This window comes from Psychromonas aquimarina ATCC BAA-1526 (genome assembly GCF_000428725.1).
Lineage (GTDB): Bacteria > Pseudomonadota > Gammaproteobacteria > Enterobacterales > Psychromonadaceae > Psychromonas > Psychromonas aquimarina.
In genome coordinates this window covers 1-57,671 of record NZ_AUAM01000024.1, presented here as the reverse complement: position 1 = coordinate 57,671, position 57,671 = coordinate 1, and the positions used below count along the sequence as shown (strand labels likewise).

At 42.9% G+C, this 57,671-nt stretch carries 44 protein-coding genes and 1 pseudogene (1 of these 45 running past the window's edge); 22 read left to right on the top strand and 23 right to left on the bottom strand.

The genetic code is table 11. The features are described from left to right. Together pgm and G337_RS0110510 are read right to left on the bottom strand one after the other, a co-directional pair. Positions 1-1,588 carry the 5' portion of a phosphoglucomutase (alpha-D-glucose-1,6-bisphosphate-dependent) gene (pgm, locus tag G337_RS0110515; RefSeq protein ID WP_028863854.1) on the bottom strand. It extends 65 nt beyond the left edge of the window, so only the first 1,588 of its 1,653 coding nucleotides appear in the window; it begins with the start codon at positions 1,586-1,588; its stop codon lies beyond the left edge, outside the window. Between the two features lie 88 nt (positions 1,589-1,676). Next, positions 1,677-2,288, bottom strand: coding sequence for a Negative modulator of initiation of replication (locus G337_RS0110510; RefSeq protein WP_028863853.1), 612 nt, complete (start codon positions 2,286-2,288; stop codon positions 1,677-1,679). 500 nt (positions 2,289-2,788) lie between these two features. Between G337_RS0110510 and G337_RS0110505 the strand changes: the two genes are divergently transcribed. From G337_RS0110505 to fur, 5 genes are all read left to right on the top strand, one after another. Next, entirely contained in the window at positions 2,789-3,571 is a 783-nt protein-coding gene (locus G337_RS0110505) for an alpha/beta fold hydrolase (RefSeq protein ID WP_028863852.1), read from the top strand. A gap of 143 nt (positions 3,572-3,714) precedes the next feature. Continuing rightward, positions 3,715-3,936: a DUF2788 domain-containing protein gene (locus G337_RS0110500; RefSeq protein ID WP_028863851.1), complete on the top strand. Its 222-nt coding sequence runs from the start codon at positions 3,715-3,717 to the stop codon at positions 3,934-3,936. 42 nt (positions 3,937-3,978) lie between these two features. Further along, the gene (ybfE, locus tag G337_RS0110495) at positions 3,979-4,248 is read left to right on the top strand and encodes a LexA regulated protein (RefSeq protein ID WP_028863850.1); all 270 of its coding nucleotides are present in this window, start codon (positions 3,979-3,981) and stop codon (positions 4,246-4,248) included. 20 nt (positions 4,249-4,268) lie between these two features. Beyond that, positions 4,269-4,796 carry a flavodoxin FldA gene (fldA, locus tag G337_RS0110490; protein ID WP_019614672.1) on the top strand — a complete coding sequence of 176 codons (528 nt, stop codon included), beginning with the start codon at positions 4,269-4,271 and terminating at the stop codon, positions 4,794-4,796. 31 nt (positions 4,797-4,827) lie between these two features. Then, positions 4,828-5,253, top strand: coding sequence for a ferric iron uptake transcriptional regulator (gene fur / locus G337_RS0110485; protein ID WP_028863849.1), 426 nt, complete (start codon positions 4,828-4,830; stop codon positions 5,251-5,253). A gap of 125 nt (positions 5,254-5,378) precedes the next feature. Here fur and G337_RS0110480 read toward each other — a convergent pair whose 3' ends face one another. The 5 genes from G337_RS0110480 to glgX form a co-directional block, all read right to left on the bottom strand. Beyond that, positions 5,379-8,000 (bottom strand): TRAP transporter permease, encoded by a 2,622-nt coding sequence (locus G337_RS0110480; protein ID WP_028863848.1) that lies wholly within the window; start codon positions 7,998-8,000, stop codon positions 5,379-5,381. A gap of 103 nt (positions 8,001-8,103) precedes the next feature. Further along, positions 8,104-9,066: a TAXI family TRAP transporter solute-binding subunit gene (locus tag G337_RS0110475; RefSeq protein ID WP_028863847.1), complete on the bottom strand. Its 963-nt coding sequence runs from the start codon at positions 9,064-9,066 to the stop codon at positions 8,104-8,106. A 214-nt stretch (positions 9,067-9,280) separates the two neighbouring features. Further along, positions 9,281-10,279: a TAXI family TRAP transporter solute-binding subunit gene (locus G337_RS0110470; protein ID WP_169719623.1), complete on the bottom strand. Its 999-nt coding sequence runs from the start codon at positions 10,277-10,279 to the stop codon at positions 9,281-9,283. 28 nt (positions 10,280-10,307) lie between these two features. Further along, the gene (gene argA / locus G337_RS0110465) at positions 10,308-11,642 is read right to left on the bottom strand and encodes an amino-acid N-acetyltransferase (protein ID WP_028863845.1); all 1,335 of its coding nucleotides are present in this window, start codon (positions 11,640-11,642) and stop codon (positions 10,308-10,310) included. A 55-nt stretch (positions 11,643-11,697) separates the two neighbouring features. Further along, positions 11,698-13,749 carry a glycogen debranching protein GlgX gene (glgX, locus tag G337_RS0110460; RefSeq protein ID WP_028863844.1) on the bottom strand — a complete coding sequence of 684 codons (2,052 nt, stop codon included), beginning with the start codon at positions 13,747-13,749 and terminating at the stop codon, positions 11,698-11,700. Between the two features lie 248 nt (positions 13,750-13,997). Here glgX and G337_RS0110455 point away from each other — a divergent pair, with 248 nt between their 5' ends. Continuing rightward, complete coding sequence (locus G337_RS0110455; RefSeq protein WP_028863843.1) at positions 13,998-14,390, top strand: rhodanese-like domain-containing protein; 393 nt, start codon at positions 13,998-14,000, stop codon at positions 14,388-14,390. A gap of 38 nt (positions 14,391-14,428) precedes the next feature. Here the strand turns inward: G337_RS0110455 and G337_RS0110450 are convergent, their stop codons facing one another. The 7 genes and pseudogenes from G337_RS0110450 to clcA form a co-directional block, all read right to left on the bottom strand. Beyond that, on the bottom strand, positions 14,429-15,052 hold the full coding sequence (locus G337_RS0110450; RefSeq protein ID WP_028863842.1) for a trimeric intracellular cation channel family protein: 624 nt from the start codon (positions 15,050-15,052) through the stop codon (positions 14,429-14,431). A 658-nt stretch (positions 15,053-15,710) separates the two neighbouring features. Next, entirely contained in the window at positions 15,711-18,857 is a 3,147-nt protein-coding gene (locus G337_RS0110440) for an efflux RND transporter permease subunit (RefSeq protein WP_028863840.1), read from the bottom strand. Between the two features lie 64 nt (positions 18,858-18,921). Beyond that, positions 18,922-20,001 (bottom strand): efflux RND transporter periplasmic adaptor subunit, encoded by a 1,080-nt coding sequence (locus G337_RS0110435; protein WP_028863839.1) that lies wholly within the window; start codon positions 19,999-20,001, stop codon positions 18,922-18,924. Positions 20,002-20,168: 167 nt separating this feature from the next. Further along, a complete protein-coding gene (erpA, locus tag G337_RS0110430) occupies positions 20,169-20,519 on the bottom strand; it encodes an iron-sulfur cluster insertion protein ErpA (protein ID WP_028863838.1) in 351 nt (116 codons plus the stop codon). A 100-nt stretch (positions 20,520-20,619) separates the two neighbouring features. After that, positions 20,620-21,084, bottom strand: a pseudogene (locus G337_RS27690) (DUF6776 family protein); the annotation flags it as partial. A 123-nt stretch (positions 21,085-21,207) separates the two neighbouring features. Continuing rightward, on the bottom strand, positions 21,208-21,474 hold the full coding sequence (locus tag G337_RS27685) for a hypothetical protein (protein ID WP_051303141.1): 267 nt from the start codon (positions 21,472-21,474) through the stop codon (positions 21,208-21,210). 115 nt (positions 21,475-21,589) lie between these two features. Further along, the gene (clcA, locus tag G337_RS0110420; protein WP_028863837.1) at positions 21,590-23,002 is read right to left on the bottom strand and encodes a H(+)/Cl(-) exchange transporter ClcA; all 1,413 of its coding nucleotides are present in this window, start codon (positions 23,000-23,002) and stop codon (positions 21,590-21,592) included. Between the two features lie 220 nt (positions 23,003-23,222). Between clcA and hemL the strand changes: the two genes are divergently transcribed. The 5 genes from hemL (at position 23,223) to rraB (ending at position 29,940) form a co-directional block, all read left to right on the top strand. Then, positions 23,223-24,500 carry a glutamate-1-semialdehyde 2,1-aminomutase gene (gene hemL / locus G337_RS0110415; RefSeq protein ID WP_028863836.1) on the top strand — a complete coding sequence of 426 codons (1,278 nt, stop codon included), beginning with the start codon at positions 23,223-23,225 and terminating at the stop codon, positions 24,498-24,500. 432 nt (positions 24,501-24,932) lie between these two features. After that, complete coding sequence (locus G337_RS0110410; protein WP_028863835.1) at positions 24,933-26,321, top strand: SLC13 family permease; 1,389 nt, start codon at positions 24,933-24,935, stop codon at positions 26,319-26,321. A 199-nt stretch (positions 26,322-26,520) separates the two neighbouring features. Beyond that, the gene (gene parC, locus G337_RS0110405; protein WP_028863834.1) at positions 26,521-28,788 is read left to right on the top strand and encodes a DNA topoisomerase IV subunit A; all 2,268 of its coding nucleotides are present in this window, start codon (positions 26,521-26,523) and stop codon (positions 28,786-28,788) included. Positions 28,789-28,803: 15 nt separating this feature from the next. Further along, entirely contained in the window at positions 28,804-29,547 is a 744-nt protein-coding gene (locus G337_RS0110400; protein ID WP_028863833.1) for a 1-acylglycerol-3-phosphate O-acyltransferase, read from the top strand. A gap of 57 nt (positions 29,548-29,604) precedes the next feature. Next, on the top strand, positions 29,605-29,940 hold the full coding sequence (gene rraB / locus G337_RS0110395) for a ribonuclease E inhibitor RraB (RefSeq protein ID WP_211235800.1): 336 nt from the start codon (positions 29,605-29,607) through the stop codon (positions 29,938-29,940). Positions 29,941-30,026: 86 nt separating this feature from the next. Here the strand turns inward: rraB and G337_RS0110390 are convergent, their stop codons facing one another. The 3 genes from G337_RS0110390 to syd all read right to left on the bottom strand — a co-directional run bounded on the left by G337_RS0110390 (position 30,027) and on the right by syd (position 31,323). Then, positions 30,027-30,410 (bottom strand): DUF2750 domain-containing protein, encoded by a 384-nt coding sequence (locus G337_RS0110390; RefSeq protein WP_028863831.1) that lies wholly within the window; start codon positions 30,408-30,410, stop codon positions 30,027-30,029. 1 nt (position 30,411) lies between these two features. Beyond that, complete coding sequence (ubiK, locus tag G337_RS0110385; protein ID WP_028863830.1) at positions 30,412-30,675, bottom strand: ubiquinone biosynthesis accessory factor UbiK; 264 nt, start codon at positions 30,673-30,675, stop codon at positions 30,412-30,414. 93 nt (positions 30,676-30,768) lie between these two features. Continuing rightward, on the bottom strand, positions 30,769-31,323 hold the full coding sequence (gene syd / locus G337_RS0110380; RefSeq protein WP_028863829.1) for a SecY-interacting protein: 555 nt from the start codon (positions 31,321-31,323) through the stop codon (positions 30,769-30,771). A gap of 92 nt (positions 31,324-31,415) precedes the next feature. On the opposite strand from syd, the gene queF reads away from it, so the two are divergent. The 6 genes from queF to G337_RS0110350 all read left to right on the top strand — a co-directional run bounded on the left by queF (position 31,416) and on the right by G337_RS0110350 (position 40,415). After that, on the top strand, positions 31,416-32,273 hold the full coding sequence (queF, locus tag G337_RS0110375) for an NADPH-dependent 7-cyano-7-deazaguanine reductase QueF (protein WP_028863828.1): 858 nt from the start codon (positions 31,416-31,418) through the stop codon (positions 32,271-32,273). A 12-nt stretch (positions 32,274-32,285) separates the two neighbouring features. Then, positions 32,286-34,526, top strand: coding sequence for a tetratricopeptide repeat protein (locus G337_RS0110370; protein ID WP_028863827.1), 2,241 nt, complete (start codon positions 32,286-32,288; stop codon positions 34,524-34,526). 92 nt (positions 34,527-34,618) lie between these two features. Then, positions 34,619-36,076: a GGDEF domain-containing protein gene (locus G337_RS0110365; protein WP_028863826.1), complete on the top strand. Its 1,458-nt coding sequence runs from the start codon at positions 34,619-34,621 to the stop codon at positions 36,074-36,076. Positions 36,077-36,259: 183 nt separating this feature from the next. Then, positions 36,260-37,612 carry a nucleotide 5'-monophosphate nucleosidase PpnN gene (ppnN, locus tag G337_RS0110360; protein ID WP_028863825.1) on the top strand — a complete coding sequence of 451 codons (1,353 nt, stop codon included), beginning with the start codon at positions 36,260-36,262 and terminating at the stop codon, positions 37,610-37,612. 112 nt (positions 37,613-37,724) lie between these two features. Beyond that, positions 37,725-38,513 carry a flap endonuclease Xni gene (gene xni / locus G337_RS0110355; RefSeq protein ID WP_028863824.1) on the top strand — a complete coding sequence of 263 codons (789 nt, stop codon included), beginning with the start codon at positions 37,725-37,727 and terminating at the stop codon, positions 38,511-38,513. A gap of 174 nt (positions 38,514-38,687) precedes the next feature. Next, positions 38,688-40,415, top strand: coding sequence for a hypothetical protein (locus tag G337_RS0110350; protein ID WP_028863823.1), 1,728 nt, complete (start codon positions 38,688-38,690; stop codon positions 40,413-40,415). A gap of 110 nt (positions 40,416-40,525) precedes the next feature. On the opposite strand, the gene G337_RS0110345 is transcribed toward G337_RS0110350, so the two are convergent. After that, positions 40,526-41,455 (bottom strand): D-2-hydroxyacid dehydrogenase, encoded by a 930-nt coding sequence (locus G337_RS0110345; RefSeq protein WP_028863822.1) that lies wholly within the window; start codon positions 41,453-41,455, stop codon positions 40,526-40,528. Positions 41,456-41,586: 131 nt separating this feature from the next. Here G337_RS0110345 and G337_RS26015 point away from each other — a divergent pair, with 131 nt between their 5' ends. Further along, positions 41,587-43,872 carry a sensor domain-containing diguanylate cyclase gene (locus G337_RS26015; RefSeq protein ID WP_037027320.1) on the top strand — a complete coding sequence of 762 codons (2,286 nt, stop codon included), beginning with the start codon at positions 41,587-41,589 and terminating at the stop codon, positions 43,870-43,872. A 33-nt stretch (positions 43,873-43,905) separates the two neighbouring features. Here the strand turns inward: G337_RS26015 and G337_RS0110335 are convergent, their stop codons facing one another. The 5 genes from G337_RS0110335 to G337_RS0110315 form a co-directional block, all read right to left on the bottom strand. Next, the gene (locus G337_RS0110335; protein WP_028863821.1) at positions 43,906-45,516 is read right to left on the bottom strand and encodes an NAD(P)/FAD-dependent oxidoreductase; all 1,611 of its coding nucleotides are present in this window, start codon (positions 45,514-45,516) and stop codon (positions 43,906-43,908) included. Positions 45,517-45,648: 132 nt separating this feature from the next. Then, a complete protein-coding gene (locus G337_RS0110330) occupies positions 45,649-47,217 on the bottom strand; it encodes a Na+/H+ antiporter NhaC family protein (RefSeq protein ID WP_028863820.1) in 1,569 nt (522 codons plus the stop codon). Positions 47,218-47,379: 162 nt separating this feature from the next. Next, positions 47,380-48,849: a glutamate synthase subunit beta gene (locus G337_RS0110325; protein ID WP_028863819.1), complete on the bottom strand. Its 1,470-nt coding sequence runs from the start codon at positions 48,847-48,849 to the stop codon at positions 47,380-47,382. Then, positions 48,849-53,366, bottom strand: coding sequence for a glutamate synthase large subunit (gene gltB, locus G337_RS0110320; protein WP_028863818.1), 4,518 nt, complete (start codon positions 53,364-53,366; stop codon positions 48,849-48,851). The genes G337_RS0110325 and gltB overlap by 1 nt, the downstream gene beginning before the upstream one ends. A 494-nt stretch (positions 53,367-53,860) precedes the next feature. Next, positions 53,861-54,061 (bottom strand): hypothetical protein, encoded by a 201-nt coding sequence (locus tag G337_RS0110315; protein ID WP_028863817.1) that lies wholly within the window; start codon positions 54,059-54,061, stop codon positions 53,861-53,863. Positions 54,062-54,494: 433 nt separating this feature from the next. Here G337_RS0110315 and gltS point away from each other — a divergent pair, with 433 nt between their 5' ends. The 4 genes from gltS to G337_RS0110295 all read left to right on the top strand — a co-directional run bounded on the left by gltS (position 54,495) and on the right by G337_RS0110295 (position 57,490). Further along, a complete protein-coding gene (gltS, locus tag G337_RS0110310; RefSeq protein ID WP_028863816.1) occupies positions 54,495-55,718 on the top strand; it encodes a sodium/glutamate symporter in 1,224 nt (407 codons plus the stop codon). A gap of 151 nt (positions 55,719-55,869) precedes the next feature. After that, a complete protein-coding gene (locus G337_RS0110305) occupies positions 55,870-56,616 on the top strand; it encodes a substrate-binding periplasmic protein (RefSeq protein WP_028863815.1) in 747 nt (248 codons plus the stop codon). A gap of 24 nt (positions 56,617-56,640) precedes the next feature. After that, positions 56,641-56,943 (top strand): MGMT family protein, encoded by a 303-nt coding sequence (locus G337_RS0110300; RefSeq protein ID WP_028863814.1) that lies wholly within the window; start codon positions 56,641-56,643, stop codon positions 56,941-56,943. A 115-nt stretch (positions 56,944-57,058) separates the two neighbouring features. Then, the gene (locus G337_RS0110295; protein ID WP_028863813.1) at positions 57,059-57,490 is read left to right on the top strand and encodes a hypothetical protein; all 432 of its coding nucleotides are present in this window, start codon (positions 57,059-57,061) and stop codon (positions 57,488-57,490) included. Positions 57,491-57,671 lie beyond the last annotated feature (181 nt).

Here is a 57,671-nt window from a genome sequence, read left to right as displayed (position 1 = left end):
TATGCTCTGCACCGATAAATGATTCAGAGTAAATTTTGTAGATATTCTCTGTACCAGACGGACGAGCAGCAAACCAGCCGTTTTCAGTTGTCACTTTCAAACCGCCGATAGCAGCACCGTTGCCCGATGCATGAGTCAGTTTTGCTGTGATTCTTTCTCCGGCTAATGTTTCAGCTTCAACCATTTCCGGGCTTAAGTTTGCCAGTACCGCTTTCTGTTCCGGTGTTGCCGGTGCATCAAAACGCTGATAAATAGGAGAACCGAATTTTTCAGTAAATTCAGCGTAATGTTCACCTGGATCTTTACCTGTTACAGCAATAATTTCAGCTGCCAGCAGCGCTAAAATAATACCGTCTTTATCTGTGCTCCATACTGTTCCGTCTTTACGCAGGAATGATGCTCCGGCACTTTCTTCTCCGCCGAAACCAAATTTACCTTCATAAAGGCCGTCAACAAACCATTTAAAACCAACCGGTACTTCTGACATTTCACGCTCAAGCTCAACCACAACACGGTCGATCATTGAACTTGAAACCAGAGTTTTGCCGACAATTGCATTTTCAGGCCAGTCTGTTCTGTGCTTAAACAGGTAGTTAATTGCCACAGCCAGGTAATGGTTAGGGTTTAACAGACCAGAGCTTTTAGTCACAATACCATGACGGTCGTAATCAGGATCGTTGGCAATGGCAACATCAAACTTGTCTTTAAGTTCGATTAAACTCGCCATTGCATAAGGAGAAGAACAATCCATACGGATTTTCCCGTCTTTATCCAGGGTCATAAAAGAGAAAGTAGGATCAACACGGTCATTAACCACTTCAATATCTAAACCATAGGTCTTAGCAATCACTGGCCAGTACGCCACACCTGAACCGCCTAATGTATCAACACCAATTTTGATACCCGCTTCTGCAATTGCTTCTACATTAAGTACGTTTTTAAGATCATTAACATAAGGCTGGACGTAGTCATACTCTTCAACAAACTCAGACTCCATTGCTTCAGAGAAGTCCCACTGCTTAATATCATCAAACTGGTCATCTAAAATCTGATTCGCACGATCCTGGATAATTTTAGTTACATCGCTGTCTGCCGGACCGCCGTTTGGCGGGTTGTATTTAAAGCCGCCGTCTTCCGGTGGATTATGTGAAGGAGTGATCACAATACCGTCAGCTAAATTATCAGGGTTTTCATTGTTGTACTGCAGAATAGCATGAGAAATAACCGGAGTAGGTGTATAACCGCCGCCTGCCTGCACAATCACTTTAATGCCGTTAGCAACAAGCACCTGCACTGCAGAAGCAAAAGCCGGCTCAGACAAAGCATGTGTATCTTTACCGATAAACATCGGTCCTGTATATCCCTGCTCAATACGATATTCAGCTAATGCCTGGCTGATTGCTAAGATATGCAGCTCAGTAAAAGCGTTCTTAAATGAACAGCCTCGATGCCCTGAAGTACCGAATGCTACCTGTTCACTTGCAATGCTCACATCGGGAATATTGATATAATAAGCTGATACCAGCTTTGGAATATCTACTAAATCACTTGCTTGTGCAGTTTTACCCGCGCGTGGATGAATTGCCATAATTGTTACTACCTCAAAAATATAAATAAAAATGTTTCTATAAATATGCTTACTAGATAATCATGTAACTTGTTAAAAATGTTATATATTAAATTTCTTCTTTTATACGTTCAATGAGATGATGCGGGTATCCCATACAAGCCATCATCTGGGTTAAAATAATGCGTTTTCTGCCGGTGTTGGCATTTGTAATCACCCAAAACGGGGTATTAGGAATTGCACGAGGTTTGCTGGCTTTAAATAAAGCAAGCTCTTCCTGGTTGTCTGATGCTAATAATGCAGATAAATTTTGTCCTAAATAATCACGGGTACGCCCTTTGGTTTTTTCAGCGGCCTCTACAAAACGGTCTTTATTTTCGTAATACATCGCTGTCAGCATCATCATAAACTTATTAGTCACGACGGATTCTAATTTAAAAACCTCACTATCAAATAAAACTTCCACACCATGTGCAAGCGGTTCACTTAACGAAGATGCAGAAGTGTGAGCTGCCGCAGGGGGATTAGCTTTAATCTCATTTTCAGGAACAGAAACAACAGGCTCAGACTTTTCTGCGCAGCCCTGCTGCAGTGTATTATTTTCATCAGCGGCCGGCAGAGAAAGTAATCGACGCAGTATTTGTGAAGGTGTTTCACCAAAAGCCTCTATATTAGTCAGAATATATTTATAAAGGTCGTCTTCTATTTCAATTTGTTTCATTCTTTCACCATTCGCTTTTTACATAACCATTGACGTTTAATAGGCACGCTAATAAGACAACCTGTCTGTGACATTACAATCACACTCTTTCGATAAGTCTCATTAACACTGTTCATATTGGGAAAATACTGTCAATGTAACAACTATGTTAAACTCAGCACAGATTATGCTTGAGTTCTGACATATGTAATTCGATAAATAGAGTACCTTAACACAGAGATTTTGATTGATTCAGAGTTCACCTGGTGAGTCAGCACAAGGCACTTTATTTTAGGAAGGCCTGATGCCTTTCAAATTAAAGTAACGCAGTGCTCACTTGCCAGGTGAGCTCCCTCTGGGCGGGTTTTAAATAGCCAACTACTGCGTTATTTGTTTTCGACATAGAACAACTATGTCTTCAAGCAAATGCCTTGTATTTGACAATTTAAAATCCCGCTGAATCGTTCAAAACTTTTATGTTAAGGTACTAAGTATTATATTTTCACTTAAAATCGAATCTTATGCTACTTAATTACCAACAAAAACAAACAGCTTTAAATGAAAGTGATCAAAAATGTGAGGTTGTTTTTATCATTCACGGATTATTCGGCAGTTTATCAAATCTAGCTCTATTAGCCAAAACCCTGAACAAGACCCACCACACGGTCAATGTCGACCTGCGTAACCACGGAAAGAGCCCCCATTGTGCCGGTATGTCCTATCAGGAAATGGCTGAAGATATTTTTGAGCTGGCAGATTTTCTTAATATTGAATCATTTTCAATTGTCGGGCATTCGATGGGCGGCAAGGTAGCCATGACTTGTGCTCTGCTGCATCCGCAGAGGATCAACAAGATTGTTATCGCAGATATCGCACCAGTTAATTATCCCGATAAGCACAGTGATGTTTTTGCGGGTCTGCAGCTTGTTGCCGAGCAGCATATAGAAAGCAGACAAGCAGCCGAAAAGCTCCTTAGTGAATATGTACAAACTCCGGAGATTCGCCAGTTTCTACTTAAATCATTACAAAAGAAGCAGGATGGTTACCAGCTGCAGTTTAATTTAACGGCCATGCGGGAAAATTATCCGTCAATAAGAGGCTGGCAGCCTTCGGAAAATATATTTAATAAAGAAATACTGTTTATTAAAGGTGCAAAATCTGATTATATTCTTCCAGAAAATCAGGCTGATATTTTACGCTATTTTCCTAAAGCAAAAGCAAAAGTAATTGATAATACAGGACATTGGCTGCACGCTGAAAAAGCAAAAACATTTAACCGCCTGGTCAGTCAGTTTTTTAATTAGCAGAGTTTTATAGCCAGGCGGCTTAAAAAGTCGAGTTTCAGCGCATTTTAACGACAAATACTTGTTAAACATTACTCTGAATCTGCATTTCAAGTTGTTTGGGGATATGCTATATTCCTCTTTTTTGAATGAAGCTGGTTTTTATGTTGCAAGAATATACTGAACAAATTGAAACAATCGGCCTGTATGGTTTTTATCTGCTGCTTTTTCTGCTGATAGGCCTCTCCATTCAAGATGTATTAAAACGCGGTAATGTGCCTAAATTCGGGCGTAATGTCGTATGGGCAGTCCTGTTTTTCGGCTGCATCGGTTTTATATCCAAAGCAGTTATCGAAATAGTCTGGATCAGCACAGAAACAATCTAGTGCATCTAACTACAAATTAAACAAATACTTTTAGGTAGAAGAATGGCAAAAGAATCATTTGATCGTATTACCCACGATCTTTTTGCTGATGAGGTACGTCCCGGCAGGCCTAAAAGCAATCCGCATTCTCGTCAAGTACAGCTTAAAATCAATAAGCAGAAACAGATACAGCGAGATAAGCAGAAAGGTTTAAAACGTATTGAATTAAAAGTCGACAGTCAGTTGTTTGAAATACTCAACAAGCTGTCAAAAGAACAAGATATCAGTCGCGGTGAGCTGATTAATCAGCTGCTTAACGCACAGTTAAATTAATTAATACAAGGTATACAAGTATGACAAGTGTAGGTATTTTTTTTGGTAGTGACACTGGCAACACTGAAGCTGTTGCTAAAATGCTGCAGAAAGAACTTGGTAAAAATCTAGTTGAAGTAAAAGACATTGCTAAAAGCAGCAAAGAAGAGATTGCTGAATACAGCTTACTTTTATTCGGCATTCCTACCTGGTATTACGGTGAAGCACAGTGTGACTGGGATGATTTCTTCCCTGATTTAGAAGATATTGATTTTACCGATAAATTAGTTGCTATTTTCGGCTGCGGCGATCAGGAAGATTATGCAGAATACTTCCTTGATGCGATGGGCCAGCTTGGTGATATAGTAGAGAGTAAAGGTGCTGTCATTGTTGGTAACTGGTCAACTGAAGGTTACGAATTTGAAGCATCAAAAGCACTGGTAGACGACAACAACTTTATCGGCCTTGGTATCGATGAAGATCGTCAGCCGGAATTAACAGCATCACGCGTAAAAGCCTGGGCTGAACAGATTTACAATGAAATGTGCCTGGCAGAACTTGCCGACTGAACCACAGACAGTTAAACCGTAGGGAACCATCATGTCTTTAGAAAACGATGCATTAAAAGAAGCCGGATTAAAAATAACTTCACCGCGTGTTAAAATTTTACGTCTGCTTCAACTGTCAGAGAACCAGCATATCAGTGCTGAAGATCTTTATAAGAAATTGCTCGAGCAGGGAGATGAAGTTGGTGTTGCAACGGTTTATCGCGTATTAAACCAGTTTGATGATGCAGGTATTGTTACCCGTCATCACTTTGAAGGCGGCAAATCAGTATTTGAACTTGCTAATCAGGATCATCACGACCACCTGGTCTGCCTGAAATGCGGTGAAGTAATCGAATTTAATGATGAATTAATTGAAAAACAACAAAAACTGATTGCTGAAAAATATGGTATCAAACTTACTAACCACAGCCTTTACCTGTACGGTGAACCTGTTGACGGTATCTGTAAGCATAAATAGCTTTTATAGCCGCAGCGCAGTCTAAATAAAAAGCCCCGTTTACACTCAGTTGTAAACGGGGCTTTTTTTATGCTTAGAATTTAGAGCCAGCAGGAAAACACTCAACAATGCTCACCTGCTTGACATTAATCCATCGCTAATTTAAGTATCATCGCTTTACGGCGGCGGATCTGAATCAGGGCAATTCCCCATAACATCAGCAGAGCCGGAATATATAACCACTCTTTGGCCAGAGCGCCTTCTACGGGCATCTCCACCGCTAATATTTTCTGATCCCAGTCAAGGCCCATAGCAGCAGCCGGACTGTCAAAAGCAACATCATCAATAATCATGCTTCCGTCATTATCTATCAGGGTTAGTCCCATATTACTTAAACGTTCTTCACCTGATTCACCCTGTATCGGCAGGTGAACATAAAAGGTCACAGGCTCGCCGATATCACTTAAACCGCTAACCTGCATTTTCATATCACGTGTACTGTGCGTATGCTGAAGCTCGGAAACAAGGTTATAAGGTTCAATTTTCACGTAAGTCGGAGATATCTTTTCCATAAAATAAGCCGGACGGAACAGCGCAAATGCAATCAGCAGCATAACCATCACCTCCAGCCAGCTGCAGTCATCGAAAAAGTATTTCTGCGTCGCCGCGGTAAAAATAAGAATAGCCACGGTGGCGATAATAAATACCCCGATCCCCTGCATCCAGCTCACATCAATTAACAGCAGATCCGTATTGAAAATAAACAGGAAAGGTAAAATAGCGGTACGCAGACTGTAAAAGAATGCAATAACACTGGTTTTAATCGGCTTGCCGCCGGAAATAGCAGCAGCGGCAAAAGAGGCCAGCCCGACTGGAGGCGTTACATCAGCCATAATTCCGAAATAAAATACAAACAGGTGCACCGCAATTAACGGTACAATCAGACCGTTCTGCTGCCCTACTTCCACAATAACCGAGGCTAGCAGCGATGAAACAACAATATAGTTTGCGGTAGTCGGCAGTCCCATACCTAAAATCAGGCTTAACATACCAACAAAAATCAGCATTAATAAAATATTACCGCCTGAAATTATCTCAACAATATCGGCCAGAGGCGCACCAACATTAGTTAATGCAACCACACCAACTATAATACCAGCTGTAGCAGTGGCAATACCGATGCTGACCATATTCTTAGCACCGATCTCCAAACCTTCAAAGAGATCATTAACCCCTGCTTTCAGCTGTGCGGCTAAATTACGATCACCTCGAAAATAAGCAAACAGGGCTTTCTGAGTCAGTAGAATAATAACCAATACCGTTGTTCCCCAGAAGGCAGATGTCCCTGGAGAAAGGCGCTCAATCATTAAACACCAGATTAAAACAACCACAGGTAATAAAAAATGCAGACCTGAATTCACCGTTTCTTTTACCGGCGGCAGATGAACGATCGGCTCGTTAGCATCTTCCAGTTCAAGCTCTGGAAACTTGGCACACCAGTAAGCAATAGCGATATATGCCAGTGTAATTAAGAATGCAATCACATAAAGCGACGCTTCTCCGGCAAAGGATTTAATCCAGCCTAGGCCGTAATAAACAAGCAGTGACAGCAGGCAGAAGGAGAAAACAATCAATGCGCTGTTGCGTAAACGAATCAGCAGAGCCGGCGGCTGTTTAGCTCTTTCTAAACCGTGCATACCGGCTTTCATAGCTTCTAAATGAACAATATAAACCAGTGCGATATAGGAAATAAGTGCCGGTATTATTGCGTGTTTAACCACTTCAAAATAAGTAATACCGACATATTCAACCATTAAGAAAGCGGCCGCGCCCATTACCGGCGGCATGATCTGCCCGTTAACTGAAGAGGCAACTTCAACTGCACCGGCTTTTTCAGAGGTAAAACCGACTTTTTTCATCATCGGAATAGTAAAGGTGCCGGTTGTAACAACATTTGCAATTGATGAACCGGAAATTAAACCTGTCAGCCCCGATGCAATAACAGCGGCTTTAGCCGGACCGCCTCGTAAATGTCCAAGTAAAGAAAAGGCGGTTTTAATAAAGTAATTACCAGCACCGGCTTTATCTAAAAGCGCCCCGAACAGTACAAATAAAAATACAAACTTGGTGGATACGCCAAGTGCAATACCAAAGACCCCTTCAGTGGTGATCCACTGCTGGTTAACTATGGTGGTTATCTTATTGGCATTATGGGCAAGCAGCTGCGGTAAATTCGGGCCCATAAAGTTAAACGACAAGAAAATCAGTGCAATGACAGCTAATGGAGCGCCGAGACTTCTTCGTGTGGCTTCCAGCAGTATTAAGATACCAGCTACACCGGCAAAAATATCCATCTTACTAGGAATACCAACCCGCTGTACAATGCCGTCATAAAAAATAAAATAATATGCGCCTAAAAATCCCCCTAACAAAGCTAAAATCCAGTCTCCGATCGGGACAATAGCTTTGTTAGAGTTTTTAAACGCAGGATAAGATAAAAATGCCAGAAACAGTGCAAAAGCTAAATGAATAGATCGTGCTTTGGTATCATCAAATACAACTGTCAGGTTTAATCCGAGGTCATTAATAAACTGCTGGAAAATAAAAGGCACAGGAGAAGAGAAATAAAGCTGGAATAAAGACCAGGCAATCGCAGTCACTGTGATTAACTTTTTAACTCCGCCGACTACATGACGCCCGCCGGTTTCTGTTTGTTCAACGAGCTCCTGAAGCTCATTTTCATCCATTATATGTATTGTTTCGCGCATAAAAACTTCTATATTTACTGAAAAGACAAAAGGCAGTGAATCATCAGCTGCCTTTGCTATTACTATGCCCGAACCAGGTCAGGCAGATAAATTTGAGGAAGAATTACATCCAGCCGCGTTCTTTGTAATATTTAACGGCACCGTCATGCAGAGGCGCAGATAATGCGTTGCTGATCATATCTTTCTCACTTAAGTGAGCAAATGCAGGGTGTAATTTTTTGAAACGTTTGAAATTATCAAATACCGCTTTAACAACCTGATAAACAGTTTCATCATCTGTGTTAGTTGAGCTGACAAATGTCGCGGCTACACCAAAAGTCTTAACATCCTGATCTGTACCTTTGTACATGCCACCCGGAATAACTGCCGGAGCATAGAAAGGGAAATCAGCAATCAGTTTATCAACTTCAGGGCCGGTAACCGGAGCAATTTTAGAGGCACAGGATACACTTGCTTCTTTAATCGCACCAGACGGATGACCAGCTGTATAAGTAATCGCATCTAAGTTGTTATCACATAAGGCAGCTGACATTTCAGCGGCTTTTAGTTCTGATTTAAGGCTGAAGTCTTTCATTGCTAACTTCTTGGCGGCCATTACAACTTCCATTGTACCGCGTGTACCTGAACCGGGATTACCAACATTGACACGTTTATTTTTTAAATCATCAAAACTGTTAATGCCGGCATCAGCACGTACAACTAAAGTGAACGGTTCAGGGTGAACTGAGAATAACGCACGCAGTTCTTTATTACCTTTACCTTCAAATTTGCTGGTACCGTTATAGGCGTGGAACTGCCAGTCAGACTGGGCAACGCCCATATCCTGCTCGCCTGCACCGATTGCATTGATATTAGCAACAGAGCCGCCTGTAGAAGGTGCATTACATTTGATATTGTGATCTTTAATGCCGCGGTTAACCAGTTTACAAATAGACTGACCGACAACGTAATACACGCCTGTTTGTCCGCCTGTACCGATTGTCACAAATTTTTGCTCTGCAGCAGCTGCTATCGTAGTCGATAAAACTAATGCGCCCAGGAGTGAGCTTTTAAAGATCTTATTCATCATTATTCCCTTTTATAAACAAACCACTTGTACAACGTGGATCCCTACATTTTTAGTTGACGATATGTGTATATGGTCAAAAGTAATCGCGCAGTATGGCGATTTTATCGGCTCTAGGCAAGTTTCTTTGCTTGAAACTGGGATCGAGGCAGTTCAATTATGGCGAAATAATCACCTGCATAATGCAGGTGATTAATAATTTTCAGAGGAGAATTTACTTCATTAATCCGGCTTCTTTATAATAACGAACCGCGCCGGGATGCAGGGGAGCGGTTAAGGAGTCACTAACCATACCGTTTTTATTTAAGTCCTGGAAAGCCGGGTGAAGCTGTACAAACAGGCCATGATTTTCAAATACAGCTTTGACTAGATTATAAGCGGCCTCTTCAGGCAGCAGTGTCGTAGTTACAATAGTCGCCCCTACACCAAAAGTAGTAGTATCCTGGTCACTGCCCCGGTACATTCCTCCAGGAATGACCGCATTACGATAATAGCTCCTGGTATTTATCAAAGAGGAAATTTTATCCCCGGAGACATTAACCAGTTTAGTTTGACAGGCACCCGAAGCTTCTTTAATAGAACTGTTAGGATGGCCGACAACATAAATTATCGCATCGACTTTATCATCACACAAAGCTTTAGCCTGCTCGCTGGGGTTGAGCTCGGAAACAGCTGCAAAATCCTGCAGTTTCCAGCCGTAAAGATCCAGCAGCATATCCATTGTCGCCCGCTGCCCGGAACGCGGTGAGCCGATATTGATACGTTTCCCTAATAAATCTTCAAAATGATTAACATTTGCATCAGCCCGGGCTAATACAGTAAAAGGCTCTGCATGTACTGAAAACAGTGAACGTAATGTAAAAAACTTGCCCTGCTCTGCGTATCTGCTGGTGCCGCTGTAAGCATGATACTGCCAGTCAGACTGAACAACCCCGAGATCCAGTTCTCCCGAGCGGATCCCTGCTAAGTTATAAATAGAGCCCGGAGTACTTTTAATTTCACAGTGAATTTTTTCACTGTCTTTTATTTCATTAATTAGATGACAGACTGCCCCGCCGGTCGGATAATAAACACCGGTTATGCTGCCGGTACCGATAGTCACATATTGTGTCTCAGCCAGCGCATAAGGTAAGGAGAAAAAAAACAGAAAACAGCTTAAACTTACTGTTTTAAATAACTTTCTCGGCAGCTGCATGTTCACATGTTCCTTCATATGTAAGGCCTCCGGTGATAATCACAATTTAGCGGATTTTGCGCAGCAGTACTTTTGAATTGCGCTTAAGGTTGTACATCTCTTTTTTAGCTGTCGGTAAATCATTAATATCAACAAAGTCAAAGCCGCGCTCTCTAAACCAGTGAATACTCTGCGTGGTTAATACAAACACCGCATCTAAACCAAGCTCTCTGGCTTTACGCTCGACATGCTCGACTAAATTGTCAGCTCTTGCACTGCGCCGATACTTAGGATGACTGACTAAACATGCCAGTTCGCCCATTTTTTCATCTTTAAAAGGATATAATGCGGCACAGCCTATGACCATACCGTCACGCTCAACAATCTGAAAATGCTCAATCTCATTTTCTAAAAGTTCGCGCGAACGTTTAACTAAGATGCCCTGTTTTTCAAGCGGTTCAATAAGCTCTAACAAACCGCCGATATCATCAATAGTTGCAGTTCGAATGCGTTCATAACTCTCTTTCACAATCTGCGAACCAACGCCGTCACGGGTAAACAGCTCTTTAAGCAGCGCACCTTCCTGGTAATAACTAATCAAATGACTGCGGGTAACATCAGCTTTACAGGCGGCAACGGCAGCACGTAAAAAGCGTAGTGTTCCGGATGCTTCTCCGTCCTCTGCTTCCAGCTGATCGATATGATACTGTGCCTGCTCCGGTAAAAGCTCAGAAATCACCCGCCCCTGAGCATCTAATACCCCGGTATTAGAGCAGAAACCAATCAATTTATCGGCATTTAAACCAATAGCGACCTGCGTCGCCACCTCTTCGGCTAACAGGTTAAATACTTCTCCAGTCACTGAAAAACCAAGTGGAGAAATAACCGGAATTGCCCCTGACTCTAACTGAGCTTTAATACCGTCAACATCGATCTTTCTGACCTTGCCCGCATGACAGTAATCAACGCCGTCTTTAACACCGATCGGCTGCGCTGTAACCACGTTGCTGATAACAGTGCGTATACTGGCTCCCTGCATCGGAGAATTTGCTAAGCCCATCGACAGACGAGCTTGTAATTCAATCTGCACCGCACCGACCGCCTGTTTAATCAGCATTAGGCTCTGATCATCTGTGATACGCAGATCATGGTGAAACTGACTGCTGTGACCATGCCTATCCAGTTGTTTCTGGATCTGCGGACGTACGCCGTGCACCAGAACAAGCTTAACGCCCAAACTGTTCAGAAGCGCAATATCGTTAATAATATGCTGGAAATTATCGGTTTCTAATGCCTCACCGCCGACCATTAATACAAAGGTCTTATGGCGGTGAGCATTGATATAAGGTGCCGAACTGCGGAACCAGTTAACTAACTGCGTAGAATCTTTAACAACTTGCATTTATTTTCCTGTATCAGACATACCCCTTTGTTTTACTTTATCAATAAGTTGTCACTTATCCAACCAAAATTACCACAGAGCGAGGCTGCACAATATATTCACTATAGAACCACTGCTCCTTGTCTCCCTCTATATGAATATCCAGTCCGCCGGTTAAAGAAGTATCAACAATACGCAGCCATTTACCGCTTGGTGATTTAGGCAGGTTAAAAGTCAAAGGTTTCCAGAAAGCATTAAAAACTACATAGGTCACACCCGGTGAATGCGGGTGACGGCTTTCCATGGCAATCGCATGAGAAGCATCACTCCAGTCAGGCTGGTTAACGTTAAGACCATGCCAGCGCAGTTCAGATTTCTGAACAATATCATGCAGAGAATAACGATAAACTGTATTACTATCTTTCGCCTTAAGGGTCCGCTGCTCAATTAACGCCTTAGTAAAACGGAACAGATCCTGGTTTTTTTTAACTTTCTGCCAGTCAAACCAGAACTCCGGATTATCCTGACAGTAACCATTATTATTACCTTTCTGCGAATGCCCGACTTCATCTCCCATTAAAATCATCGGCGTACCTAATGACATCAGGGTGATTGCGAGCATATTTTTCATCTGCTGCAGACGTAAGCGCGTTATCTCAGGGTCATCGGTCGGTCCTTCAATTCCATGATTCCAGCTGAAATTATGATCGCAACCGTCACGGTTATCTTCTCCATTCGCCAGATTGTGTTTATTGTTGTAGCTGACTAAGTCATTAAGGGTAAAACCGTCATGGCAGGTAATAAAATTAACCGACTTTTCAGGCTCATAATTATGTGCACCATAAATATCCGGGCTGCCGATCAGGCGGGAAACAAACTTACTGACCATGCCTTTATCACCGCGTACAAAGCGTCTGACATCATCACGAAAATGACCGTTCCACTCCCGCCAGCGCTGTCCGGCTAAACTGCCCACCTGATACAAGCCGCCGGCATCCCACGCTTCCGCAATCAGTTTAACCGGCGAAAGAGTAGGATCCGTATCGATACTCCATAATGTCGGCGGACTGATCATAGGTTTACCCAGCTCATCGCGGGATAAGATTGATGCTAAATCGAAACGGAAACCGTCAACATGCATCTTTTCCACCCAGAAGTGCAGGCTGTCAATAATCATACGCCTGACCACTGAATGTGTTCCATTAAGCGTATTACCGCAGCCGCTGAAATTCATATAGTGCTGTTTATCTTCCGATAAAATATAATAAACACTGCTGTCAAAACCTCGATGTGAAAAGCTCGGCCCTCCCTCTCCGCCTTCTGCGGTATGGTTGTAAACCACATCTAGAATCACTTCAATGTCGGCTTTATGCAGAGCTTTGACCATATCGCGAAATTCATTCACCGGGCCGAGTACCGATTTATCCGAACTGTATTCGCGATGCGCAGAGAAAAATGACAACGGACTGTAGCCCCAGTAATTAACCAGTCCGGCATGATGTTCACTGGGATCAAACTGATGCACCGGCATTAACTCAACCGCAGTAACACCAAGTTCTTTCAGGTAAGGTATTTTTTCTATCAGCCCGGCATAGGTGCCGCGTTTATTTTTGGCAAGGCCGGAACTCTTATGACGGGTAAAACCACCGACATGCATTTCGTAGATTACACTGCTTGCAAAAGAATGACGCGGATGTAGATCGTCTTCCCAGTCATAATCATCAATATCAACAACGACACTTTTTAAACACTTAGCAACATTTGAGCCCTTTCCAATAGCGGCGCTGCGGGAAAAGTTATCACCACGTTCAACTAATAAACCATAGGGATCCAGTAAAACTTTCTCGGGCGAAAATTTTGAGCCTAAATGCGGACGGTACGGGCCGTTCACGCGAAAACCGTAGAGCTGACCAGGTTTTACATCACTAATAAAAATATGCCAGTAATATGCAGTACGGTTATCAACATCTGAAAGCTTAAAAGTATAACTGGGTTTCAAGGCATCTTTATGGTCAAAAAAGAGAAGCTCAATTGATTCGGCAAGACGGGCATACATACAAAAATTTGCCCCCTGAGCAGTATAAGTTACACCTAATTTATCAGGACTTCCGTGTGAAGTAGAAAACATAATTTACTCCGAATATTCATGATAATCTGGCCCTGCTCATACAACAGAGCCGTTAATATATAATTTACCAGGCCCTGCAGCTAATATTGAACATAAAGTCAAACCTGAAAATATAACAATACAATCTGCAGATACAGTTATAAGCCTATTACTTATTAATAAATTTGCCCGGATATAGGCGCATCAAATTAAAATTAGCGGCTAATACAGTTAACATTTTTTAAATAATCATTTAAATGAGGGACAACATGAAACTTAGCGACACAATTAAAATCATTCCTTTATTACTGTGCAGTCTGTTTGCCCAGTCAAAAGTAATGCAGATTGAGCCCAGCGCGCTGCTTGAACAGATAAAAAAACAGCAGGCGCCTATTCTTCTTGATGTGCGTACAGCACGTGAGTTTACACAGGGTCATATCCAGGGAGCAGTAAATATTCCCTATGATCAGCTGCTTAATCAAATGCAGAAAATAAAGGATTATAAGGAGCAGGAAATAGTGATTTACTGCCGCTCTGGAAGACGGGCACAGGTCGCTGCAGATATTTTAAAAAATAAAGGCTTTAAACATCTTAGTGATTTAGACGGTCATATGCTGCTGTGGCAGGAACTAAACTACCCGCTGATCAGCACTCCCCAGTAACGACCTTTATACTTGTTTGTCCGGACAGAAAAGCTACTTTACGTTTTTCTGTCCGAAGTGAATACAGGTAAAGACAGGTGCCAGTGCATCGCAGAAAGACGCAGTGATAAAGTACCCAGTATCGCTATACTCATCGCTGTAATGGTATCTGCCTGCAGATAGTCGCAGACTACATATAAAACCGCTCCTAAAATTGAAGCCGTAGCATAAATTTCTTTCTGCAGTACAAAAGGGATCTGGCCGCCTAATATATCTCGGATCATACCGCCGACAACGCCGGTAATGCAGCCCATAACAATCACAACCGGCCAGCTGAAACCAAGACCCAGGGCTTTTTCTGCCCCGACAACAGTGAAAACAGCCAGACCGAATGCATCAAAAACCGGTAATAAAAAAGGGGGAAAACGATGAATTCGATGCTGCCATAAAACCGCCAGCAGTGCGGTAATTAAAATGACATAAATATAGTTATTATCAATAATCCAGAAAACCGGCGTAGCGCCCATCAGCATATCGCGAACGCTGCCGCCTCCGATAGCCGTCACCCCGGCAAGTACCAGAATACCAAAAGGGTCCATACGTAAGCGAGTGGCCACTAACACACCAGATACCGCACATGAAACGGTGCCGATCATATCGGAAATATAGATAAATTTATTCAGCATTAATATTCACCAGCTCGCTACATTAAAGAAGAGATAATGCAACAGAGTGCCGGAAATACGGATTATCTTCAAGCCGCCCGGGCAGCCTCTGCCGGGCGGATCATTATTGTGAAACAAAATCTGCTGTTTTCTGTGCTTTTCTACGACTTTTCAGCTCCGCAAACCAGACAGCTGCTGTGTTTATTTAGGCTCCGCTTAGCTGTGCAGCCTCCTTAACAGTTCTTCGCCTTCTCAACGCACGAAACCAGACGGCAGTTGTGTTTATTCAGGCTCCGCTTAGCTGTTCAGCCCTTTTAGCGGCTCTTCGCCTTCGGAGCGCACGAAACCAGACGTTTGTATTTATTTAGGCGCTGCTTAGCTGTTCACCCCTTTTAGCGGCTCTTCGCCTTCTCAACGCACGAAGCCAGATGCTTGTATTTATTTAGGCGCTGCTTAGCTGTTCAGCCCTTTTAGCGGCTCTTCGCCTTCGGAGCGCACGAAATCAGATGCTTGTATTTATTTAGGCGCTGCTTAGCTGTGCAGCCTTGTTAACAGTTCTTCGCCTTCTCAACGCACGAAACCAGACGTTTGTATTTATTTAGGCGCTGCTTAGCTGTTCAGCCCTTTTAGCGGCTCTTCGCCTTCGGAGCGCACGAAACCAGACGTTTGTTCTTATTTAGGCGCTGCTTAGCTGTTCAGCCCTTTTAGCGGCTCTTTGCCTTCGGAGCGCACGAAACCAGACATTTGTATTTGCTCCGATCATTAACAGACAAGGTGTTAAAACCAGGGTCAGCAGGGTCGCAAATGCCAACCCGCCGGCAACGGCTGTGGCAAGCTGTGCCCACCACTGAGTCGACGGCGCACCAAACTCAACAGTGCGCGCAAAGAAATCCAGGTTAACTTTTAATACCATCGGCATTAACCCGAGAATGGTTGTTACTGTGGTCATTAATACCGGACGAATACGCTGCGCCCCGGTTCTTAATATCGCCTCTCTAGTATTCGAACCTTTTGCTTTTAATACATTATAAGTATCAATTAAAACGATATTGTTATTAACCACTATGCCGGCAAGGGTGATAACTCCAATACCGGACATCACAATACCAAAAGCACTCTGAGTTAAAAACAGTCCGATAAATACACCGGCAGTTGAAAAGATAACCGCGCTTAAAATCAGAAACGACTGATAAAAAGAGTTAAACTGCAGCAGTAGAATCAGTGCCATAACTGCCAGTGCCACCACAAATGCTTTTTCTAAAAAGGCGGCGGCCTCCTGTTCATCTTCATTCTGCCCTCTTATATTTAAGCTGACACGGGGATCTAAACCTAAGTCAGGAAACTCTTTTTTAAGCTCAGGTAAAATCTTACTTAAATTATAATCGGGCGCCAGATCCGCACTAACCGTCATAACAATACGCCCGTCTACCTTTTTAATGGCCGCCTTTTTCGGCGAAGCTGACAAGTCAACAAAATTACTTACCGGTACCTGCCCGGAGGCAGTTTGTAAACGCAGCTCAGCCAGTTTACTTAAACTGCGTTCACTTTCCGGATAACGGACTCGAATATCTAACTCATCATCAACATCATCGGGTCGATAAGTACCTAACATAAGTCCATTAGTTAAAAACTGCACGCTGCTGCCTAACAGGGTAGCATCGGCGCCGTAACGGGCGGCATCTGCACGGTTAATTTTAAACTGCCACTCCACCCCGGGTTTTTCTCCGTCGTCTTCAATATTGATAAAATAAGGTTTCTGCTGCAGAGCATGATGCAGCTTATCCGCAGCGGCCTGGAGCAGCTCCGGGTAGCGGGAACCAATTTCAATCTGCAGCGCTTTACCCGTCGGCGGACCGGCCTGATCTTTTTTCAGTTCAATTTCAACGCCGGGCATATTTTCGGTACGCGCCTGAATATCAGCAATAATCTGATCGGCACTACGTCTATCCTGCCAGTCTCGTAAATTAATACGCATGCTGCCGACAATCTCGCCGGAAGAGTCTCCCGTTTTTACATACAGGGTATCGATTTCATCGCTTAGCGGTAATATTTTCTGTTCAATGGAAGACATAATATCGTCCTGCTCATAAACAGAAAAATCACCGTAAGAACGCACTTTAACATTGATTCCAGGAGGCTCAACTTCAGGAAAAAACTCCACACCTAAATTAGACTTCTTAAACAGCATCACTCCGGAAACGGCAATAATAGAAGCCAGCAGCAGAACTAACCACGGACTTTTAAGTGCACCGTTAAGCGTTCTTACATATAAACCGCTAAAGCCGGTCAGAGTAAACAGGTCCCCCTTTTCAGCAGCCACTGCATTGTTTTTTTCTCTTTTACTCAGTACTCGAGCTTTACCGAAAACGCTGCCTAAAACAGGAATAAAAACCAGCGCCATCAGCAGTGATGCTGTTAAAGTTGCAATTAAGGTCAGCGGCAGATACTTCATAAACTCACCGGTAATGCCCGGCCAGAATAATAACGGCGCAAAGGCCGCCAGGGTCGTTGCCGTGGAGGCAATAATCGGCCACGCCATACGTTTAGCAGCATCTAAATACGCCTTATGCCGTTTTACGCCGGCACTCATTTCCCGGTCAGCAAACTCAGTCACCACAATGGCACCGTCAACTAACATACCGACAGCCATAATCAGTGCAAACAAAACCACAATATTTACCGTTATACCGAATACCCATAACACCAGAATCCCGGTGAGAAAGGATCCTGGAATTGCAATTCCAACCAAGGCGGCACTGCGCATACCTAAAATTGCAATAATCACAATCACCACTAACAGAACGGCACTTAATACATTGTTCTGCAGATCATTAAGCATGGTTTTTACATCTTTAGAGCTGTCTCCGGCATAACTGACCTGAATATTATTCGGCCAGAAGGTCTGATTTTCTGCGATCAGTGCTTTCACTTTATCCACAGTATGGATGATATTTTCACCCGGACGTTTGACCACCTCCAATGAGACCGTCGGCAGACCGTTTACCCGCACAAAACTAGATGGATCTTTGAAAGTACGGCGGATTTTTGCCACATCAGCAAAGGTAATCACTTTATCACCCGAGACTTTAATCGGCATAGACATCACATCTTTTACACTTGAAAATACCGAAGGTACCTTAATAGGAAAACGTCCTTTGCCGGTATCCATAGTCCCGGCGGCAACAAGACGGTTATTACGCGAAATAAGATTATAAATATCAGTCATATTGAGCTGATAACTTTCCATCAGCAGCGGATCAACTAAAATCTCCACCATATCTTCACGGTCGCCGCCGATATTGACCTCTAAAATTTCCGCCAAACCTTCAAGTTTATCCTGCATGCTTCGGGCCAGGGTAATCAAAGCGCGCTCCGGTGCACTGCCCGACAGCAGAATAGTAACAGCCGGATTTTCACTGGCCAGGGTGACCTGTTTAACAATCGGATCATCACTGTCCTGCGGCAGCTCGCCTTTAGCCTGGTTAACCTCTTCACGCACATCTATCAGTGCATTTTTTATATCAACATCAATATAAAATTCAATAACAACCGATGCATGCCCGGAGCTGGCTGTCGACTTCATCTCCTTGATACCTTCAAGACCGCGTAACTTCTGCTCCAGGGGACGAAGCAGCAGACGCTCGGCATCTTCGGGTGAAATACCTTCATGGCTGACGGAAACATAAATAACCGGAATAGGAACATCCGGATCCGCTTCTTTGGGAATATTGATATATGCGGCTAATCCTGCTGTTAATAAAAAAGCCAGCAGCATCAATACGGCACGCTTGCGCATTAATGATCCTTCAATAACCGTCCGCATAATTATCTCTCCGTTTCAGTATCCAGCATGAAATTGCGCACTTTTAATACAAGCCTTGCCATGATTATTTCTCCGCAGCTACTGCCTGTACAGGGTCACCGGGTTTTACAAACCCCTGTCCGAGCGTAATAATATCTACCTCACCTGCAAATCCAGATAACCAGGCGCCGTTATTATCAGCTTCAACAAGCTTTATCGCTTTAAATACCACGGTCCCCTGCTCAACTAACTTAACCCCTAGATTCCCCTCGCCGTCCATGGCTAATGCCGACGGTGAAATATAAATGGCTTCAACGGGATAAAGAGGGATTGACAGTTTTGCGCTGATACCGGAGAAAATTTTCAATTCCGGGTTGGCAAACTCAGCTTCAATACGGAAAGTGCTGCTTTTACTGTCCGCCATCGATGCAATGTAAGTTATTTTCCCGGAAATTACTTCACCGGACAGCAGTGTTGCCGAAATACTCTGCCCGAGTGTCAGCTGACTAACATAATGTTCGGTAGCATCACCGCGAATAACAATAGGGTCAATATTTTCCAGGCTGAATACAGAATCTCCAACCTGCAGGTAATCCCCTTTTTCAGCAAACTGCTCCTGCAGAATACCGGAAAACGGCGCTGTGACTTTTGTGCGCGCAAGTTTCAGCTGCAGCTGCTCTACATCAGTTCTGGCAGCCAGTAACAGACTCTTCATCTCCGCCAGGCGGGCTCGTCCCTGCAGACCTTTATCATTTAACGATTTAACCGCTTTATAATTTAATGAACGCTCATCTAATAATGCCTGCGCCTGCTCCAGACGGAACGGCAGTTCATTTTTTTCAATATTAAGCAAAGCCTGACCGCGTTTAACCCGAAGGCCTTTTTTAGTGGTAATCGCAACGATTTTACCCGCCACTTCGGCACGAATAACAGCACGGCTGTTAGCTTCACTTTTACCATACAAGGTTAAAGACTTGGTCATTTTTTCCGGTGTAAAACGGGTAGTCTGCACCTTAGGCAGGATCTGCTCTTTTATTGAATGTTGTTCCGCCTGCAGCGGCTCTGCCTCAGGAGAGGAAAGCATCCATAAGATAAGCAGCAGACTGATAATAATCGCCAGCCAATAGGGACGTAATAAAAAATAGTTGGAGATACGAGCAGGCATGAACAGACCTCAACAAATAATAAAATAATTAATATCTTATGTTATAGGAAAGTAAGTTTGATGCGAGTTAAAAGGATAATAACTGTTATTTGGACGGGATTTTTAAGAAAAAGAAGTTTGTGAAGCCCTTTATAATAACGAAAACTTCACAAAATTAAGCGCGGCAGTTATATAGAAAATGACGAACCGCAGCCGCAGGTTGCTGTGGCATTAGGATTATTAACAAAAAAACGCGAACCTTCCAGACCGTCAACATAATCCACTGTACCGCCGATCAGGTACTGCAGGCTCATTGAATCGACTAATAAAGTCACACCGTTCTTTTCAATCAGGGTATCACCTTCATTAACCTTTTCATCAAAAGTGAAGCCGTACTGGAACCCTGAACAACCGCCGCCGGTTACGTAAACACGTAATTTTAATGCAGGGTTTTCTTCTTCGGCTATCAGCCCCTTTACTTTATCTGCAGCGTTGTCGCTAAAATAAATTGGCAATGCCATTTCGACTTCGGATGTCATGGTAACCTCTAAAAATATATAAACAGTGTAATATTATCCAATACCTGACTAATTAGTTCAAGTATAAGAAAAATCATTCTCAAAATATGCGCTGCTGTAATTAATTACCAGCAGGTACAGGTTTATCAAACTCAGTAAAATCAGCAGCATCTTTTTCGATTAATGCCCGCCAGTCATAACGCTGTTCTAACTGCTGTGCTTTATACCAGCGATCGCCCTTGACCTTAAGATCGATGATAACTTCATCAACCGTTATATTCGCCGGCAGTTTAAATGTACCTTTTATTGTCTGAAAATACCTGAACTTAAAACCAGACGGAACCTTGTCGCTCAATTCTTTTAAAGAAATACGTTTAAGCTCCTGCTGATCTGAAACGGAAAAAGATATTTCCAGGCGCCCGTTTAAAAAACGCCGTCCTTTCTGCGCCTGCATTAATACCAGTTCGTAATCCCAGCGTCCAGCTTCAAAATCTTCAACAACAGTAAATGAGTGAACTTTTACTCCTGAGACTTCCAGCTCCGGTGCAAGTACCCGCTCATAAAAATACAACTTATTTGAGACTGCATTTAACGAGGCTGTAGAATTTCTCCATTTTCAGAAAAAACATACTTTCTCGTGTTTTTATTGTCATTTAAAACAACAAGTTAAAATCGTACATTTTCCAAAGTTTATAAAAAATGAGTTATTCTACAGCCTCAACGCTTCATTAAGTTTTTTATTTTCCTGAGTTAAAGATGTAATAGTCTGCTGATCAGTCTGGCGCTGCGCCTGCAGATGCGCAATCTGTTTAACTTGCTCTACTTTTTCAACCTGCATGCTCTGCAGTTCTATTTTCACTGCGCTTAAAGAGCCCTGCAGTATATCCTGCTTAAACTTACCCAGCAAAAAACCAAGTAATAAACACAGCACGGCAGTAAGCAGCCATTTTATAAAACTATTTTTTAAGCGTTTCATTAAACACCTTTAAGCAGTGAAAATACTATTTATCTTTCTGCGATACACGGAACATTGCTTTACGTGTCTGCTGTTTACCTTTCTACGCCGCGCGGCAGCTCACCGTACGAGCCTGCTATTTATCTTTCTGCGATACACGGAACATAGCTTTACGTGTCTGCTCCTGACGCTTCTGACGCATAGACAGTCTCATAGTCCGTTCTAATAACTGCGTATATATAGGGCGCCCGCCAAGGGACTGAGCAACCATAGTCGCACCTAAACAGGTTACAATTAAGGGTAAAATCATTTCATAATTACTGGTCATCTCAATAACCAGTAAAATTCCGGTAATCGGTGCACGTACTGTGGCGGCAAATAACCCGCCCATACCGGCAATAGCAAAGGTGCCTGCTTCTGTCACTATCTCAGGAAACAGCGCGTGAGCGGCCAGACCAAACAGCATGCCGAATAGTGTTCCCAGAGCTAAAGTCGGTGCAAAAACGCCGCCGGGTGCACCGGAACCGAAACTCAGCAGTGTGGTCAGAATTCGAAACAGGAAGATAACCAGTAAACCGCCGGCAAGGTAGTGCCCGCCCTCTACGTTAGGAATAAGTGACAGACCGCTGAAAGCCAGATCAGGTTCAATCACAGATAAAGCACCAAAAGCGGCCCCTAAAAACAGGCCGACAGCAACAAAACGCCAGCGCTGGTTTTTATGAACAAACAGAAACATATCCTGAGTCGCCAGGATCATTTTATTAAATAAAATACCGATCACCCCGAAACAGAACCCCAGGAGCAGGTATAACCATAAGGATAATAAGTCCGGATGTGAATAATAGGTAACCTTGACCACAGCATCCTGATCAGTGATCAGGCGCATCACTATAGTCGCCATCACGGCGCTCATAAACACACTTTTAGTCGAAGTTAAGCTGTAGTTAAACTGTGAACGCATCTCTTCGATAACAAACATAATACCGGCCAGCGGTGCATTAAATGCAGCCGCCAGACCGCCGGCTGCACCGGCTGCCAGTAAAGCCTGACTGTCAACTTTGTTCACTTTAAAAAGATCAGAAATCATTCGCCCGACATTTGCCCCCAACTGCACCGAAGGCCCTTCTCTTCCCAGTGCCATACCGCTGCCTAGAGCTAACAAACCGCCAAAGAATTTAACCGGAATTACCCGCTTCCAGCGCACCGGGCGCATGCCCTCCATCGCCCCTTCAATTTCCGGAATACCGCTGCCGCCGGCTTCAGGCGCAAATTTATGAGTAATATAAAAAGCCAGTCCCGCCATTAGCGATGAAACCGGAACAGCAATCAGCCACAGGGGAACCTGCGAATCACTGTAGCTGCTTATAAACTCCAGTCGAAACTCACTGACCCAGACAATACCGTGATCAAACAGTGCCGACATTATCCCGGCTAAGATACCGATAAATACCGATAACCAGATAAGCAGCGCACTGCTTTTACGGGTAAAAAAGCGGTCGATAAAACGTTTAAAATTACTCAGAAAAAATAATGGGATACTTCTATTCATACAAATAAAAACAACTTTTAATGTCAGTCAGAGAGAGGAAGTTTGTCGGCAGGCAACAAAAGACCATGATTATACAAAAACTACAAGTCAAATTAACATGATACAGTTCAAAAAACATTGATAAAAAATATAATTAGCAATGTTTATCGAACAAGAGAGTCTGGTATATTGGCTTTTCATATTGCCTTTTCACCTTAAACTGTTAATTAATAGGACTTCCATGAGCAGATCTAACGAGCTATTCGCTCAAGCACAAGCAATCATTCCCGGTGGTGTTAACTCTCCCGTTCGAGCGTTCAACGGTGTCGGAGGCGGTCCGCTGTTTATTGAAAGAGCGCAGGATGCTTATATTTATGATGCAGATAAAAAGCAGTATATCGACTATGTCGGCTCCTGGGGGCCGATGATTCTTGGTCATAATCATCCGGATATTAAAGCGGCCGTAATAGCGGCGGCTGAAAACGGTTTAAGTTTTGGTGCTCCCACTGAAATTGAAATTGCGATGGCAGAAAAAGTAAAAAGCCTGGTTCCGTCAATGGAACAGCTGCGGATGGTCAGCTCAGGAACAGAAGCCACCATGAGTGCTATTCGTCTGGCACGCGGTTATACAAACCGCGATAAAATATTAAAATTTGAAGGCTGCTACCACGGTCATGCAGACTCACTGTTAGTAAAAGCCGGTTCCGGCGCATTAACCCTAGGCCAGCCGAGCTCTCCGGGTATTCCCGCCGATTTTGCAAAACATACCTTAACGGCAGATTATAACGATCTTGAATCGGTAGAGAAGCTTTTTGCTGAATATAAAGATCAGATCGCCTGTATTATTGTTGAGCCCGTTGCCGGTAATATGAACTGTATTCCACCAGCCCCCGGATTTTTACAGGGATTACGTCAGATTTGTGATGAAAATGCTTCATTACTGATTTTAGATGAAGTAATGACCGGGTTCCGCGTCGCGCTCGGCGGCGCACAGGCTTATTATGATGTGAAACCGGATCTGACCACCCTTGGTAAAGTGATCGGCGGCGGTATGCCGGTCGGCGCGTTCGGCGGCTCAGCACAAGTGATGAAGCATATAGCACCGACAGGTCCTGTTTATCAGGCCGGTACTCTCTCGGGCAACCCGATTGCAATGCATGCGGGACTAGCGGCTTTAACTGCGCTGGATACACCAGAATATGCACGACTTGCAGAGAAAACCGAAAAACTCGCACTCGGCCTGAAAAAAGCAGCCGAAGAAGAAGGTGTGGCATTAGCGGTTAATTATGCGGGCGGCATGTTCGGATTCTTCTTTACTGAAGAAAGTCAGGTTACTAACTTTGCACAGGTCTGCGCCTGTGATGTGGATAAATTTAAAAAATTCTTCCACTTGATGCTAGAGCAGGGAGTTTATCTTGCACCGTCTGCTTTTGAGGCTGGATTTTTATCCCTGGCACATAGCGAACAGGATATTGAAGATACTCTGACAGCGGCTAAAAAAGCATTTGCAGCCCTGTAAAACTGTTTTTTCTAAGCGAAATAAATAAAAAACCACTGAACAGTGGTTTTTTTATAGCTGCAGCTCCAAGTCCAGTCAGCCCGGCAGCATATTAGTTCTACTCAACCTAACTGCTTAAAATTAATACTGCCCTCGCTGTTTTAGTCACAAATCATCCCTGATCTTAGTTTTTATCAGCCATTGGGATCTATCTAACGTTTTTAACAACAATTTGACTTTTTGACAACATTATATGCAACTATGCTTTAACAGGGTTGCAGACAATTCCTTTACATCTCAAATAGTAAAGACAGTAAAAAGCCCTGCGCGGAAAGAAATTCGCCGAAGCTGAGAGCGCTGAAATAATCAATTTCAATTAATACCGGCGGCTCTGTAAAAATAAAAAACTAATTAAAAAAAGCTGTATTATTTTTCTCTCGAATGGAGTTAATTATGCCCCTTAACAAGACCGCACCTCTACCTACCAATACAACCGAATGGCTGGTTAATAGAAACAGTATTATCATTCTCTGCGATATTATTTTGTTTGCTCTTTTATATCGTTATTTACCTTTTGAAAAAGAGGTGGTAATGGGCCTGTGCATACTTTTATTTATCGCTATATTATGGTTAACAGAAGCGATGCACGTCAGTATTACTGCTCTTTTCATCCCTATATTAGCCGTTGTATCCGGAGTATTTGATACCCAGGCTGCACTTTCCAGCTTTTCTAACCCGATTATATTTTTATTTTTAGGCGGTTTTGCACTGGCGGCCGCACTGCACCGCCAGGAGCTGGATAAGGTGATAGCCGATCAGGTGCTGGTATTAGCCAGGGGACGGATGAGTGCTGCGGTATTTATGTTGTTCGGCGTAACAGCAGGTCTTTCCATGTGGATCAGTAATACAGCAACAACTGCAATGATGCTGCCGCTGATCCTGGGTATTTTAAGCAAGGTCAACGCCAAAACCGGCCACAATACCTATGTGTTTGTATTATTAGGCATCGCCTACTGCGCCAGTATCGGCGGCATTGCAACCATAGTCGGCAGCCCGCCGAATGCAATTGCAGCGGCAGAATCAAACTTAAGCTTTACCGAATGGATGGCTTTCGGCGTACCGGTTACTTTGATACTGCTGCCGATGGCAGTCAGCATACTCTACCTGTTATTAAAACCAAACCTAAATGAAGTCTTTGAGTTAAACCATGAGCCGATTAAGTGGGATAAAGGTAAAATCGTCACGCTGGCTATTTTCGCTTTAACCGTATTTTTATGGATATTCAGTGTGCCGATTAATAAGATGCTCGGCGGATTAGCCAAATTTGACACTTTAGTTGCCCTGCTGGCAATTGTGCTGGTCAGTTTTGCCCGGGTCGTTCATTGGAAAGATATTGAAAAAACCACAGACTGGGGCGTACTGCTGTTATTCGGCGGCGGTATCTGCTTAAGTAATATATTAAAAGTGACAGGTACCAGTATCTTCCTGGCTGAAAGTCTCAGCGTAATTTTATCACACGTCGGCATACTGCTGACTATCCTGGCTGTGGTTGCTTTTGTGGTATTTTTAACTGAATTTGCCAGTAATACAGCAAGTGCGGCTCTGCTTATTCCGGTATTTGCCAGTGTGGCTGAAGTACTCGGTGTCTCGCCGATTGTTTTATCGGTCGTTATCGGTATCAGTGCATCATGCGCCTTTATGCTGCCCGTTGCTACGCCGCCGAATGCGATTGTATTTGCCAGCGGTCATATTAAACAGTCAGAGATGATGCGCATCGGTATTTACCTGAATCTTTCCTGTATTGCAGTGTTAACGCTGTTTTCCTGGGTATTCTGGGCTTAAATAAAACTTCCTCAGAGAGCTCAGCCGCATGCTGAAAATGCTGAGCTTTTGATAAAAACAGCCGGAATATAAAGATTTCAGCATATTCCGGCTGATTAGGCATATATCCCCCTCAAAATTGATTTCGCAATTTTTCGTAACTCGTTAATTACGTTATACTCCCTCCTTTTCTATCATAAGATAAACAAGGTCATTAAACATGAGTGATGTACTAGATTTAAGCTTAGAGGGCGTAGAACAACTTCCTCTGGCTAAATTTACCGAAGACGCTTACCTCAACTATTCCATGTATGTCATCATGGACCGCGCTCTGCCGCATATTAGTGATGGTCTGAAACCCGTACAGCGCCGTATTGTTTATGCAATGTCAGAACTTGGTTTATCCGCATTATCCAAACACAAAAAATCAGCCCGTACAGTTGGTGATGTATTAGGTAAATATCATCCGCACGGCGACAGTGCCTGTTATGAAGCTATGGTGTTAATGGCGCAGCCCTTCTCCTACCGCTACCCGTTAATTGACGGTCAGGGTAACTGGGGGGCACCGGACGATCCGAAATCATTCGCCGCTATGCGTTATACCGAATCCCGTTTATCACCCTTTTCAGAATTATTACTTTCTGAAATCGGCCAGGGCACCATCGACTGGAAACCTAACTTTGACGGCACCATCAAAGAACCGGAGCTGTTACCGGCACGTTTACCGCATATTTTATTAAACGGCATTACTGGTATTGCCGTTGGTATGGCCACGGATATTCCGCCGCATAATGCCCGCGAAGTGGCCAATGCCTGTATCCATCTGCTGGACAACCCGAAAGCAGGGCTTAATGATTTAATGGAATTTGTGCAGGGCCCGGACTATCCGACGGAAGCTGAAATCATCACGCCGAACCGTGAAATTAAAAAGATTTATGAAACCGGACGCGGCAGTTTTAAGAGCCGTGCGGTATATCAGATTGAAAACGGTGAAATCGTTATCAATGCGCTGCCTCACCGTGTTTCCGGAGGTAAAATACTGAGAGAAATCGCCAAACAGATGCAGGATAAAAAACTGCCTATGGTTGCTGATTTACGCGATGAATCAGATCGTGACAACCCAACCCGTCTGGTTATTGTGCCGCGCTCCAACCGTATTGATATTGAAGCCTTAATGCATCACCTGTTTGCTTCCACCGATTTAGAAGTAAACCATAAAGTTAACCTTAATATGCTCGGCTTAGATAAACGTCCGCAGGTAAAAGGTTTAGTTAAGATATTAAATGAATGGTTAATTTACCGTACTGATACGGTGCGCCGCCGCTTACAGTTCCGCCTGGATAAAATTTTAGCTCGTCTGCATATATTAGAAGGCCTGCTAGCAGCCTACCTTAATATCGATGAAGTTATCGAGATTATCCGTACCTATGACAATGCTAAAGCAGAGCTTATGTCGCGTTTCGGACTCTCAGATATACAGGCACATGCAATTTTAGAAATTAAACTGCGCCAGTTAGCTAAGTTAGAAGAGATTCAGATCCGCGGCGAAATGGATGAGTTAAGCGCCGAGCAGAAAAAACTAGAACTGTTATTAGGCTCAGAACGACGTTTAAAAACACTGGTGAAAAAAGAACTCAAAGCTGATGCAGAAAAGTATGGAGATGACCGCCGCTCACCGCTGATCGAGCGCATTGAAGCAAAAGCCTTAACCGAAAAAGAGCTGATGCCCAGTGAAGCCGTCACCATAGTATTGTCCAGCCAGGGCTGGGTTCGCTCAGCCAAGGGGCATGATATTGACGCACAGGCATTAAGCTACAAAGCCGGGGATGAATACCTCACCAGTACACAGGGCAGAAGTAATCAGAGCTGTATCTTTATCGACAGTTCCGGGCGCGCTTATTCATTAGACGCGCATTCACTGCCGTCAGCCCGTTCTCAAGGAGAGCCTTTAACCGGCCGCTTTAATCAGAATGAAAACGTACCTTTTGTCTGTGCACTGATGGGCGAAGATAATGACAAGTATATTATCAGCAGTGACCATGGTTACGGCTTTATTGCTAAATTCAGTGATATAAACAGCCGTAATAAAAATGGTAAGGCACTGATCAATCTTACTGAAAATGCGCAGTTAATGGCGCCGCAGAAAGTCAGCGAAAGCGATGACGACTTATGCTTAACCATCAGCAACGAAGGGCGCATGCTGCTCTTCCCAGTGAACAGTTTACCTAACCTGAGCAAAGGTAAGGGTAATAAAATGATCAACATAATGTCGGCAAAAGCGACTAAACGTGAAGAGTTTGTTACTATGCTGCGCATTGTGCCGGCGGCAGCCTCTGTAACACTGCATGCAGGTAAGCGTAAATTAACTTTAAAAGCGAGTGATTTAGCACATTATCAGGCTGAACGAGGCCGCCGCGGTAACAAGCTGCCGCGCGGACTGCAGCGTGTTGATAAAGTTGAAGTGATCGTTCCAGAACAAGAAAACTAAAGAGAACTTAACATTATGTTATTTATTATTCGTGCAGTCTTAGTGATTGCCAGCGTTATTCTGATGAGTGTGTATTCTATTTTTTACTGCCTGCTCAGCCCGCGCAACCCGAAAAACACTTACCATTTTGCTATGCTGTTCAGCAAAATGTCGCGTATTTTAGGTTTAAAGGTTACCGTACGTATTCCGGAAGGTGCTAAAGATAACGGCTCGGTTGTATATATTGCCAACCATCAGAATAACTACGATATGGTAACAACAACGGCATCGGTACAGCCAGGCTCAGTAACAATCGGTAAGAAAAGTTTAGTGTGGATACCTTTCTTCGGCATTATTTACTGGTTAACCGGTAATATTCTTATTGACCGTGATAATAAAAGTAAATCCAAAAATACCATTACCGATGTAGCTGAACAGATGCGTTCAAAAAATATCGGTGTATGGATTTTTCCGGAAGGCACACGCAGCCGCGGGCGTGGATTAATGCCCTTTAAAATGGGCGCATTTCATACCGCATTACAGGCGGGAGTGAATGTTGTACCTGTAGTTGTTTCAGACACCCATGGGCAGGTAAAACTAAACCGCTGGGATAACGGTGAGGTGATTGTAGAAATGCTCGAACCGATTGATATTACTTTATATAAAAAGCGTGAAATCCGCCGCTTAATGAACGACTCTTATGCGATAATGCTGGAAAAATACGACCAGCTGAATAAAGAAGCAAAACGCCCTGATAACAATACTGACTGCTGCGGTTAATACTGCTTTGCTGAATAGGAATAAATAATGGAACAAACAGTAGATTTAAAAGAGTTAATAGAAGAGTTTCGTGAAGAAACAGAAGAAATCGTTGAAGCAATCTTAGAAGACGGCAGTAATCCGGATGCCGTTTATATGATTGAACATCACCTTTCCTGCGGTGATTTTGATGTCTTAGAAAAAGCTGCTGTAGCCTGCTTTAAAAAAGGCTACGAAGTAACCGACCCGGAAGAGTTAGAGCTTGAAGACGGCTCAATTATTCTCAGTTTTGATGTGGTTATCGAAATGAATTTAGATGAAGAAGCCATTATGGAAGATGTGGAAAAACTGCTTACATTAGCGCACTCTTTTTCTATTGATTACGACGGCTGGGGCACTTACCCGGAAGAGTAAACACATTTATATGCACAAACAAAAAGCCCGCTAAATTTACTTAGCGGGCTTTTTTATAGAGGCTGTTTATTGTTTATTAAATAAAACTATTCAGAATCCTGTCTGCTTAATTCCTGAGTTTTTTCGATTAAAGAATTCTTTAATACCATAGCTTCAATCTCTAAACCGTATAAATTCTCATCCCAGTTAACACCGGCAAAAACATGCTCTTTCTGCATACCGTCTAACCAGGATTCTAAAAACACAGAAAGCGAAATCGCTTCAACTTTATAATTAGTCCACTCTTCATTCTGCAGTTTTTTTGCCAGTGCAGGCTCAGACCAGAAAAGATATACTGCGGCGGCATCTTTATTATCGTGGGCATGACAGTTTGCCCAGCCTTCATTCTCATCAAACAGGCCAAACAGTTCATCTTGTTTAACAGCCTGTTCAACAAACATTTCCGCATTTTTTAAATACTGTTCTTTCATATTATTTCTCAATACTCTTTTGATCTAATTTCTTTTCAAGTTCAGCGAACTTAGCTTCCATTTCAGCTAATTTCTCACGCGTCCGCAGCAGTACATGTGTCTGCACATCAAACTCTTCGCGGCTGACCATATCCAGTTTACCCAGCTTCGCCTGTAATATTTGCTTGATTTTACGATCCGCTTCTTCACCGAAGCTTTTAACACCAGCCGGCATCGCCTCACTGATCTGTTTGGCGATCTCTTCTAGTTTTTGAGGGTTAAACATGATTAGGCTCCTTAAATTTGATGGGCTATTGTAAACCTGCCGCGGGTTAATTTCTATGTTAAAAAAAAGTTATTAACTGCCGGCAGGGAAAAATTACTCCACAATAACCGGCTGCAGCTGCGTTAAGAAATCAGCTACGTTTTCCGCTAAAACGGCTTCCTGCCCCTTACCTAGAGTTTCTAACTGTACCTGCCCCGTTTCATTTAATATCGAAACAATCTGCATCTCATCACTGCAGCTGGCAATAAACATAGAAGCAGGTTTGTTTAAGCGTTTCTGCATCATAAAGTGTGCAATCATATTCTCCTGCAGCAGTTTAAAGTCATCCTCATTCCAGACCTGGATCAACTCAATAGGATGATCCTGAAACATACAGGGCAAACAGTCGCTGTAGGCGGAGCAGAACAAGTCAACAATACTCGAGTGCAGCTTTATTTCTAATGCCTGTTCAATATTACTAAGATCAACAGCGTCCGAACGCTTTAATGCACTCCACTCAATTTTCCCCCCCTGCACTTCACCGACCTGACAGGGTGAAATCCATTCAGGATCAAAGTTCTGCTGCGGTAATGACTGTTTTTTTTCCTGCCAGAGCGCCTGATGGCGTGCCAAAAGATCGAATAATTGTGTTTCAGTAGTATGATTCATTGCTCGAATATTTCTATAGTTTGGTTACAATAGTTATATTGTACTGACTCAAAACCACTTGTCTTGTTTAAATAAAATGAAAAGTTAAAAATATGAATAATAAACCACTCTACGATCAGGATGATGCACTTAAAAACCTTTCTCTTGGTCAAAAAACTGAATACAAAAGTGTATACGACGGCACATTACTTCAAGGTGTTCCGCGCAGTCTAAACCGCAATGAATTACAGCTTAGTGCCGATAACCTGCCTTTTGTCGGTTTTGATTTATGGAATATTTACGAACTTTCCTGGTTAAACAGCAAAGGAAAACCGGTTGCTGCTACCGGTGTAGTGAAAGTTCCGTACGACAGTGACAATTTAATCGAATCAAAGTCATTTAAATTATATTTAAACAGTTTTAATCAGACTAAATTTACCTCACTAGATGAAGTACAGAAAGTATTAGCGGCAGACCTTTCTAAATGTGCAAACAAAACGGTTTGTGTCGAGCTGAACGGCAGCTTAGATCAGTTTGCCGATAGACTGGGCACTTTTAATGGTCACTGTATTGATGATCTGGACATCGAAATTGATAACTATCAGCTTACCACCAGCTACCTGCAGGATATCAGTTCGACAGAAACAGTCACAGAAACCTTATATTCACACCTGTTAAAATCGAACTGTTTAATTACCAGTCAGCCGGACTGGGGAAGTGTTGAAATCAGCTATACAGGTAAAAAATTAGACAGAGAAAAACTGCTGCGCTATCTCATCTCCTTCCGCCAGCATAATGAATTTCATGAGCAGTGTGTAGAACGAATCTATTGTGACCTCATGAAATTCGCACAAATTGATTCGCTTTCTGTATACGCACGTTATACTCGCCGAGGCGGTTTAGATATCAACCCGCTGCGCGCAACACAAGAAAGTGACACTATTAATAATGTTCGCCTGCTTCGACAGTAACAACCGGATTTTATGAAATATATTGGTTTATACATTCGCACGGCTCTAATATCTGCAGCCGTGCTGCTCAGTCATGCAGGTTTCGCACAGCAGCTGAGTAATGCAAAAGTTCCCGTATCGCTGAAAGACGCTTTTCAAGCACGTTTCAGCGCACCGAATTACTGCATCGAAAAAACCAGCCTCTACCTCAAAGTAAAAAATTCGGATAAAAACCCGGCCGGCGCTCTGGATTTACCTGAAGGACTGACGGAAACTGATGTGCAGAAAAGCAGCACGGCACAGATAAACTACGTTTTTCCAACCCAGTTAATGGCATACTGCTATGCCCAGATTGAAGAGTACCCACAGGCCCTGCAGTTATTAACTCCCCTGCTCCGCAAATCAAATGTATTCACTGCGCATATACGAACATTAAATATCCTGGCTCTTGAAGTCCCACAGGAAGAACGACCGCAGTTTAATAATCAATACTTACTGGCGGCACTGCACGAAGCACTGCAGAAAATTCAGCAGTCACCTTTTAACGGCTCAACAGCTCTGTCCATTAACCTGCTGTTTACAATCAGTAAATTATCTATAGAAAACAACCAGTATCGCGACGCTAATATTGCTCTGGAAAAAGCCAAAGAATTATTAAAAACTAATCCGAATAATAGGCTGCAGGCCTGGCTGGCATATTATTACGGTATTTATTATGAACAGATCAATCAGCAGCGCCTGGCAATTTCATATTTAATGTCTGCTAATAAACTCTCTGATAAACAAGGCTTTACAAAGTTAAGCGGAGAAGTAAAAAGCCGCATTGCGGATATGTATCAACAGAAACACAGATTCAGCAGAGCCATCGATTTTGCCAGTCAGCGTGTTGAGCTGTATATGACCACCAAAAACACCATAAAACAGGCGGACAGCTTAATCCAGATAGCCATTTTAAAACGTAAGAACAAAGAAAATAATCAGGCTTTAATCTACCTGTTTAATGCGCTGGAGTTAGTTCAGAACAAAAGTAAAAGTGATTTACTCGCACATGTTTTTCTTGAGTTAGGGCAGACCTACGCAACCAGTAATAATGAACAGACCAGAAAGAAAGACTTAGAATTAGCACAAAAATATTTACAAAATGCCCGCTACCACTTTACCCAGCTGAATAAACCCCGGCAGCAGATAGAAAGCCTGCTTATGCTCGCGCAGTTAAACATTGTCAATGATGATCCTGCATTAGCTATTTTACAGCTGGAAAAGGTATTATATCTGTCAACTGAAAAGTATCACTCTCTACGTGTAAAAGCCTTTGAAATGCTGGCATTAAGTTATGAGATAACCGGTAATCATGAACAGGCTATTCTGCACTTTAAAAATTTCCATTCACTGCAGAACCGCATAAAAGAACGCTTATTCAGATTACAGCAGCTGCAGATCACAGAGCAGCTGCAGCTGTTTGAACAAACACAGCAGCAGCAGCAGTTAGAAAATATAAACAGCGAACTGCAGAAAAGCAGCAACCGTTTTCAGGCCTTTACATACAGCTTGTTTGCACTGTTTACCCTGGCTGCATGTGCACTTTTTTATACTTTAATTAAGAATAAAAAACTCAAAGAACAGAATACCCTGTCGCGGCAGAAACTGGCATGTCACCTTCGTACCAAACTGCCGTCGCAACAGACTGACAGCAACCACTTCAATTACTTTTACCGCGGTGATCCGCTCTTTTATGCTTTGGTAAATGTACCGTTTTTAAGCGGTTTAAATGAGCTGTTCGGTATCCTGGCCGCTGATAAAATTGAACAGAAACTCGGTGAAGCACTGCAGATATATTTCGGCAGCAGCGTGGGAATTTTCCAAATCAGGGATAACCAGATACTCTTTGTCAGCGAACAGAAAATCCATCACAACGCGGCCCGGTTTGCACAGAAAATAGAACAGTTTTTCAACTCTTTTACAGAAAGACATAATCTGCAGAAGTCTATTTCTATCGGCCTGGTGGCATTCCCGTTCTTAAATAATGCCAGCCGCGCCATCAACCCGACCCGCATTTTAAATTTAAGCAGCTTAGCGCTTTTCGGGGCAAGTCAGATTCGCGAGTCTAAGAAACAAAGCAGCTGGGTTGAGCTGTACGCAATCGATAATCTGCAGCCTGCATTTTTTGACGGTGATTTGTGGCTGTTAGGCCAGACTGCTATCAAAAAGGGCATAGTCAAAATTAACAGCAGCCACAATGATCATATAATTAAATGGCCAGAACTCGATAAGTAACCCATTTTTTATGATATTTTCAAAGGCAGACTTGCACTCCCTGCTAAAGTTAATAATAATTCATAGCATAAAAATTAAAATGGAATAATCATATGACTCCCCCGATAGCTGTTCTAAAGCTACTACAACAGTTATTAAAAAGAACTGCCCGACAAGATAAAGCATTTGACAAGTATCAGTTAAGCTTTTTAAAAAAACTGCACAATACACCTTCGGATACAGCTATCAACGAACTGTATGAAGAGTGTACGGAGCGGTTACAAGAATGCACTCCTTCAATTGAAGAGAGTCTTCCTGAAGGGCGTTTAATTGTTACTCAGTCACAGCTGCAGCTGCAGAAGCTGTCAGGTCTATCAGATGCCGTTAATGAAAAAATTGAACAGTCAAAGCATATCCAGCAGCCCTATTTAATATCAGAGCACCACGCTGAACTCACCAATATCATTAAAATATACCAGCGGGTTGTTATTGAGTTAGATAAAAACAAAAATACTAACAGTACAGGTGCTCCGCCGGAATTTTCAGAAGTTTGTGATGAATTACAGCAGCTGATTCTGGATCTGGATATTGCACAGCCGCATGTAAAACAACTCGATGTCATTCGTAGAAAAATAGCCGATGAAACTAACCCGCTTGAACTGCCGCAGTACTGTTTAACAATTATTGCCATTATTATCGACAGCACACGTGAAGAACGACGCTCGTCCCGTCACTTTCTATACACGCTGAATGACAGCCTTACCCAGTTTTATCTAAATTTCTCCAATAATATCAAGCAGGCTGAAATAACATTTGCCGAGCAGGATAACTGCGTTAAATCAATTCAGAAAAAATCTGCTCAGCTTAAAAAAGAGACTGAAACCGCAACGGATCTAGATGCACTAAGAAAACATATTTTCTCATATGTCGAAAATGTGGAGCAGATGATTAATGCCAAAGAAGAGCAGAAAGAAGTACAAGTCCGGCAGCGCTTTCAAGGTATGGTAAGAGAGATAAAAGAGCTGCAGAACGAAACAAAAAATTATCAGCAGACCCTGAAGCAGCAGAGTAAGCAGCTGCATGTTGATTTTTTAACCAAGATTCCTAACCGGGCGGCCTGGAGCGAACGTATTCAGATTGAGTTTACCCGCTACCAGCGTTATCAACACTCGCTTAATATCGCCATAATCGATATTGATAAATTTAAATCCATCAATGACAGTTTCGGGCATTTAGCAGGAGATAAAGTCCTTAATGTGATTGCCCAGACACTACAGAAATCACTGCGTAATACCGACTTTATTGCCCGCTACGGCGGCGAAGAGTTTGCAGTTCTACTGCCGGAAATAAACAAAGAACAAGCTCAAATCACCCTTGAAAAACTGTGCAGGATAATAAAAACAATTCCGTTTAAATTTAAAAAGAACAATATCAGCATTTCCATTTCTGTCGGAAGTACAATTTTCAGTCCGGGAGATGATATTGACAGTGCCTTTGAACGGGCGGATCAGGCGCTTTATCATGCCAAGAGCAGCGGCCGCAATCAAGTTATCTGTTTCGAAAAACAATAGTCCTGTCCCAGGCCGCCTGAAAATATAATGGCAACTCTGTATATCTATATTATGCTTATATAATAATAAGTTAGAAATGCTGTGTTGCTATTCAATCCTCTATAAACCCGTTCTGTGGTTATAAAGCTTCTAAACACTCAATCCGGCATTCTCTTTATTCCAAATTCGCGGCAAGGAGAGCCTATGATAACCAGCATCAATCCGGTCGGCAGCATGGCTTTATTATCTCAACTTGAAGTTAATCAGTTAAAAGAAAGCGCAACATCCGATATTTACCACCTGTTTCGCAACTGCTCTCTGGCAGTCCTTAACTGCGGCAGCCATACCGACAGCAGTAAAGAAATTTTAGAAAAATACAAAACATTTGATATTAATGTATTACATCAGGAAAGAGGCGTAAAAATTGAACTGCATAACCCCCCGGAGGAAGCATTTATTGACGGGGAGCTGATCACAGGTATTCAAGAACATCTTTTTTCCGTTTTACGCGATCTGCTTTATGTAAATTCACAGCTGCGTATTCCGGAGCATAATGATAATGACAGCGAACAGATCACCAGTTTAGTTTTTTCAATTCTGCGCAATGCCAATATTCTCAAACCAGGCGGTGAGCCTAATGTTGTAGTCTGCTGGGGCGGGCACTCAATCAATAATGAGGAATTTTACTATACACGCGAAGTCGGCAGTCAGCTGGGACTCAGAGCGCTCAATATATGTACAGGCTGCGGCCCGGGGGCAATGGAAGGCCCCATGAAAGGGGCAACAATCGGCCATGCTAAACAGCGGGTAAGCGGCGGACGTTATATCGGCCTTACCGAACCGGGCATCATAGCAGCCGAACCGCCGAACCCAATTGTTAATGAGTTAGTTATATTACCCGATATTGAAAAACGCCTTGAAGGTTTTGTGCGCATTGCTCACAGCGTAGTTATTTTCCCGGGAGGTCCGGGAACGGCGGAAGAACTACTTTATATTCTGGGAATCATGATGCATCCCGAAAATAAACGTCAGCCGCTGCCTATTATTTTAACCGGGCCGGAAAACAGCAGAACTTATTTTCAGGCTATCGATCAGTTTATCAGAGATACTCTTGGTGAAGACGCGCGCCAGCACTATCAGATTATTATTGCTGATGCTGCTTTAGTGGCGCAGACAGTTAAAAAATCGATGACCAAAGTAACTGAATACCGGCGTGCAATCGGTGATGCTTTTTCATATAACTGGTCTCTGAAAATTGACGAGCCTTTCCAGCAGCCGTTTGTTCCTAACCATGAAAATATGTCCAGCTTAGTACTGAATAGTGAACAGCCGACTGAGCAGCTGGCTTCTAATTTACGCCGTGTTTTTTCCGGTATAGTCGGTGGTAATGTTAAAGATGACGGTATTAAATCCATTGAAGAGTTCGGCCCCTTTGAGATTAAAGGAGAAAAAGTACTGATGAAAAAAGTTGACAGTTTATTAGAAAGTTTTATCGAACAGGGACGCATGAAACTTCCCGGCACGGTTTATACTCCCTGTTATAAAATTATCAGTTAAAACTTTATTTACGGTCTGGGCATAACAGTTCAGACCGTTTTTATTCTTTGTTGAAATGCGCTTGTACAGGCTTATAATACGCTCTCCTTTGCTAATAAGATTATCTGCTGACATGACATCTACCCTATTAATTATCGATGCGATGAACCTTATCCGCCGTATCTACGCTGTACAAGAAAAACAGCTTGGCCAGACGCAGGCAGCCGTGCTTGCAGCGCAGACGACTGCATGTAATGCGCTGAAAAAACTACTGCAGATACATCAGCCCAGCCATGTTATCTGTGTTTTTGATAATCATGCTCCAAGCTGGCGCCATCAGATTTACCCTGAATATAAACAGGGGCGAAAACCCGTTCCTGAGCTGTTAAAACAAAGCTTAAATCAGCTCCAGGATCTGTTTTTTGAATTAGGCGTAGACTCGTTAGTAACAGAAACCGACGAAGCAGATGATTTAATCGCCACCCTTGCAGATAAAGTCGCCCAGAAAAAACAACGATGCATTATTGTTTCTACTGATAAAGGTTTCTACCAGCTGCTTAATTCACAAATTGTTATTTATGATTACTTTACCAACAGTTATACCGATCAGCAGAGAGTATTAAATAAAATGGGTTTATCTGTCGGGCAGTTATGTGACTACTGGGCGATCAGCGGTATTTCCAGCAGTGCCATCAAAGGCGTAGAAGGAATCGGAGCAAAAGGAGCATTAGCACTGCTGCAGCAGTTTAACTGCTTAGACAACATGTTTAAACAGCCAGAGAATCAACAAGATAAACGTTTAACTAAGCTGCAGGCATCACAAAAACAAGCATTACTCGCCAGACAGCTGGTGACATTAAAAAAACAGATCCAACTAGGGTTTAATCTCAAGGATCTGCGTTATACTCCAACAAAGCCTTAAACAGGCGCTTAAATAGTGACGGCACAATAGAAAATCATATAAATATAACTTTTAAATAGCCATTAACTGCCTTTTAGGTAAAATAATTCTGCCGCAGCGTAATCAAGCCCTGCTCGCAGAGAGGCTAATAAAAGAATCAGGCCGGCATTACTATTACCTACTGGAGGGAATCACTTGAAAAAAGCATTAATCATAGCAGCCGTAGCAGCCGCCGGAGCCGCCGGCGCCTATTTTATAAACCAGCACAACGCATCTACTGCGTATAACGTACTCGACTATGTTCCAGCTGATACGCCGATTTTTACCGGACAGCTTGAACCATTTCCGCTCAAAGACTACCTTGCATCCGCTCCCGTCACTTCCACTCCAAACAGTGATGAGATGTTCGCTGAGTTATATACAGACAGCACAGCAAAAGTTAACTTCTTTCTGAATATTTTTAAAACTTATCAAGACAGTCTTAAAGATGCAGATCTGCTGATAAAAACATTCGGTTTCCCTGAAGAGCTGCGTGCCTATTTTTATACTTTAGGTTTAATGCCGGTACTGAAGATTGAGGTAGAAAATCCGCAGGCTGTCTGGGATCTATTAGACAAAAGCGAATTAGAATCAGGCTTCACCCACACTAAGGGTACGCTTCAGACAGTAAACTACCGCGCATATCAGTTAAGTGATGATACAGACGAGCAGAAAGTTGAATTAATCATTGCTCAGGATAAAGGGCTGCTGACCCTGACTCTGAATACTTCCTACAATGATCAGACATTATTAAGCACCGCACTGGGTTTAACTCCGGTTGAAAATTCTCTGGCAAACTCAGGTGTTATTGAGCAGACAATTAAAAAGTATAACTTTGACCAGTCAAGTCTCGCTTTTATCAATCATATTGAAATCATCAAGGGCCTGACCACCAGTGACGGCAATCAGCTGGCTCGTCAGCTTACCTCTCTAGCAGCTTATTTCGATGAAGAAAGGCCTCTGGCTGACATTCAAACACCAGAGTGTGCTGCAGACTTCGCCGGCATAGCAGAAAACTGGCCGCGCACGGTATTTGGCTATACTCATTTAGATATTAATAAAAATGAATCTACCATGGAAATGGCCACCATAGTGGAAAGCAAAAACCAGGCAGTCTTAAATGCATTAAAAACAATTCGTGGTTATATTCCAGAGTACACCGCGGATATTGAAAACAATGTGTTCGCTATGGGACTGGGAATCGATGTCAGTCTGTTAGCCGGCTCTCTAACCGATATCTGGAGCGATCTGCAGACCCCGAGTTATACCTGTGCGCCTTTGGCAGAGCTGCAGGCAGAGATAAGCCAGTCCGGTGAATCTATCGGTATGCTCAGTATGGGGGCGAATGTAGCTAATGGTGTCAAGGGAATCGGTGCAGCTGTACTTGATTACACCATAAGCCAGATCAATGACCAGCCCATGATTGAAAACTTAGATGCCCTGTTTACTATCTCCTCGGACAACCCTGAACTGTTATTTAATTCAGTGAAGATGTTCAGTCCTGAATTTCAGCATATTCAGCTGAGCAGCACCAGTCAGCCGGTCGAACTAGGCGGAATATTCCCAATTCCGGCACAGTTAAATATCGCACCTAAACTAGCCATAAAGGGTAATCATTTAGTTATCTATAATGGAGAAAAAGGTAAAAAAGCGGCGGAAAATCTAAGCACGGAAAAATTAAGTCAAAATGGTATTTATAACTTTTCATTTGATTTTAAGAAAACATTTGCACCGATTGTCACAGCAGCAGAATTAAGCGGCGAACCTATGCCGGAAGAAGCTATGTTTCTAATTGATTACGATGCACGAATGAAAATGGGCTTTGATATCAACGACCAGGGATTAGTTTTTGATTCATATATGAATAACAAGGCACCTGAATAAGCACCGCCTTTATTGTTATTAAAACTAATTTTATTCCGGCTTAACAACCGGAAAGTAATATAGTAAAAAAGCCCTTCTCTTTTCTGAAGGGCTTTTTTTTACATTTTTAATCACGAAATATTAAAACTGTTTATATTATTAACAATAGTTTTAACGAGTGTCTGACGTGCCTGAGAACTAGCCCAGGCAGTATGCGGTGTTATTAATAAACGTGACTGCTGCTTAACAGAAAAATAGGGATGACTGCTCTCCATCGGCTCGACAGCTAATACATCCGTACCGTGATAAATCCCATACTCGTCAATTGCCTCTGCCATAGCCGCTTCATTAATAATGTCTCCGCGCCCTAAGTTAAGAATAACAGTACCTTGTCGAACTAACTTTAAGGCCTGCTCATCAATCAGATTTTCTGTCTGCCCGTTAAGCGGTGCATGAATAGTAATAATATCGCAGCTGCTTAGTAATTCAGATAAATCAGCCTGCTGGTAAGGCTGCTGACTGTTTTTGCCGGACGTTGAGTAATAACAGACACTGCAGCCGAACACGCCGGCGATTTCAGCAACCCGCTGACCAATCGCCCCCATGCCGATAATGCCCCAGCGTTTGCCTTTTATTTCTGAAAACGGACTGCTGATATGGGTAAAAACAGGACTTTCACACCAGGCCTTTGACTGGGTGTAATTATCATAATAACGGCTTTGATGTATTAACTGAAAGAGCATTGCAAAAGTTGACTGTGCGACACTCTCTGTGGAATAACCCGATACATTTTTCACTGCCACCCCCGCATCGATAGCGGCTGCCAGATCAACATTATTCGTCCCGGTTGCTGCAATACAGATTAATTTCAGCTGCGGATTTGCCTGTATAACAGCTTTGTCAATGATAACTTTATTAGTAATAATCACATCACTGTCGGCAATATGCTGTAATCTTTGCTCACTGGATGTCGTTGCGTAAGTTGTCAGCTGACCAAGATTATCTAAAGCAGATAAATCCGTATCCCCGAGAGTTAATGCATCTAATAATACAATTTTCATATTTATTCCTAATTTAAAATTAAAAAGAATAGAGTGTTAACTAACCGCCGTTTTTACCATGATTTCCCTTTATGTGTTTTACAAAAATAATAGCAGCGACTATTTTTAAGACGTATCATAAAGGGATTTTTATGAATTCAATATCTCGCCATATTACTCTCAAATTCATTAGTTTTCTGCTTATTTCACTGATCCTGATAATGACGCTGATTCAAGTGGCAAGTATGCTGACAATTAAAGATAACGTATTTAAAATTCAGCAGTTGTGGGATGAAGTACAGGTTGAACAGTCAGAAAAAATTAATTTAGAAAATTCCATCCGCTCTTTTCTCGGTTACGGAGGAATGATCCACAAATTAAAAAATTCCATTATTAATAATAATCCTGAAGATCTGCAGAGCATTAAAGAAGATATTCATCAGGTCGAAGCCATTATAAAACTCTACCTTTCTTTTCAGTTAAGCCATGCTGAACGTTACGCACTTAACGACATCCAGACAGTAGTCAGAAACTATCAGAAAAAAGTTAACCTGCTGCAGCCCTTGTTTCAGGAAAACAGCTCAATAAAAAAAATAGACTCCTTTCTAAGCATTAATAACCAGCCCGCACTGCGCGGCTTAAGTGTACTTGAGCAGAACAACCGAAAAATTAATCACCAGGATAAAATAAGCTATTCTGTTCAGAATGATAAATTCGGCCTGTATACTGAAATAATTGCTCAGTTAGGCTACGGCGGCCTGATCCACCATATAAAAAATTTACAAATACGCGGTGATAACTCTTATGCTGTTAAGGCTCAGCAGAAAATTAATTTACTGCTTATTAATATTGAAAAGTATTTAAACATGGACCTTGCCGCCGAAGAGGAGCTGGCATTAAATACTTTTCAACAGACGATTAACCATTATCAGGCTCTGTTAAACAACCTCAAGAGACCTGTGACAGCACGTGAAATAATTGATCTTAGTCACTCGCAAAGCTTAGATAATAAAGCGCTGAAAGCACTGAAGATACTGGAACAACGCATTGAAATAGAACTGAAAAGCAAAATTTTTAATGTCGGAGAACAGATTCATTCAATACAGGACGGTATCAAGGAGCTCATTCAGGCAGTCATGTTTTTATGCATTGTTACCCTGCTGTTTTTCAGTTACATCATGTTTAAGAAAGTGATCCTGCCGATACAGAAAGTCACCCAGTCCATGGTTTCACAAGCCCGCTATCACCGCCGTAAGGAAGTTGTATTTCATCCTGATCAGATATATGAAATCAAACAGATGATCCGCTCAATCCGTATTTTTAAACATCATGAAAGAAAACGGCGCAGCAGCCAGAAATTACTGACAAAAATGAACTTAACGACGTTAAGGCAGCTGGAAGAGATTAAAGAGCTGCAGGCTAAAAGTGAGCAGAAAACCGATCAGGCATTAACACTTGCAAATCATTTAATTGAATTACAGAAAAATGCCGATAACGATAGAAAAAATGCCTTAGAAAGTCAGCGTAGAATCAATACCATCTTAAATACAGTGCATGATGCGATTATCACCACCAGCCGCTATGGTTATATTGAGAGTATTAATACCGCAGCTGAAATGATGCTTGGTTACAGTGAAGATGAGCTGTTCAATCAAAACATTACAGTACTTATGCAGGAAGACCATAGCTCTGCAGACAAGCACATAATCAGCGAGCATTTTGCCCCCCAGCGAGGCTCCGCAGATATCAGCGGACGGGAACAGCTACTTAAACGCGCCAACGGCACAACATTTCCTGTTGAAGTCTTTTTAGGTCAGTCAGAGTTTCAAGGTGAAATTAAATACACAGCGGTGATCCGCGATATAACCCAGCGAAAAAAAGATGAAGAGGAGATCCAGCATCTGGTGCTGACCGATCCGTTAACCAATCTGGCTAACCGGCGTCATTTTAACCGCGAACTGCAGCATGCATTAGATGTCAAACACCGCCTGCAGTTAAGTGTTGGTTTACTGCTGCTTGATTTAGATAACTTTAAACCGGTTAACGATACTCTGGGTCATAATATGGGCGATAAAGTACTGCAGAAAGTAGCTCAGCGCCTGCTCAATACCGTACGCTGCTCAGATCTGACCGCACGTTTAGGCGGCGATGAATTTGCCGTTATAGTGAATAGTGTAAACGACCGTTTTGATGTACTTACTCCGGCGCAAAAGATAATTGATGCAATATCAAAACCTATGTTTATTGACGGAGAATGCATCAGCATTAGTGTAACTATCGGGGTTTCCATCTCGCCGCAGGATGCGCTGAGTTTAGAAGAATTTATTCATCATGCCGATACCGCCCTTTACAAAGCCAAAAACTTAGGCAAAGGACGGCATTTTTCTTATCAGGATCTCAGTGAAGAAGAAAAATCCGGACTGCAGAAAAAGTTATAAAAAACCGAAATAACTATTCTGTTTTTATTAGGTTTAACAGGTTTTAAGCATATCCACAGCAACTGCTTCAGCAATTTTAATACCGTCGATTCCTGCAGATAAAATACCTCCAGCATAACCGGCACCTTCACCGCCTGGATATAAACCTTTAGTATTGATGCTCTGATAATCCCGGCCGCGTTTTATCTGCACCGGTGACGAGGTACGGGTTTCAACACCGGTAAGCATGGCATCGGCTGTCGCAAAACCGCGGATCTTTTTATCAAAGGCCGGCAGTGCTTCACGAATTGCATCAATGGCAAAATCAGGCAGACTGGTGCTTAAATCGGTCATTTTAACATTCGGTTTGTAAGAAGGCTCAATAGGGCCGAATGGTTTTGCATCTTGAGCAGCTAGGAAGTCGCCTACACGCTGCGCAGGAGCATCATAGTTACTGCCGCCTAGGATATAAGCATTACGCTCTAATTTGCGCTGCAGTGCAATGCCCTGCAGCGGATCGTTGTCAAAATCACTTGGCGAGATACCCACCACAATCGCACTGTTAGCATTACGTTCGCTGCGCGAATACTGGCTCATGCCGTTAGTCACCACCGCTTCTTTTTCTGAGGTAGCGGCAACCACCACACCGCCGGGACACATACAGAAACTATAAACGCTGCGCCCGTTTTTACAGTGATGCACTAATTTGTAGTCAGCGGCACCTAAAATAGGGTGACCGGCATTAATACCAAAGCGGCATTTATCAATCATTGCCTGTTTATGTTCAATTCGGAAACCGACCGAGAAAGACTGCGCTTCCAGGTGCACACCTTTGTCGTGGAGCATCTGCACCGTATCACGTGCGCTATGCCCAATAGCCAGTGTTACATGTTTAGAATTAATCACTTCACCGCCGTTCAGGGTCACGCCGGTCACCTGATTATCTTCTATATTGATCTCTTCAACACGCGTTTCAAAACGGATCTCACCGCCTAGTTCAATAATTTTACGGCGCATACGCTCAACCATAGTAACCAGCTTAAAAGTACCAATATGCGGTTTACTGACGTAAATGATCTCCGCAGGTGCGCCGGCAGCCACAAATTCCTGTTTAACTTTCAGGCCTAAGAAACCCGGATCTTTCACCTGGCTGTATAATTTACCATCGGAGAAAGTACCCGCGCCGCCTTCGCCGAACTGTACGTTTGATTCAGTGTTTAATTCACCTTTACGCCAGAAACGGAAAGTGTCTTTGGAACGTTCATGAACCGATTTACCGCGCTCTAAGATAATCGGCTTAAAGCCCATCTGCGCAAGAATTAAACCGGTAAATAAACCGCATGGCCCCATACCGATCACAACCGGGCGTTCACTTAAATCCGCAGGGGCCTGCGTTACATATTTATAGGTAGTATCAGGAGAAACCCGCACGTTCTGATCTTTTTCAAAACGTTTTAATATCTTCTCTTCGCCCACATTTTCCAGTGTGATATCAAGCGTATAAATCAAAGTAATAACATTACGTTTACGCGCATCATAACCACGTTTAAATACATGGATATCCACTAACTGCTGCTTAGAAACTGATAATTTATCTAAAACAAATTTCTGCAAGGCATCATCGCTGTGATCTAGTGGTAATTTAACTTGGTTGAGACGTATCATGGTTCACCTGAAAAATAAGGGGTCAAAAATTAAGCGCGTAGTTTACGTGATCTTAAGTGAAATTGGTATTAGGGATTTAATACAAAAAAACCAGCACAAGGCTGGTTTTTTGAATGGCTAGTTTTATCAGAACTATCTTTTTGACAGCATCTTCATAATAACGATCACCACACTGAATGCAGCTAAAGAAGCAGCCAGTGACATAAGCACAGAACCGCTAAAGCCTAACACTACAAAACCCACACTAGACACAGCAGCCATAGATAATGCGTACGGCAGCTGTGTTGCAACGTGATCAATATGCTTACAGCGTGCGCCCGTTGACGACAGAATAGTTGTATCTGAAATTGGTGAACAGTGATCGCCGAATACTGAACCGGCTAACACCGCACTTAACACAGGCAGCATTAAACTGATGTCGGAAGCAGCCGCCATATCACCGGCAATCGGCAGCATAATACCGAATGTTCCCCAGGAAGTACCCGTTGAAAACGCCATTAAACCAGACAATACAAATAAAATTACCGGCAGCCAGTGTAAACCGATATTACCCTGTACTAATGAAGACAGATACGCACCGGTTTTCATATCACCGATAACACTACCGATTGACCAGGCAAAGAACAGAATAATTATTGCGCCGAACATAGAGCGGGCACCAATCCACAATGCTTTGCCGATTAACTTCGGCGCCAGTTTCTGCTTGAATACTATGAATAAAGAAAGTGCCAGTCCTACCAGAGCACCGTAACAAAGCGATTTACCTACATCAGTATTTTCAAAGGCACCTAATACAGAAAACGGCAGTTCGCTGCTGCTCAACGCCTGATTACCCGTATACAGCATAAAAAATAGTGTGGCTAAAATCAGGCTGGTAATAGGGAAAATAAGATCACTTACCTTACCGTGCTCGCTTTCCTCAACACCAAATTCATCATGCAGATCAACATGCTCTTCCTCTTCCTGCTTAGACTTATTAAGGCGCGCTTCAGCTTTTGTTTCGTGCTCTTTCATCAGGCCGATATCCAGCTTAAACCAGATAACAGCAAACACCATCAGCAGAGTAAACAGCGCATAAAAGTTCATCGGGATAAGACGCACATAAGCGCCCAGTGCAGAGTAATCTGCAATACCATGACTAAGCAGAATACCGCCGATAATAGTCATGATGTATGCCCCCCAGCTTGAAACCGGCATTAGAATACACATAGGTGCCGCCGTAGAATCAAGAATATAAGCAAGTTTTGAACGAGACACACCGAACCTGTCGGTCACCGGACGTGAAATAGAGCCGACAGCTAAACTGTTAAAGTAGTCATCAATAAAGATAAATACACCTAAAAACGCCGCCAGGTAAGATGCGCCGCGTTTATCTTTAATATGTTCCAGAGCCCAGTCAGCAAACGCGCGCGTGCCGCCGGAAAGTGTCAGCAGTGCGGTCATCATTCCCAGTAATACTAAGAATGCCACAATACTCATATTCCAGCTGTTAATGCCGCCGTCTTCAATAACAACACCTTTAACGGTATTAAAGATATATTTACCTGACTCTAACAGAGAGAAATCCGTTAACAGCAGTGCACCGAAGATAATACCCAATCCTAACGAGATTAAAACTCGACGGGTTATGATAGCTAAACCCAGTGCAATTAATGCCGGTAATACCGACAGAGAGGAAGTTGTGAAATCAACTAACGTCATTTACTTTACCTTGTATCTTAAAAGAAAAGCCCCCTACTCTTAAAAAGAGAGGAGGCTTGTTATTAACTAATGCACAATGTACTAATAAAAGGCTATTACCACCAGTTACTTAGGTACAATTTGTATCATTGTTCTGCAAACAAAAAGCAATAAATTGTAATATTACTTGGATAACATTAATGAATCAGCCATTGCTTCCAGGTTAGAAGAGCCCATTAAATATGCATCAATAGCACGGGACGCTTCACGACCTTCATTAATACAACGAACAATCAGTGACTGACCGGTACGCATATCACCGGCGGCAAATACACCTTTCTGACTGGTCTGGAAATCATCTGTTTCCACATTGCCGCGCTCATCTAAAGCGATTTCAAGCTGCGCTAAAACACCGCCTGGCTCTGGGTGTAAAAAGCCCATGGCTAAAAATGCTTTTGTACAAGGAACCGTACGTACACTGCCTTCAATTTCTTTAAAACCAGGGCGCTGTCCAGGCTGTTCTTTTTCCCACTCAATATCGGCAATCACCAGCTCTTTAACACAGCCGTTTTCATCACCGATGAACTCTTTGGTTAAAATAGACCAGTGACGATCTACGCCTTCTTCATGGGAAGTAGTGGTTTTTAAGATCATCGGGTATGAAGGCCAAGGCATATTCACAGTACGCTGCTCCGGCGGAATCGGCATGATTTCCACCTGAGTCACGCTGGCTGCGCCATGACGGTTTGAAGTACCTACACAGTCAGAGCCGGTATCACCGCCGCCGATAACAATAACATGGTCATCTTGAGCATGAATTTCTTCAGTTTTAAGATCCATATTATTTGCACGACGGTTATTCTGACTAAGGAATTCCATAGCAAAATGAACACCTTTAAGATCACGGCCGGGAATCGGCAGATCACGCGGCACTGTAGAGCCGCCGGTCAGCAGCACGACATCAAACTGCTTGCGCAGCTCTTTGGCATCAAAATCAACACCGATATGCGCATTCACAACCATCTTAATACCGGCAGCTTCCATTACCGCAACTTTACGATCGATAACGTCCATACCTAGTTTAAAGTCTGGAATACCAAAACGTATTAAACCGCCGATTTTTTCATCCCGCTCGTAAACAGTTACCGTATGGCCGGCACTGTTTAACTGCTCAGCAGCCGCCAGCCCGGCTGGACCGCTGCCGATAATGGCAATGGTTTTACCGGTACGTGCCGTTGGTATTTTCGGCTGTACGTAACCCAGTTCATAAGCTTTTTCAACGATAGTTTTTTCAATATTACATATAGTGATCGGATCCTGATTAATACCCAGCACACATGAACTTTCACAGGGAGCCGGACAAACACGTCCGGTGAACTCAGGAAAGTTATTAGTAGAACTTAGGATTTCCCAGGCTTCTAACCAGCTTTCACGGAAAACCGCATCATTAAATTCAGGAATGATATTACCAATCGGACAACCGTTGTGACAGAAAGGCACACCACAGTCCATACAACGTGAAGCCTGGTCGCTGATTTTCTTACCAAACTCATCGTTTTGTACAAACTCTTTGTTATTTTTCAGACGCTCAGCTACCGGAAGTTTACCCGGCAGTTCACGACCTAATTCTAAAAATCCCGTTGGCTTACCCATTAGATATCTCCTTTCTTACGCGCAGCTAATACTGCTTTGTAATCACGCGGCATTACTTTAACCATTTGCGCCAGGCTTGCTTCAACATCCGCTAAGAATTCAGCAGCAACATTTGATTCAGTTAATGCTAAATGTTTATTTACCTTAGCAATAAGAAGATCTTTATCTTCCTGCTCAAGCGGATCCAGGTCAACCAGTTCCATATTACAGTTACTTTCGAATAAGCCGTCTCTGTTCCATACATAAGCAGTACCGCCGCTCATGCCGGCGGCAAAGTTACGTCCGGTTGCCCCTAAGATAATAGTAATACCACCGGTCATATATTCACAACCGTGGTCACCAACACCTTCAACAACCACTTCTGCGCCGGAGTTACGTACACAGAAACGCTCACCAGCCATACCGTTAATATATGACTGACCGGATGTTGCCCCGTAGAAACATACGTTACCGACAATAATATTGTCTTTGGCAACAATATCTGAGTTTCTATGCGGATAAACAACAATCTGACCACCAGATAAACCTTTCCCCCAGTAATCGTTAGCATCACCTTCAACAGTAAACTCAACGCCTTTAGTCAGGAAACAGCCGAATGACTGACCCGCACTACCGTTAAATTTAACCTGCATAGGCTGAGGCAGTCCCTGGTCGTTATAGACCTTAGAAATCTCATTAGACAGCATAGTACCGCAGCTTCGATCAGTATTAACAATGTCAAACTCGGCAGAAACCGCTGCACCGTTTTCAAGCGCAGGTTTAGCTGCCTCAATCAGTTTTCTATCTAATACTGCTTCCAGGTTATGATTCTGGCCGGTCTGATTAAAGGTACCGTCTTCAGCTTTAGGCGCTTCTTTGAATAATACAGTTCTTAAATCTAAGTTTTTGTATTTCCAGTGCTTGATATCTTCACGCACTTTCAGGCTTTGTGTCTGGCCGACCATTTCATTAATGCTTCGGTAACCCAGCGCAGCCATGTTTTCACGCATGCCCTGTACTAAGTACTGGAACAGGGTAACAACATCTTCAACACGACCGTCAAAACGCTCACGAAGGGTTTTATTTTGTGTTGCGATACCGACAGGGCAGGTATTTAAATGACACTTACGCATCATAATACAGCCTTCAACAACCAGCGCGGCTGTTGCAACGCCCCACTCTTCAGCACCTAATAACGCGGCAACCGTTAAGTCGCGCGGCGTTTTCATCTGACCGTCAGCCTGAACAACGATACGGTTACGCAGGCCGTTTTTCAGCAGTGTCTGATGCGTCTCAGCTAAACCCAGTTCCCAAGGTAAACCTGCATGACGAATTGAAGAAATCGGTGATGCACCTGTTCCGCCGTCAAAACCGGCGATAAGTACAACATCTGCTTTTGCTTTACAAACACCAGAGGCGATTGTCCCGACACCAGCTTCAGATACTAACTTAACGTTAACGCGGCCTTTACGGTTGGCGTTTTTCAGGTCGTAGATCAGCTGTGCTAAATCTTCGATTGAGTAGATATCATGATGCGGCGGCGGAGAAATTAGACCTACGCCCGGAGTCGAGTGACGAGTACGGCCGATCCAGTCATCAACTTTATGACCAGGTAACTGACCGCCTTCACCGGGTTTAGCACCCTGTGCCATTTTAATCTGAATTTCAGCGGCATTGGTCAGGTAGTAAGAGGTTACACCGAAACGGCCCGATGCAACCTGCTTGATTGCCGAACGTTCCCAGTCACCGTTATCTTTCGGCAGGAAACGCGCCGGATCTTCACCACCTTCACCTGAGTTAGATTTCGCACCGATACGGTTCATAGCAATAGCTAACGTTGAGTGCGCTTCATGGGAGATAGAACCAAAGCTCATTGCACCTGTGGCAAAGCGTTTTAAGATATTTTCCGAGGACTCAACCTCATCAATTGAAATCGGACCTTCAGCACTCGGCACAAATTCAAACTGACTACGCAGTGTTGCAGCATCATCACCCTGTGCATCAACAGTAGCTGCATACTCTTTGAACTGCTCGTAATCTTTATTACGCGTAGATTCCTGCAGCAGTGAAATTGTTGTCGGGTTAAACAGGTGTTTTTCACCACGCTGTTTCCACTGGTAAACACCGCCAACATCTAAACGCGTTACCGGCACTTCCCGTAACGGGTAGGCAAAGCGGTGGCGTACTAGAATTTCAGCCGCGATATCATCAATGCTTAAACCTTGAATACGTGTCACAGTACCTTTGAAGTACTTATCAACCACTGATTTACTGATACCCAGCGCTTCAAAAATCTGTGCGCCCTGGTATGACTGAATCGTAGAGATCCCCATTTTCGAGAATATTTTTAACAGACCCGCATCAATTGCCGCTTTATAGGAAGCAAAAACATCTGCTACTGATCTTTCAGCCGGAAGACGTTTTTTCGTTTGTAAATCAACAATCATCTCTTCGATTAAGTAAGCATTTACAGCAGATGCGCCGTAACCGATTACCGTTGCAAAGTGATGTGTTTCACGTACGTCACCGGTTTCCACTACTAAGTCACACATAGCACGCAGGCCGCGCTTGATTAAGTAATGGTGAACCGCGCCCGTTACCAGCATTGCCGGAATCGGTGCATGATCAGAGGTTGCGTTACGGTCAGAAAGGATAATGATCGAGTAACCGTCATGAATTGCATCTTCAGCATAACGACAGATACGATCCAGTGATTTGGCTAATTTACCTTTTTCACCCGTCCCCAGGAACAGGGTATCTAAGGTTTTAGCCTGCAGATGTTTATCGTCTAAGGCATTAATTTTTTCAAGCTCAGCATTACTTAATACTGGAGACTCAAGTTCAACTTTATGACAATGTTCAGGCGTTTCAGATAATAAATTCTGATCTTTACCTAAATAAGTCTTCAGCGACATAACCATACGCTCACGGATCGGATCGATCGGCGGGTTAGTTACCTGCGCAAACAGCTGTTTAAAGTAATGAGAAAGATGCTGCGACTGATGAGAAAGTACAGCAAGCGGCCAGTCGGCCCCCATTGCACCTAACGGCTCTTTCGCGTCCCTGAACATCGGAAGTATAATTTCGCTCACTTCTTCCGAGCTTACGCCGAATGCCTGCAGGCGTCTTAAAAAATGACCGTCATTAGGCTGTAGATTACGCTCTAAGGCGGCCGGCTGATCTTCCAGCTTAACTAAGTTATCAGCTAACCAGGTTTCGTACGGCTGCTGTGCTGCAATAGAGTCTTTCACTTCATTATCTGAAATGATGCGGCCCTGTTCCAGATCCGCAACAAAGATACGTCCCGGCTGCAGACGGCCGCGAAGTTTAATATTTTCCGGCTCAATTTTAACCACACCGCTTTCTGATGCCATGATCAGGAAGTCGTCTTTGGTTACACAGTAACGCGATGGACGCAGACCGTTACGGTCAAGCGTTGCCCCAACCTGTACACCATCGGTGAAACATACAGAAGCCGGGCCGTCCCAAGGTTCCATAAGGTTGGCATGATACTGGTAGAAAGCACGGCGGGTTTTATCCATGTTCTCATTTTCCTGCCAAGCTTCAGGAATCATCATCATTAATGCATGCGGCAGGCTGCGTCCGGAAAGAACCAGCAGTTCCAGTGCCATATCAAAGCTTGCAGAATCAGACATACCTTCAGTACAGATAGGCATTAACATATCAAGTTCGCCGCGGGTAAAGAACTCAGCTTCGAGAAGCGCTTCACGAGCCTTCATCCAGTTGATATTACCACGGACAGTATTGATTTCGCCGTTATGCGCAATGTAGCGGAAAGGCTGCGCTAAACGCCAGCGCGGGAACGTATTGGTAGAGAAGCGGGAATGCACAAGTGCAAGTGCTGTTACCATGCTTGGATTTTGTAAATCCAGGAAATACTGAGGTACCTGCTCGGTAGTCAGCTGACCTTTATATACGATAGTTTTGTAAGAGAAGGTATTGATATAGAAGTTGTCTTCGATACCAGATACAGACTGCAGACAGATACGCGTAGAGTAGTTACGTAAAATAAATAATTTACGCTCTAATACAGCCGGATCCATATCCGCACCGCCGGTTACAAACATATGTTCAAACTGCGGCTCACTGCTTAGCGGATCTGCACCGATCATTGAATTGTCGGTAGGAAGAACACGGTAACCAATAACTTCAAGACCTAAACGATCAGCAGTACGTGCTAAAATATCACGACATTCTTTACGCTGATTCGCATCTTTAGGGAAGAGAACGGTACCTACACCATATTGATCAAACTTGGGTAAGGTGATCCCGACTTTTAATGCTTCGGTCACTAAAAACTCATGCGGTTTCTGTAACAAAATACCAGCACCGTCACCACTGCATGGATCGCAGCCTTGACCGCCGCGGTGCTCCATTCGTGCAAGCATATCTAATGCCTGGGTCACAATTTGATGTGACTTGCTGTTTTTTAAGTGTGCCACGAAGCCGATACCACAGGCATCATGTTCCATCTCTGGCACATATAGGCCGTGAGCGTTTTGCTCTTTATTAGTCATAAACATGTCCTTCAAGATAAAACAGTAAAAATAAGAGTTACTGTTTTAGATCTACGTTTTCGAAGTGCTATACACGACCTGTAAATTTGCATAAACAAAAAAACAGGCAATTAGGTTTTACTTTTTTGTAAAGGAAACTACCTTTTGGGGCAAAAATGCACTTTTAGAAAACTTCCTTAGCAAGAAATGACGCGCATAGCATCCGTATAAGCACAGGGCTTATACACTATTTCTTCCACACAACAGGCGTAATTTTATGCGTATTCTACCGTTTAAGGCGCATAAAATCCAATTTTCTTAATTTGACCGGGCGCTAATAGTTGTTAATAGCTTGTAACACCCGGAGAACCTGCTACCCATATGTTTTAACATTACTTTTCTGTTCAAAAAGCAGGCACAGATTGATCTATAAGAGATGAATAGTCACACAAAAAGAGATAAGTTTGATATAAAAAGGGGAATATCAGGGGTATAAATCATCAAAAACATGAATATTAATTCGTTTTACCCGAAGTTTTATTCTCTTTAATATACACTTTTAATAATACACTTTCCCATTCCGGCAGCCATAACCAAAGCAGCATAGAAAGCATTACTAAAACGTCGGATAACCAGCCTTCACTTAAGATACTTAGCAGTCCAATAGCGGCAATCACCACACGATCAACCTGATGTACTTTATGACCTCTTGACATAACAGCCTCCGATACGGGTAAAAAAACGACGGTTTTCTGCCGCTTTTAAGTCATAAATAAGAGGAAGCATAATTAATACCAATTTCAGGAAATAATCAGCAAATAAACACCACAAAACAGCAGATAAGAGCTCATAAAAACCACAAACAGATAATTCCCTGCAAAAAACCGTTCACAAATAAGCCGTTCTATCTCCTGTTAATGGAACTTATTATGCTCAACCGCTCTCTCAAAAATTCCGGACAAACCAGAAAAGCAGTGCACAGAAATTACCCGTCATGTTTAAATAACAATCAAAGGCTGGTGTTAATTGTTTAACAAACAAGCAGTTGCAAATTATTTCTATGAGATATGCAGATAAAATGCATACAATAGCAGCTGAAATTAAAACAACATAAGAGACTCATCTCACAGCAGATAGAGATATAACAATATGGAAAATATAATAGAAGTCGGGGCTATCGAATCTTTGATAATAGCCATTCTGGTGCTCTTTATCGGGCGCTTAATCAATGCCTGCGCACCTAAACTTGCCCAGTTTAATATCCCGGAACCCATTCTGGGCGGATTAGTTGTAGCCATACTAATAACGATTCTTCATCAGCAGGGCACAACGATTGCCTTTCACCTGCCTTTACAAAATACCTTTATGCTTTTGTTTTTCAGCACCATCGGCCTGGCGGCCAGCTTCAAACTTTTAGCTCAAGGCGGCACAAAAGTTTTTCTGTTTTTAGGTATCGCCTCGCTGTATATCATTATTCAGAACGGTGTAGGTGTGACTCTGGCCGGCAGTCTAGGGCTGGATCCCCTATTAGGCTTAATTGCCGGCTCGATTACTTTATCCGGCGGTCACGGAACGGGTGTAGCCTGGTCACAGACTTTTGCCGAAGACTACGGTCTGCAGACCTTAGAATTTGCAATGGCGGCGGCGACATTTGGTTTAGTTATGGGCGGCATTATCGGAGGCCCGGTAGCACAGCGTTTGATTAATAAAAAAGGCTTAGAGTCTGAGTTTGGTAAAGGGGCAAATCACCATGAAACGCATCCTGAACTGGTTACCTATAATCAGTTAGAAGAAGATAAAGTCTGTGCAAAAAAGATAACCGAGACACTGTTTATCATGCTGATCTGTATCGTCGGCGCAAAATACTTTAAAGAGCTTATTGACAGCTTTGATATTAAGTTCCTGAAGATCCCTGACTTTGTTTACGCTTTATTTATCGGGGTAATTATCACCAATCTTACTGAATCGACTAAGACCTATAAAGTAAATGCAGAAACCGTGGATATTTTAGGCACTGTTTCATTATCGCTGTTTTTATCAATGGCTTTAATGAGCTTAAAACTCTGGGAAATATTTGAACTTGCCCTGCCGCTGCTGGCCATTTTAATCTGTCAGACTATCGTTCTTGGTGCTTTTACCTATTTTATTACCTTTAAAGTAATGGGCAGTAATTACAATTCAGCAGTTATTGCCGGCGGTCACTGTGGTTTTGGTATGGGAGCCACACCTACAGCGGTAATGAATATGGGCGCATTAGTTTCACGGAACGGTCCTTCGCCGCAGGCCTTTATGGTGGTTCCTATTGTCGGGGCGTTCTTTATTGATATGACGAACTTAATTATCCTGCAGGGTTATATCGCTTTTGTTGCTTAAGACAGCTTTTCTCAACTAAAAAGGTGCTTAATGCACCTTTTTTATTTCTCTAAACTCACTTTAAAACTAACTCTATTTTCTCCGCCCGACATCAAAATAAAACCTATGCTCTATAATCAGTAATACATTTCAAGCATCGCGGAGAAATAAAATGAAACGCATACTCTGTACACTGCAGCTGGTTACTTTCATGTTTTTCTCCTGTTTTGCGACGCTTAATGCGAAAGAATTAAGCATGGTCACTGTCGACTGGGCTCCTTTTTACGGTTCAGAAATGCCCGATAACGGCGTTATAACCGTCATAGTAAAAGCCGCATTTCAGCGTTCCAGTATTGACTCATCAGTGAAATTTATTCCCTGGAAACGCGCACTAAAAGAAGTTGAAAACGGTATATCAGATGTGCTGATGGGGGCTTATTATACAAACGAACGGAACAGAACTTATTTATACAGTGATCCTATTTATGATATCCGTGTCGGCCTGGTCGCCCTGAAATCATTGGGGCTAGAACACTACACAAAACTGCAGGACTTAATTCCATATACAATAGGAGTCAGCCGGGGCTGGGCCAATAGCGAAGAGTTTGATCAGGCAGATTATCTTAATAAAAAAGGCGCAACTAACCAGATATTAAATGTACGTAAACTATTTAAAAAACGAATTGATATGATATCAATCTCTTTTGACGTTTTTCGCTACGAAGTGGCAGCCATGTCAACACACACACTTGATGAGATCGTATTTATTCAGCCGCCTCTGCAGGTTTCAGCAATTCACCTGATGATCTCCCGGCAGAATCCAGACAAAGAAAAGATAATTGATGCCTTTAACCTGGGCTTAGCAGCCATTAAACAAGACGGCACCTATGATAAAATATTAAAAGAGTACGGTTTTTGATTCTTACAACGGTTGGAAATTCAAATGAATGAATTTGAACAAAGCTTATTTACTATTCTTTATTACATTCCTGCGGGAAAATTAACCACCTACGGGCGCCTTTCCAAAGCTGCCGGTTATCCTAATCACTCCCGCCACGTCGGAAAAATTCTTGCCCGTCTGCCTAAAGATACTAAACTGCCCTGGTTTAGAGTGGTTAACTCGCAGGGACAGATATCATTAACTGGAGAGGCTTTTCTGCGTCAGAAAACCCTGCTGGAAAATGAAGGGATCAGCGTTTCTGCAGAAGGTAAAATCCAGCAGTTCCGCACCCTGCTGGTCGAATAAACACAAACCTCTGCGCTGAAAATACACTCTAGAGGCAGCAGGAAATGAACAACGATGCCTTTTAACAAGTTCGATGTATAATAAACGTGATTTTATTGAATAAATGGTATTAAAAGTGAAACAACTTCCCCCTGAACAGATTCAGCAGCAGCTGACAGATTTAAATTTTAAAGCGCAGAACATTCGCATTGTGACAGTTAGTGCAATGCCAAATGAGGCATTAGAAAAGAGTACCAGCAAAGAAGGTGAAAGCTTCTACAACAGTTATATGAACGTCATATTTCACCACGGTGAAAGATATGTGCTGGGTTACCGCTGCGAAGATCCTCTGGTCGACCATGCTATTATCAAAAAAGGGGATTTATATTTTGATCCTACTTTACAGGCTAATGGTGATTTCCAAAGCTATCAGTTTGCCGTATTAACCGAATTTAAAATATTCGATATGATGAAACATGCCAAATCAAATAAAGATTTTCCACCCGATGTAGACTTTCTGCTGACCAAGAAAAAGCATTTTAAAAATATTATTAATTTCGATAAATAAAAAAGAACGCCTGTAGTGCAACAGACTTTTGCGCCATAAGCACAAAACATATAAGGCGCTGAAAGCGCCTTATACTGATTAAGTGAGTAACCTTGTTTTACAGCTGCGGCAGTTCATCGCTGTTTTAATCCAGCTGCGCAAAAGTCTGGCGTTTATGATGTTTACCGCCTTTGCCTTTATG

Excerpts from the sequence above, each read along its gene's own strand:
- G337_RS0110510 (WP_028863853.1), bottom strand. The coding sequence starts at position 2,288 with ATGAAACAAATTGAAATAGAAGACGACCTTTATAAATATATTCTGACT.
- G337_RS0110505 (WP_028863852.1), top strand. The coding sequence starts at position 2,789 with ATGCTACTTAATTACCAACAAAAACAAACAGCTTTAAATGAAAGTGAT.
- G337_RS0110500 (WP_028863851.1), top strand. The coding sequence starts at position 3,715 with ATGTTGCAAGAATATACTGAACAAATTGAAACAATCGGCCTGTATGGT.
- ybfE (WP_028863850.1), top strand. The coding sequence starts at position 3,979 with ATGGCAAAAGAATCATTTGATCGTATTACCCACGATCTTTTTGCTGAT.
- fldA (WP_019614672.1), top strand. The coding sequence starts at position 4,269 with ATGACAAGTGTAGGTATTTTTTTTGGTAGTGACACTGGCAACACTGAA.
- fur (WP_028863849.1), top strand. The coding sequence starts at position 4,828 with ATGTCTTTAGAAAACGATGCATTAAAAGAAGCCGGATTAAAAATAACT.
- G337_RS0110480 (WP_028863848.1), bottom strand. The coding sequence starts at position 8,000 with ATGCGCGAAACAATACATATAATGGATGAAAATGAGCTTCAGGAGCTC.
- G337_RS0110475 (WP_028863847.1), bottom strand. The coding sequence starts at position 9,066 with ATGAATAAGATCTTTAAAAGCTCACTCCTGGGCGCATTAGTTTTATCG.
- G337_RS0110470 (WP_169719623.1), bottom strand. The coding sequence starts at position 10,279 with ATGAAGGAACATGTGAACATGCAGCTGCCGAGAAAGTTATTTAAAACA.
- argA (WP_028863845.1), bottom strand. The coding sequence starts at position 11,642 with ATGCAAGTTGTTAAAGATTCTACGCAGTTAGTTAACTGGTTCCGCAGT.
- glgX (WP_028863844.1), bottom strand. The coding sequence starts at position 13,749 with ATGTTTTCTACTTCACACGGAAGTCCTGATAAATTAGGTGTAACTTAT.
- G337_RS0110455 (WP_028863843.1), top strand. The coding sequence starts at position 13,998 with ATGAAACTTAGCGACACAATTAAAATCATTCCTTTATTACTGTGCAGT.
- G337_RS0110440 (WP_028863840.1), bottom strand. The coding sequence starts at position 18,857 with ATGCGGACGGTTATTGAAGGATCATTAATGCGCAAGCGTGCCGTATTG.
- G337_RS0110435 (WP_028863839.1), bottom strand. The coding sequence starts at position 20,001 with ATGCCTGCTCGTATCTCCAACTATTTTTTATTACGTCCCTATTGGCTG.
- erpA (WP_028863838.1), bottom strand. The coding sequence starts at position 20,519 with ATGACATCCGAAGTCGAAATGGCATTGCCAATTTATTTTAGCGACAAC.
- G337_RS27685 (WP_051303141.1), bottom strand. The coding sequence starts at position 21,474 with ATGAAACGCTTAAAAAATAGTTTTATAAAATGGCTGCTTACTGCCGTG.
- clcA (WP_028863837.1), bottom strand. The coding sequence starts at position 23,002 with ATGAATAGAAGTATCCCATTATTTTTTCTGAGTAATTTTAAACGTTTT.
- hemL (WP_028863836.1), top strand. The coding sequence starts at position 23,223 with ATGAGCAGATCTAACGAGCTATTCGCTCAAGCACAAGCAATCATTCCC.
- G337_RS0110410 (WP_028863835.1), top strand. The coding sequence starts at position 24,933 with ATGCCCCTTAACAAGACCGCACCTCTACCTACCAATACAACCGAATGG.
- parC (WP_028863834.1), top strand. The coding sequence starts at position 26,521 with ATGAGTGATGTACTAGATTTAAGCTTAGAGGGCGTAGAACAACTTCCT.
- G337_RS0110400 (WP_028863833.1), top strand. The coding sequence starts at position 28,804 with ATGTTATTTATTATTCGTGCAGTCTTAGTGATTGCCAGCGTTATTCTG.
- G337_RS0110390 (WP_028863831.1), bottom strand. The coding sequence starts at position 30,410 with ATGAAAGAACAGTATTTAAAAAATGCGGAAATGTTTGTTGAACAGGCT.
- ubiK (WP_028863830.1), bottom strand. The coding sequence starts at position 30,675 with ATGTTTAACCCTCAAAAACTAGAAGAGATCGCCAAACAGATCAGTGAG.
- syd (WP_028863829.1), bottom strand. The coding sequence starts at position 31,323 with ATGAATCATACTACTGAAACACAATTATTCGATCTTTTGGCACGCCAT.
- queF (WP_028863828.1), top strand. The coding sequence starts at position 31,416 with ATGAATAATAAACCACTCTACGATCAGGATGATGCACTTAAAAACCTT.
- G337_RS0110370 (WP_028863827.1), top strand. The coding sequence starts at position 32,286 with ATGAAATATATTGGTTTATACATTCGCACGGCTCTAATATCTGCAGCC.
- G337_RS0110365 (WP_028863826.1), top strand. The coding sequence starts at position 34,619 with ATGACTCCCCCGATAGCTGTTCTAAAGCTACTACAACAGTTATTAAAA.
- ppnN (WP_028863825.1), top strand. The coding sequence starts at position 36,260 with ATGATAACCAGCATCAATCCGGTCGGCAGCATGGCTTTATTATCTCAA.
- xni (WP_028863824.1), top strand. The coding sequence starts at position 37,725 with ATGACATCTACCCTATTAATTATCGATGCGATGAACCTTATCCGCCGT.
- G337_RS0110345 (WP_028863822.1), bottom strand. The coding sequence starts at position 41,455 with ATGAAAATTGTATTATTAGATGCATTAACTCTCGGGGATACGGATTTA.
- G337_RS26015 (WP_037027320.1), top strand. The coding sequence starts at position 41,587 with ATGAATTCAATATCTCGCCATATTACTCTCAAATTCATTAGTTTTCTG.
- G337_RS0110335 (WP_028863821.1), bottom strand. The coding sequence starts at position 45,516 with ATGATACGTCTCAACCAAGTTAAATTACCACTAGATCACAGCGATGAT.
- G337_RS0110330 (WP_028863820.1), bottom strand. The coding sequence starts at position 47,217 with ATGACGTTAGTTGATTTCACAACTTCCTCTCTGTCGGTATTACCGGCA.
- G337_RS0110325 (WP_028863819.1), bottom strand. The coding sequence starts at position 48,849 with ATGGGTAAGCCAACGGGATTTTTAGAATTAGGTCGTGAACTGCCGGGT.
- gltB (WP_028863818.1), bottom strand. The coding sequence starts at position 53,366 with ATGACTAATAAAGAGCAAAACGCTCACGGCCTATATGTGCCAGAGATG.
- G337_RS0110315 (WP_028863817.1), bottom strand. The coding sequence starts at position 54,061 with ATGTCAAGAGGTCATAAAGTACATCAGGTTGATCGTGTGGTGATTGCC.
- gltS (WP_028863816.1), top strand. The coding sequence starts at position 54,495 with ATGGAAAATATAATAGAAGTCGGGGCTATCGAATCTTTGATAATAGCC.
- G337_RS0110305 (WP_028863815.1), top strand. The coding sequence starts at position 55,870 with ATGAAACGCATACTCTGTACACTGCAGCTGGTTACTTTCATGTTTTTC.
- G337_RS0110300 (WP_028863814.1), top strand. The coding sequence starts at position 56,641 with ATGAATGAATTTGAACAAAGCTTATTTACTATTCTTTATTACATTCCT.